The sequence below is a fragment of the Streptomyces sp. A0642 genome, from assembly GCF_004795105.1.
Lineage (GTDB): Bacteria > Actinomycetota > Actinomycetes > Streptomycetales > Streptomycetaceae > Streptomyces.
This window is the reverse complement of sequence record NZ_SSBL01000018.1, coordinates 114,590-157,793: the sequence shown is the minus strand read 5'-3', so window position 1 is coordinate 157,793 and position 43,204 is coordinate 114,590. Positions and strand designations below refer to the sequence as shown.

34 protein-coding genes are annotated in these 43,204 nt (G+C 69.6%); 17 read left to right on the top strand and 17 right to left on the bottom strand.

The annotated features are described in order from the left end of the window. Positions 1–5: 5 nt before the first annotated feature. Complete coding sequence (locus E6R60_RS26185; protein ID WP_136329113.1) at positions 6–1,637, bottom strand: ABC transporter substrate-binding protein; 1,632 nt, start codon at positions 1,635–1,637, stop codon at positions 6–8. 381 nt (positions 1,638–2,018) lie between these two features. Between E6R60_RS26185 and E6R60_RS26180 the strand changes: the two genes are divergently transcribed. The 6 genes from E6R60_RS26180 (at position 2,019) to E6R60_RS26155 (ending at position 9,089) form a co-directional block, all read left to right on the top strand. Then, positions 2,019–3,053, top strand: coding sequence for an ABC transporter permease (locus E6R60_RS26180; RefSeq protein ID WP_206309516.1), 1,035 nt, complete (start codon positions 2,019–2,021; stop codon positions 3,051–3,053). Positions 3,054–3,132: 79 nt separating this feature from the next. Then, entirely contained in the window at positions 3,133–4,899 is a 1,767-nt protein-coding gene (locus E6R60_RS26175) for an ABC transporter substrate-binding protein (protein WP_136329112.1), read from the top strand. Positions 4,900–5,003: 104 nt separating this feature from the next. Next, entirely contained in the window at positions 5,004–5,984 is a 981-nt protein-coding gene (locus E6R60_RS26170) for an ABC transporter permease (protein ID WP_136329111.1), read from the top strand. A 59-nt stretch (positions 5,985–6,043) separates the two neighbouring features. Next, positions 6,044–7,081: an ABC transporter ATP-binding protein gene (locus tag E6R60_RS26165; protein WP_136329110.1), complete on the top strand. Its 1,038-nt coding sequence runs from the start codon at positions 6,044–6,046 to the stop codon at positions 7,079–7,081. Between the two features lie 25 nt (positions 7,082–7,106). Continuing rightward, the gene (locus E6R60_RS26160) at positions 7,107–8,216 is read left to right on the top strand and encodes a dipeptide ABC transporter ATP-binding protein (protein WP_136329109.1); all 1,110 of its coding nucleotides are present in this window, start codon (positions 7,107–7,109) and stop codon (positions 8,214–8,216) included. 336 nt (positions 8,217–8,552) lie between these two features. Then, positions 8,553–9,089, top strand: coding sequence for a hypothetical protein (locus tag E6R60_RS26155; RefSeq protein WP_136329108.1), 537 nt, complete (start codon positions 8,553–8,555; stop codon positions 9,087–9,089). A 121-nt stretch (positions 9,090–9,210) separates the two neighbouring features. Here the strand turns inward: E6R60_RS26155 and E6R60_RS26150 are convergent, their stop codons facing one another. From E6R60_RS26150 to E6R60_RS26115, 8 genes are all read right to left on the bottom strand, one after another. Beyond that, positions 9,211–10,353: a dipeptide ABC transporter ATP-binding protein gene (locus tag E6R60_RS26150; RefSeq protein WP_136329107.1), complete on the bottom strand. Its 1,143-nt coding sequence runs from the start codon at positions 10,351–10,353 to the stop codon at positions 9,211–9,213. Continuing rightward, positions 10,346–11,404, bottom strand: a complete 1,059-nt coding sequence (locus E6R60_RS26145; RefSeq protein WP_136329106.1) for an ABC transporter ATP-binding protein — start codon at positions 11,402–11,404, stop codon at positions 10,346–10,348. The genes E6R60_RS26150 and E6R60_RS26145 overlap by 8 nt, the downstream gene beginning before the upstream one ends. 11 nt (positions 11,405–11,415) lie before the next feature. After that, on the bottom strand, positions 11,416–12,372 hold the full coding sequence (locus E6R60_RS26140) for an ABC transporter permease (protein WP_136329105.1): 957 nt from the start codon (positions 12,370–12,372) through the stop codon (positions 11,416–11,418). Next, positions 12,365–13,297 carry an ABC transporter permease gene (locus tag E6R60_RS26135; protein ID WP_136329124.1) on the bottom strand — a complete coding sequence of 311 codons (933 nt, stop codon included), beginning with the start codon at positions 13,295–13,297 and terminating at the stop codon, positions 12,365–12,367. The genes E6R60_RS26140 and E6R60_RS26135 overlap by 8 nt, the downstream gene beginning before the upstream one ends. 168 nt (positions 13,298–13,465) lie before the next feature. Further along, positions 13,466–15,100: an ABC transporter substrate-binding protein gene (locus tag E6R60_RS26130; RefSeq protein ID WP_136329104.1), complete on the bottom strand. Its 1,635-nt coding sequence runs from the start codon at positions 15,098–15,100 to the stop codon at positions 13,466–13,468. Positions 15,101–15,824: 724 nt separating this feature from the next. Beyond that, positions 15,825–17,696, bottom strand: coding sequence for a translational GTPase TypA (typA, locus tag E6R60_RS26125; RefSeq protein WP_136329103.1), 1,872 nt, complete (start codon positions 17,694–17,696; stop codon positions 15,825–15,827). A gap of 137 nt (positions 17,697–17,833) precedes the next feature. After that, on the bottom strand, positions 17,834–18,535 hold the full coding sequence (locus E6R60_RS37535) for a hypothetical protein (RefSeq protein WP_240802687.1): 702 nt from the start codon (positions 18,533–18,535) through the stop codon (positions 17,834–17,836). A 296-nt stretch (positions 18,536–18,831) separates the two neighbouring features. Next, positions 18,832–21,180 (bottom strand): ABC transporter family substrate-binding protein, encoded by a 2,349-nt coding sequence (locus tag E6R60_RS26115; protein ID WP_136329102.1) that lies wholly within the window; start codon positions 21,178–21,180, stop codon positions 18,832–18,834. Positions 21,181–21,535: 355 nt separating this feature from the next. On the opposite strand from E6R60_RS26115, the gene E6R60_RS26110 reads away from it, so the two are divergent. The 4 genes from E6R60_RS26110 to E6R60_RS26095 all read left to right on the top strand — a co-directional run bounded on the left by E6R60_RS26110 (position 21,536) and on the right by E6R60_RS26095 (position 25,415). Continuing rightward, positions 21,536–21,784: a hypothetical protein gene (locus tag E6R60_RS26110; protein WP_136329101.1), complete on the top strand. Its 249-nt coding sequence runs from the start codon at positions 21,536–21,538 to the stop codon at positions 21,782–21,784. 170 nt (positions 21,785–21,954) lie between these two features. Continuing rightward, a complete protein-coding gene (locus tag E6R60_RS26105; RefSeq protein WP_136329122.1) occupies positions 21,955–22,737 on the top strand; it encodes a hypothetical protein in 783 nt (260 codons plus the stop codon). Further along, positions 22,738–24,645: a fumarate reductase/succinate dehydrogenase flavoprotein subunit gene (locus E6R60_RS26100; RefSeq protein WP_136329100.1), complete on the top strand. Its 1,908-nt coding sequence runs from the start codon at positions 22,738–22,740 to the stop codon at positions 24,643–24,645. Beyond that, entirely contained in the window at positions 24,642–25,415 is a 774-nt protein-coding gene (locus tag E6R60_RS26095) for a succinate dehydrogenase/fumarate reductase iron-sulfur subunit (RefSeq protein ID WP_136329099.1), read from the top strand. The genes E6R60_RS26100 and E6R60_RS26095 overlap by 4 nt, the downstream gene beginning before the upstream one ends. Before the next feature lie 9 nt (positions 25,416–25,424). Here the strand turns inward: E6R60_RS26095 and E6R60_RS26090 are convergent, their stop codons facing one another. Both E6R60_RS26090 and E6R60_RS26085 read right to left on the bottom strand, forming a co-directional pair. Beyond that, entirely contained in the window at positions 25,425–25,976 is a 552-nt protein-coding gene (locus tag E6R60_RS26090) for an isochorismatase family protein (RefSeq protein ID WP_136329098.1), read from the bottom strand. A 169-nt stretch (positions 25,977–26,145) separates the two neighbouring features. Beyond that, entirely contained in the window at positions 26,146–26,601 is a 456-nt protein-coding gene (locus E6R60_RS26085) for a MarR family transcriptional regulator (protein ID WP_136329097.1), read from the bottom strand. 170 nt (positions 26,602–26,771) lie between these two features. Here E6R60_RS26085 and E6R60_RS26080 point away from each other — a divergent pair, with 170 nt between their 5' ends. Further along, a complete protein-coding gene (locus E6R60_RS26080; RefSeq protein ID WP_136329096.1) occupies positions 26,772–27,827 on the top strand; it encodes a LacI family DNA-binding transcriptional regulator in 1,056 nt (351 codons plus the stop codon). A 57-nt stretch (positions 27,828–27,884) separates the two neighbouring features. On the opposite strand, the gene E6R60_RS26075 is transcribed toward E6R60_RS26080, so the two are convergent. Continuing rightward, on the bottom strand, positions 27,885–28,874 hold the full coding sequence (locus E6R60_RS26075) for an acetylxylan esterase (RefSeq protein ID WP_136329095.1): 990 nt from the start codon (positions 28,872–28,874) through the stop codon (positions 27,885–27,887). Positions 28,875–29,292: 418 nt separating this feature from the next. On the opposite strand from E6R60_RS26075, the gene E6R60_RS26070 reads away from it, so the two are divergent. The 6 genes from E6R60_RS26070 to E6R60_RS26045 all read left to right on the top strand — a co-directional run bounded on the left by E6R60_RS26070 (position 29,293) and on the right by E6R60_RS26045 (position 37,014). After that, positions 29,293–30,543, top strand: a complete 1,251-nt coding sequence (locus E6R60_RS26070) for a sugar ABC transporter substrate-binding protein (protein WP_136329094.1) — start codon at positions 29,293–29,295, stop codon at positions 30,541–30,543. A gap of 5 nt (positions 30,544–30,548) precedes the next feature. After that, entirely contained in the window at positions 30,549–31,541 is a 993-nt protein-coding gene (locus E6R60_RS26065; protein ID WP_136329093.1) for a sugar ABC transporter permease, read from the top strand. Continuing rightward, positions 31,538–32,449 (top strand): carbohydrate ABC transporter permease, encoded by a 912-nt coding sequence (locus E6R60_RS26060; protein ID WP_136329092.1) that lies wholly within the window; start codon positions 31,538–31,540, stop codon positions 32,447–32,449. The genes E6R60_RS26065 and E6R60_RS26060 overlap by 4 nt, the downstream gene beginning before the upstream one ends. A 103-nt stretch (positions 32,450–32,552) precedes the next feature. Continuing rightward, the gene (locus tag E6R60_RS26055; RefSeq protein ID WP_136329091.1) at positions 32,553–33,755 is read left to right on the top strand and encodes a family 1 glycosylhydrolase; all 1,203 of its coding nucleotides are present in this window, start codon (positions 32,553–32,555) and stop codon (positions 33,753–33,755) included. Positions 33,756–34,101: 346 nt separating this feature from the next. Further along, positions 34,102–36,210: a TPM domain-containing protein gene (locus E6R60_RS26050; protein ID WP_136329121.1), complete on the top strand. Its 2,109-nt coding sequence runs from the start codon at positions 34,102–34,104 to the stop codon at positions 36,208–36,210. A gap of 90 nt (positions 36,211–36,300) precedes the next feature. Then, on the top strand, positions 36,301–37,014 hold the full coding sequence (locus E6R60_RS26045) for a PspA/IM30 family protein (protein WP_136329090.1): 714 nt from the start codon (positions 36,301–36,303) through the stop codon (positions 37,012–37,014). A 44-nt stretch (positions 37,015–37,058) separates the two neighbouring features. Here the strand turns inward: E6R60_RS26045 and E6R60_RS26040 are convergent, their stop codons facing one another. From E6R60_RS26040 to E6R60_RS26020, 5 genes are all read right to left on the bottom strand, one after another. Beyond that, positions 37,059–39,629, bottom strand: coding sequence for a SpoIIE family protein phosphatase (locus E6R60_RS26040; RefSeq protein WP_206309517.1), 2,571 nt, complete (start codon positions 39,627–39,629; stop codon positions 37,059–37,061). A 192-nt stretch (positions 39,630–39,821) separates the two neighbouring features. Further along, on the bottom strand, positions 39,822–40,250 hold the full coding sequence (locus tag E6R60_RS26035) for an ATP-binding protein (protein WP_136329088.1): 429 nt from the start codon (positions 40,248–40,250) through the stop codon (positions 39,822–39,824). A 176-nt stretch (positions 40,251–40,426) separates the two neighbouring features. Continuing rightward, positions 40,427–40,831 (bottom strand): (deoxy)nucleoside triphosphate pyrophosphohydrolase, encoded by a 405-nt coding sequence (locus E6R60_RS26030; protein WP_136329087.1) that lies wholly within the window; start codon positions 40,829–40,831, stop codon positions 40,427–40,429. 55 nt (positions 40,832–40,886) lie between these two features. Further along, positions 40,887–41,069, bottom strand: a complete 183-nt coding sequence (locus E6R60_RS26025) for an SPOR domain-containing protein (RefSeq protein ID WP_240802686.1) — start codon at positions 41,067–41,069, stop codon at positions 40,887–40,889. Between the two features lie 227 nt (positions 41,070–41,296). Continuing rightward, a complete protein-coding gene (locus E6R60_RS26020) occupies positions 41,297–43,030 on the bottom strand; it encodes a hypothetical protein (RefSeq protein WP_136329085.1) in 1,734 nt (577 codons plus the stop codon). Positions 43,031–43,204 lie beyond the last annotated feature (174 nt).

Genomic DNA, 43,204 nt, shown 5'->3' with positions numbered 1-43,204 from the left:
CCGGGTCACTTGACCTCGATCTGCTCGTACACCGGGACGCTGAACTGGTTCAGCGAGACGTTGGTGACGTTCTCCGAGTAGCCGGCGCTGCCGTTCTGGTACCAGAGCGGGATGACGGGCATCTGCTGCACCATGACCCTCTCCGCGTCCTGGAAGGTGGAGACGGCCTGGGCCTTGTCCGACTCGGCGTTCGCCTTGTTGACGAGGTCGTCGAACTGCTTGTTGTTCCACTTGCCGTCGTTGGACGAGGCGTTGGTGTAGTAGACGGGCTGCAGGAAGTTCTGGATCAGCGGGTAGTCCATCTGCCAGCCCGCGCGCCAGGCGCCGTGCAGCTTCTGCTGGGAGACCTGGCTGCGGAAGTCGGCGAAGGTGCCGACGGGGGCGCCCACGCACGCCTTGTTGTTGCCCATGACCTTGTTGATGCTGTTGCAGACGGCGTCGACCCACTCCTTGTGGGATCCGGTGTCCGCGTTGTACGAGATCTTGAGCTGGCCGCCGGGGATGCCGCCGCCGTCCTGGATCATCTTCTTGGCCTCGGCGGCGTCGTAGGTGCACTCCTTGCCGCAGAGGCCCTTCTTGAAGCCGCCGTCGGCGCCGAGGACCGGGGAGGTCCAGTCGGAGGCGGGGGTGCGGGTCTTCTGGAAGATCTGGTTGGTGATCTGGTCGCGGTTGATCGCCATGGAGAGGCCCTGGCGGACCTTGATCGCGCCGGGGGTGTTCCACTGCTTGTCGTAGAACGGGAACGCGAGCGTCTGGATGATGCCCGCCGGGGTGTTGATGTAGCGGTCGCCGAGGTCCGCCTTGACGTTCTTGAGCTGGGACGCGGGCACGTCGTCGACGAGGTCGAGGTTTCCGGCCGTCAGGTCGGTGTAGGCGGTGTTGTTGTCGGTGTAGACCTTGAGGTCGATCCCGCCGTTCTTCGCCTTGTCGTCACCGGGGTAGCCGTCCCACTTGCGCAGGCTCATGGACGAGCCCTTGGTGTACGTGTCGATCGTGTACGGGCCGTTGCCGACCGGCTTGGACACCCAGGCGGCGTGGTCGGTGAAGAAGGTCTTGGGCAGCGGCGCGAAGGCGGGATAGCCGAGGGTGTCGGGCCACAGGGAGAACTTCTGCGTCAGCCTGACGGTGAAGGTCTTGTCGTTCACGAGCTTGAGCCCGGAGAGCGTGGTGGCGCTCGCCGTGCCGGTCTCGGGGTGAACCTTGTCGTATCCGTCGATATAACCGAAGAAGTAGGCGTTCTTCTGGTTGTTCTTCAACAGGGCGCCGTAGTTCCAGGCGTCCACGAACGACTTGGCGGTGATCTTCTCACCGTTGCTGAAGGTCCAGCCGTCCTTCACCGTGACGGTGAAGTTCTGGTTGTCCTTGGACTCGATCTTCTCGGCGAGCATGTTCATCGCCTCGCCGGTCTTCGGGTCGTACTTCTTGAGACCCCGGAAGATCATGTCGAGCACCTTGCCGCCCTGCACCTCATTGGTGTTGGCGGGCTCCAGCGGGTTCTGCGGGTCACCCCACGAAGAGCTCACGATCCCATCGGCGCCACCGCCCCCACCACCGCTGTCCCCTCCGCCGCAGGCCGTCGCCGCCAGGGCGACGGCCACCGCGCATGCGGCCCACTTGACCTGTGTGGCTCCGCGCATGGAGTGCCTCCTCGTAGTGCTCCGTCTTACGTGAGGTCAAATATCACCTCATAAGAGGATCACTGCACCCGCACTACGGCCGAATGTGTCAGACCGCCACCTGAAGGGCAGAACGTGTGACCGGGAAATCCGGATAACGAAAAGGACACGTGTCTGATCGGACGCGAGCAACCGGGATCACCCGAAAGGTCCCCTCCGCGCCGCGGCCGTCCACCCCAGCTTCGCCCTATACATGCCAAGCTCTGGTCAAGAAGCTAAAGACCCCGTATGGACTTTCACAGCCGATTGACCGCTGTCAACTCGGTTGATTGGGTCCATCCCAACCTCTTCTTCACACTCCTCCCACCCGGAGGACGCGTTCCGTACGGGGACAGGAGCACGATGACCACGCCATCCCCGGCCCCCAGTCTTTCGGTGGACATGACGCCCACCGAATTGACCGGGGAGTCCCGGCTGCCCGACAGCACCAACAAGGGCGCGGCCGCCAGGAGTCCGGGCCGTCTGGCCTGGATCCGCTTCAAGCGCGACAAGACCGGCGTGGTGTCCGCCTGCATCGTCGTGTTCTTCTTCGTGATCGCGCTGGCGGCGCCGCTGATCGCGAAGCTGTACGGCAAGGATCCGTACACGACCTACGGCCAGGACATACCCGGGCTGCTCAACGGCTTCGCGTACCCGGTCAAGCCCAACGGCGGTATCAGCAGCGAGTACTGGTTCGGCATCGAGCCGCAACTGGGCCGCGACGTCTTCACGTTCCTGCTGTACGGGATTCGCACCTCGCTGCTCATCGCGGCGGCGACGACGATCCTCGTCACCATCGTCGGCGTGATCGTCGGCATCACCGCCGGCTATCTGGGCGGCCGGACGGACTACTTCATCGGCCGGGTCATCGACATCCTGCTGTCGTTCCCGTCGACGCTGTTCTTCATCGCGTTCATGCCGGTCGTCTACAGCCTGTTCGTGGCGCCGGAGGACGAGATCCCGACATCGCTGCGGGCCACCTCCCTGATCCTCGTCCTCACCGCCTTCGGCTGGGCCTCGATGGCCCGCCTGCTGCGCGGTCAGGTACTCGCCCTGCGCGAACGGGAGTTCATCGAGGCCGCGAAGGTGACCGGCGCCTCGCCCACCCGGATCATCTTCAAGGAACTGCTGCCCAATCTCTGGACGCCGATCCTGATCCAGGCGACCCTCGCCCTGCCGGCCTATGTGACGGCGGAGGCGGGCCTGGCCTTCCTCGGCGTCGGCATCATCGACCCGACCCCCGACTGGGGCGTGATGATCCAGCGCGGAGCGTCCTTCTACACGGACGACATCACCTTCATGCTCTTCCCCGGCATCTCCATGATCGTGTTCGTGCTCGCCTTCAATCTGCTCGGCGACTCGGTACGCGACGCCCTGGACCCGAAGTCCAAGGGCTGATCCGACGCCCTACCGGTCCGGCCGCCGTGGTCCGGCCCGTCGCACGTACCCCGTCCCTCGATTCCAAGGACACATACACATGTCTTTCTCCCGCAGAAACTTCCTGATAGCCACCGGTGTGGCGGCCGCGAGCACCACGGTCCTGAGCGCATGCAGCAGCGGTGACGCGGGCGGCGGCAAGGGCGGCGAGAAGGACGCGCCCAAGGTCAGCGGCACGAAGAAGGACGCGATCCTGGTCGGCACCAAGACGGACTCCACCGGCCCCGCCCCCGAGGTCCCGGGCGCGGTCAAGGGCGGCACCATCTACACGATGGACCAGATCGACTGCGACCACCTGGACCCGGCGCAGATCTGGTCGTCGTACGAGGGCTACCTCACCCCGCTCTTCATGCGCGGGCTGGTCGGCTACAAGGTCGCCATGGACGGCAAGACCACGCTGGTGGGCGACCTCGCCACCGACGCCGGCACGGCCAAGGACGGCGGCAAGACCTGGTCGTTCACGCTGAAGGAGGGCGTGAAGTGGCAGGACGGCTCCGACATCAGCATGGACGACGTCCGGCACACCTTCGAGCGCCTCTTCGCCAAGTTCGTCACCTTCGGGCCGCGTTACCCGCAGCAGTGGCTGGTCGGCGGCGACAAGTACAAGGGTCCCTACGAGGGCAAGCACCTCGACTCGATCGAGATCGACGGCCGGACCGTCACCTTCCGCCTCACCGAGGCCCGCGGTGACTTCAACTTCACCCTGGGCATGCGCGCCTTCTCCCTGGTGCCGAAGAAGAAGGACACCAAGGAGGACTACGACAAGCAGCCCTTCTCCTGCGGCCCGTACAAGATCGACAACCGTAAGATCGGCAAGTCGATGTCCCTGTCGCGCAACGAGCACTGGGACCCGGCCACCGACCCGATCCGCAACGCCTACCCGGACAAGTTCGAGCTGCAGTTCGGCTTCCAGTCCCTCGCGTCCACGGACCGCTACATCGCCGACCAGGGCAACGACCAGCACACCCTGTCGATGCTGAACGAGATCGCCCCCGAGCGCATCCAGAAGGTCCTCGGCGACCCGGCCCTGAAGAAGCGCGTCCTGACCCACCTCGACGCCGCGACCTACTACTACGCGATCAACACGACGCGCATCAAGGACGTCAAGGTCCGCCAGGCGCTCAACTACGCCTGGCCCTCGCAGCAGACGCAGCTGATCCGCGGTGGCGCCTCGTCCTCGGAGGTCGCGACCACCATCATCAGCCCGCTCACGCCGGGCCACGCGGACTTCGACCTCTACGGCAAGAAGGCCAAGCCCGCGGGTGACCCGGTGAAGGCCAAGGCGCTCCTCAAGGAGGCCGGCGCGGAGGGCCAGAAGATCGTCATCGCCTTCCAGCAGTCGGACAACCAGGTCAAGCAGGCCGTCGCCATCAAGAGCGCGCTGACGAAGGCGGGCTTCGACGTGGTGACGAAGCAGGTCGACAAGACCTCCTTCTACAGCCAGATCGCCCAGATCGACAACAAGTTCGACATGTTCGCGGCCGGCTGGTCCGCCGACTGGCCGGGCGGCTACACGGCCCTCCAGCCCACCTTCGACGGCCGCGTCATCGCCAACGGCGCCTCGAACTGGCCGCAGTTGAACGACATGGGCGTCAACAAGGCCATCGACGCCGCCGCGAAGATCACCGACGTCGACGAGGCCAACAAGGCCTGGGGCGCGATCGACCGCCAGATCATGGAACTGGCCGCCTGCGTGCCGGACTACTGGCCGATCCGCAACTGGCTCCACGGCTCCAAGGTCGGCGGCCTGGTCTACGACTCGGGCAACACCGGCATCGCCATCACCAAGCTCTACGCGATGGCGTAGAACCGCCGGGGGGAGGGCGGCCGGACCGGCCGCCCTCCCCCGCTCCGGTCCCTTCCCCGCTCCCTACACCCGGCGACGGCGCCACACCCGGAAAGTCACGACCCATGCTTCGTTTCCTGCTCCGCCGCGTGACCGGCGCTCTCGTCATTCTGCTGATCATCAGCGCCATCACCTTCTGCCTCTTCTACGCGATCCCCCGTGACCCCGCGAGGCTCGCCTGCGGCAAGGTCTGCTCGCCGGAACTGCTCACCCAGATCAGGCAGAACCTGGGGATCGCCGACCCGCTGCCCGTCCAGTACTGGCACTGGCTGGCCGGCATCTTCACCGGCCGTGACTACGGCAACTACGGCCACTGCCCGGCACCCTGCCTCGGCTACTCGTTCACCAACCGCGAGCCGGTCTTCGGCACGATCATGGACCGGCTCCCGCTGACCCTCTCGATCTCGCTGGGCGCGTCGGTGTTCTTCGTGATCTTCGGCGTCGGTGCGGGCATGCTGGCCGCGGTCAAGCGCGGCAAGGCCCTGGACAAGATCGCCAGCTCGGCCTCGCTGCTCGGAGCCTCGCTGCAGATCTACTTCGTCGGCTACATCGCCATGTTCCTGCTGGTGCAACGGATGGGGCTGCTCAGCCAGCCCTCGTACACGCCGTTCACCGAGAACCCGGCGAAGTGGGCCTCCGGGCTCCTGCTGCCCTGGCTGGTCCTGTCGATCATCTTCACCGCCAACTACACCCGGATGACCCGCTCGCAGCTGGTCGAGCAGCTCACCGAGGACTACGTCCGCACCGCCCGTGCCAAGGGGCTGTCCAGGGCCACGGTCTTCTTCCGCTTCGCCTGGCGCGGCGCGATGGGACCGATCGTCACCATCTTCGGCATCGATCTGGGCACCCTCGTCGGCGGCGCCATCATCACCGAGGCGACCTTCAGCCTCCAGGGCCTGGGCCAGCTCTCCGTGCACTCCGTCGACACGAGCGACCTGCCCATGCTGCTCGGCGTCACGATGGTCGCCGCGGGGGCGATCGTCTTCGCCAACATCGTCGTGGACGCCGTCTACGGCCTCATCGACCCGCGGATCCGACTCGCCTGACCCGCTCCCCCGTTCCCGGCCCAGCCCCTGCCTCCGCACCATCCTCCTGGAGCGTCCCCGTGACGAGCACCGATCAGCCTCCCCTGCTGTCCGTCAAGGATCTGCACGTCCACTTCTCGACCGAGGACGGCGTCGTCAAGGCCGTCGACGGTCTCTCCTTCGACGTGCAGAAGGGCAAGACCCTCGGCATCGTCGGCGAGTCCGGTTCGGGCAAGTCGGTCACCAACCTGTCGGTCCTGGGCCTGCACGACCCCGACCACACCGAGATCGAGGGCGAGATCCTGCTCGACGGGCAGGACCTGCTCGCCGCTTCCGAGCGGGAACTGGAGCGGCTCCGCGGCAGCAAGATGGCCATGATCTTCCAGGACGCCCTGGCCTCGCTGTCGCCGTACCACACGATCGGCAGGCAGATCGGCGAGACGTTCCGCAAGCACACCGGGGCCTCCAAGCGCGAGGCGCGGGCGCGGTCCGTGGAGATGCTCACCAAGGTGGGCATCCCGCAGCCCGACCTGCGGGTGGACGACTACCCGCACCAGTTCTCCGGCGGTATGCGCCAGCGCGCGATGATCGCCATGTCACTGGTCTGCAACCCCGCCCTGCTCATCGCGGACGAGCCCACCACCGCGCTGGACGTCACCGTGCAGGCCCAGATCATGGACCTGCTGAAGGACCTCCAGCAGGAGTTCGGCATGGGGATCGTCTTCATCACGCATGACCTGGGCGTCATCGCCGACATCGCGGACGACGTGCTGGTGATGTACGGCGGCCGGTGCGTGGAGCGCGGCACGAAGAAGGAGGTGCTGCGCGCGCCCCAGCACCCGTACACCTGGGGCCTGCTCGGGTCCATGCCCAGCCTCAAGGGCCCGATCGACGTGCCGCTGTCACCGATCCCGGGCAGCCCCCCGAGCCTCCTCAACCCGCCGACGGGCTGCCGCTTCCATCCCCGGTGCACCTTCACGGAGCAGGTGGGCGGTGCGCGATGCTCGACCGAGCAGCCGCCGCTCGAACTGGTCGCGGGCCGCGGAGCCGCCTGCCACCTCACCGCGGAGCAGCGCATGGACTTCTTCGCCGACTTCGCCGCCATCCGGCCCCACTGACGTACAAGAGACGGGTTTCCCCACCATGAGCAGCACCGATCCCCTCCTGGAAGTCTCCGGGCTCACCAAGCACTTCCCGATCAAGGGCGGGTTCCCGATCCGGCGGACGATCGGCGCGGTCCAGGCCGTGGACGGCCTCGACTTCACGATCGGCGCGGGCGAGAGCCTCGGCCTGGTCGGTGAGTCCGGCTGCGGCAAGTCGACGACGGGCCGTCTGATCACCCGGCTCCTGGAGCCGACCGCCGGCCGGATCTCCTACCGCGGGCAGGACATCAGCCACGCCTCGCGCAAGGAGCTGGCCCCGGTCCGCTCCGAGATCCAGATGATCTTCCAGGACCCGTACGCCTCCCTGAACCCGCGGCAGACCGTCGGCAAGATCGTCGCCGCGCCCATGGAGATCAACGGCATCAACCCGGCCGGCGGCCGCGAGGCCCGGGTCCGTGAACTCCTGGAGACCGTCGGCCTCAACCCGGAGCACTACAACCGCTTCCCGCACGAGTTCTCCGGCGGTCAGCGCCAGCGCATCGGGGTGGCCCGCGCGCTGGCCCTGGAACCGAAGCTCATCGTGGCCGACGAGCCGGTCTCGGCGCTCGACGTCTCGATCCAGGCGCAGGTGGTGAACCTGCTCCAGAAGCTCCAGAGGGAGCTGGGCATCGCGTTCCTCTTCATCGCCCACGACCTGGCCATCGTGCGGCACTTCTCGGAGCGCGTGGCCGTCATGTACCTCGGCCGGATCGTGGAGGTCGCCGACCGCGAGGACCTGTACGGCAATCCCCGTCACCCGTACACGCGGGCGCTGCTCTCGGCCGTGCCCGAGCCCACCGCCGACGACGAGCCGGTCGTCGAGCGCGTACGGCTGGTCGGCGATGTGCCCTCCCCGGTCAATCCGCCCTCGGGCTGCCGCTTCCGCACCCGCTGCTGGAAGGCGACGGAGAAGTGCGCGACCGAGACTCCGCCGCTGGTGCAGGTCCAGGACGGCCGTGACGGCCATCTGACGGCCTGCCACTACCCGGAGGAGCCCACGGTCGTCTCGTCCTTCCCCGCGGCGCGCACGGCGTCCGACGGGCCGCGTCCCGACCAGGGTGACGGGCCCCGTCCCGGCAAGGCCGGCAAGAACCTGGAGGCAGGGGGCTGACACCCCTTCCCCCCGCCCCGGGGACTCCCGCGCCAACGGGCCCACCGGTCCGGGACACGCGGGACTTCCCGGCCCAAGGAACCGAGCACGTCGGCCCATTGACCCGAGCCACCTGCGAGCCCGGTTCCCGGGTACCTGGGCACGGCGCCCGGAACCGATCGGTTCCGGGCGCCTTCGCGCTCCCGGCGCGGAGCGGAATCGGACCGAATCGGGGCGGAACCCCTACCTCCTCATAAAGAACCTCAACAGTCCCTCAAGTCCCTTATGACATACCGTTGTTGGCCCATAACGTGTGACGCGTACCCCCTCAAGAAGTCCATATCCCGGAGGACCTGCGTGAAGCGTGTCATCAGCACTGTGGTCACCGCCGCCCTGCTCGGCGCCGGCGTCGTGGCCGGGGCGGCAGCTCCCGCGTCGGCGGCTGCCCACTGCGACGACAACCCGATCTACTCGATCGGGGACAAGAAGACCGTCTGGCGCGCCACCCAGGTGCACAGCGACTGGGCGCGGCCGGGCGTCACCATCAGCTACGCCAAGAACAAGACGGGCTCCTGGACCGCGACCGGCACGGCGACCGTCGGCGCCGAGGCGGGCGTGATCTTCGCGAAGGCCTCGACCTCGTTCAGCGTCGCCGTGGGCAAGACCTGGTCCAAGTCCGACACCTGGACGTACTCCGCCACGGTCAAGAAGAAGAGCGGCAAGAGCCGCGGCCGCCTGATGATGTGGCACGAGGCCAAGGGTTTCAGCGTGACGAAGTACCGCATGGTGCCCAAGAGCACCGGCGGCTGCAAGAAGAGCAAGGTGTGGAAGAAGAGCAACAACGTGGCGCCGGTGAAGAAGAGCAGCAACCTGTGGGGCATCCAGTACGCGTAGCCGGGGTCCGGGCGCCCGCCCGGCGCCCCGCCGCCGGACACACGCCGGACCCCCCGGGTGCCCGAAAGGCTCCCGAGGGGTCCGGCGTGTCTCACGTACAGCGTCGGGCGGTGCCGGCGTCTCAGGCCGCGCCCACCACGTTCTTCTCCTCGGCGAAGTGGCATGCCGACTCGTGCGCGGCCGGCGTCGTCGAGGTCCTGAAACGCTCGGGGATCGCCAGCAGCGGCGTCTCCTCGGCGCACTTGGCCTCGGCCTTCCAGCAGCGGGTGCGGAAGCTGCAGCCCGACGGCGGGTTGGCCGGGGACGGGACGTCGCCGGTGAGGATGATCCGCTCGCGGCCCTCGCGGGCCTCCGGGTCCGGGACGGGGACCGCCGACAGCAGCGCCTGGGTGTAGGGGTGCGTCGGGTGGTCGTAGATCTGCTCGTCCGTACCGATCTCGGCCATCTTGCCGAGGTACATGACGCCGACCCGGTCCGAGATGTGCCGGACGATGGACAGGTCGTGCGCGATGAAGAGGTAGGAGAGGTTGAACTCGTCCTGCAGCTTCCCCATCAGGTTGATGACCTGGGCCTGCACCGACACGTCGAGCGCGGAGACCGGCTCGTCGCAGATGATGATCTCCGGGTTGAGCGCGAGACCGCGGGCGATGCCGATGCGCTGGCGCTGACCGCCGGAGAACTGGTGCGGGTAGCGGTTGATGTACTCCGGGTTGAGGCCGACGACGTCCAGGAGCTCCTGGACCTTGCGCCGCCGGTCGCCCTTCGGAGCCACCTCGGGGTGGATGTCGTAGGGCTCACCGATGATGTCGCCGACCGTCATGCGGGGGTTCAGCGAGGTGTACGGGTCCTGGAACACCATCTGGATGTTGCGGCGCACGGCCTTCAGCGCGCGGCCGGACAGCTTGGTGATGTCCTGGCCCTTGTAGAAGACCTCGCCGGCGGTGGCCTGCTCCAGCGTCATCAGGAGCTTGGCGACGGTGGACTTGCCACAGCCGGACTCGCCGACGATGCCGAGCGTCTCGCCCGCGTAGAGGTCGAACGAGACCCCGTCCACGGCCTTGACCGCGCCGACCTGCTTCTTGAACAGGATGCCCTGGGTCAGCGGGAAGTGCTTGACCAGATTGCGGACCTGGAGGATCGGCTCGCCCTGCGACACGGGTGCGTCGATGGCGGCTACGGCCTCCGCCTCGGTGGTCGCGTCGACCGTCTCCACCTCGGAGACGTTCGGGGTGGCGTCCACGGGCTCCTTCTTCATGTCAGCCATGGATCGTCTCCTTCCAGAAGTGGCAGGCGCTGCCGCGTCCGGCCAGCTCGGCGCCGTCCTGCTCGGTCACCGGGCGCAGCGCCGGGATCTCCGTACGGCAGATGTCCTGCGCCATGGTGCAGCGCGGGTTGAAGGCACAACCCGACGGCACGCGAAGCAGGTTGGGCGGCAGACCCTTGATCGCGAAGAGCTCCTGGCCCTTCTGGTCCAGGCGCGGGATCGACTCGAGCAGCCCCTTGGTGTAGGGGTGCGCCGGGCGCTTGTAGATCTCGTGCACCGGGGCGGTCTCGACGATCCGGCCCGCGTACATGACCGCGATCTTGTCGGCGACGTCGGCGACGACGCCGAGGTCGTGCGTGATCAGGATCAGACCCATGTTGTACTCGCGCTGGAGCTCCGCGAGCAGGTCCATGACCTGGGCCTGGACGGTCACGTCGAGCGCGGTGGTCGGCTCGTCCGCGATGATCAGGTCCGGCTCCAGGGCCAGCGCCATGGCGATCATGATGCGCTGGCGCATACCGCCGGAGAACTGGTGCGGGTAGTCCGCGACCCGGGCCGCGGCGGCCGGGATCTTCACCTGGTCCATCAGCTCGATGGCCTTGGCGCGGGCTTCCTTCTTGGACAGGCCCTGGTGGACCCGGAACATCTCGCCGAGCTGGTAGCCGACGGTGAGGACCGGGTTCAGCGAGGAGAGCGCGTCCTGGAAGATCATCGCGATCTTCTGGCCGCGGATCTTCCGCCGCTCCTCGTAGGACATCGTGAGCATGTCCTGGCCACGGAACAGGATCTCGCCCTGCGGGATCCTGCCCGGCGGCATGTCGAGGATGCCCATGATGGCCTGCGCCGTCACGGACTTGCCGGAGCCGGACTCACCGAGAACGGCGAGGGTCTCCCCGGCGTTCACGCTGTAGTTGACACCGTTGACCGCCTTGGCCACACCGTCGCGGGTGTGGAACTCCACGTGCAGGTCACGGACATCGAGCAGGGGGCCGACATAGTCGTCACCCGAGCGTGCGGACGGGACTTCAGCGGTCTTGTTGATGGTGGCCACGTTCGCCCTCCTTATCGCGACTTCGGATCGAGGGCGTTGCGGACGGCTTCGCCGAGCATGATGAACGCCAGAACGGTGATGCTGAGCATGATCGACGGGTACAGCAGGATGTGCTGTGCGACGCGGATCTGGGCGGCGCCACCGGAGATGTCCATGCCCCACGAGATGGTCGGGGAGGCCAGGCCGAGGCCCAGGTAGGACAGGGTCGCCTCCGCCGAGATGTAGACACCCAGCGAGATGGTGGCGACGACGATCACGGGAGCCATGGCGTTGGGCAGGATGTGCCGGAAGAGGATCCGGCCCGTGCCCGCGCCGAGCGCCCTGGCGGCCTGCACGTAGTCCGACTGCTTGATCACGATCACCGCACCGCGCATGACTCGCGCGATCTGGGTCCAGCCGAGGAACGCCAGGGCGAAGATGACCACCCAGATCGTCCGGTCGGTGAACGCCTGGAGGACGACCATGGCGCCCAGCAGGAAGGGGATGCCGAGGAAGACGTTGGTGAAGAAGCCTGCGAGCAGGGCGTCGACCCAACCGCCGAAGTAGCCGGCGAGCATGCCGATCAGTCCGCCGAACAGGGTCACCAGGAGGGTGACGCAGACGCCGACGGTGACCGAGGCCCGGGTGCCGTAGATGACACGGGCGTAGACGCTGTGGCCCTGGCCGTCGTAGCCGAGCCAGCCCTCGGAGCCGATCTTGCCGAGCTCCGGCTTGCCCAGGTAGTGGTGCACCAGGTCGGCCGAGGTCGGCGAGGCGCTGGTGAACAGGCCCGGGAAGATCGCCATCACGATGAGGATGACGATCAGCACCGACGAGATGATGAAGTACCAGTTGGAGCGCAGGTCCCGCCAGGCGTCGCCCCACAGGCTGCGCGCCTTGTCCGCCTTCACGGTCGCCGACGGGTCCGCGAGCGCCGCCTTGGCGTCCTCGGGCGCGGGAGCGGGGGTGGTCTTGGTCGCGTCAGGCATAACGGATCCTCGGGTCCAGGACCGCGTACAGCAGGTCGACGATGAGGCTCATGAGGAGATAGACGAGCACCAGGATGGTCACGAGGCCGACGAGCGTCGTGCCTTCGCGCTTGACGATCGACTCGTAGATCGTGCCGCCGACGCCCTTGACGTTGAACAGGCCCTCGGTGACGACCGCGCCGCCCATCAGGGCGCCCAGGTCGGTGCCGAGGAAGGTGATGACGGGGATCAGCGAGTTGCGCATCAGGTGCACGCCGATGATGCGCCGCTTGGGAAGTCCCTTGGCGATGGCGGTGCGCATGTAGTCGGAGCGCAGGTTCTCGGCCATCGTCGTACGCGTGAGTCGTGCCACGTAGGCGAGTGACAGGGAGCCCAGCACGATGGCCGGGGCCAGCAGTTCGCCCCACTTGGCCTCACCGGAGACGTTCGGCTGGATCCAGCCGAGCTGGAAGGCGAACACCGTCTTGACGATGAAGCCGAGGACGAACACCGGGATCGAGATGATCAGCAGGGTGAAGACCAGGACCACGTTGTCCGTGAGCCGGCCGGCCCGCAGACCGGCGGCCATGCCCAGGCCGATGCCGATGATGATCTCGATGACGAACGCCATGCCGGCCAGCCGGAGGGTGACGGGGAACGCGTCGCCGAGGACGTCCGTGACGGGACGTCCGCTGGCTATCTGCTTACCGAAATCACCGTGCAGGACGATGCCTGTCATGTAATTCCAGTACTGCTGCAGGATCGGCTGGTCCAGCCCGTATTCATGGCGAAGTCTCGCCAGCGTGGCCGGATCGGCCCCCTTGTCCCCGAAGAGCCCGCGCACGGGGTCGCCGGGCAGCGTGTAGACCATCAGGAAGATCAGCAGGGTCGTCCCGAGGAAGACCGGGATCATCTGGAGCAGTCGTCGTGCGACATAGCGCCCCATCATGCCTCCATGTAATAGGCAGGCGGCAGCCGACGGGCCCTCCCTCGCCCCGACTCCCCCTGCGGGGTCGTCGGTTACGTGGAAGGGCCCCCCGGCCACTGCCGTGCGGGCAGGGCGGGCCGCTCTTCAGTGCGGTCCCGCGCCTGCGCGCGGACTACGTCGGTGTGGTTACTTCTTGACTTCGACCTGCGTCAGGATCGGGTCGCCGTCCTGCGCGTAGTCCACGTTCTGGACCTTCTCCGAGTAGCCGGCGTTGACCTTGTAGTACCAGAGCGGGATGGAGGGCATGTAGTTCACCAGCTCCTTCTCGATCTTCTGGTAGGCCGCGACGGACTCGTCGAGGGAGGCGGCGGAGTCGGCCTTCTTGATCTCCGCGTCCAGGGCCTTGTTCGAGAAGTCGCCCTGGTTGCCCGCGGCGCCGGTCCGGAACAGGTCCGAGATGAAGTTCGCGTTCACCGGGTAGTCGAGCACCCAGCCGGAGCGGTACAGGGACTTGACCTGCTTGTCGTCACGCGCGTTCGTGTCGGCCTGGAAGTCGGCCTTCGAGTCGGTGGCGCACTTGACGCCGGTCGACTGCGTGATGCTGTTGCAGACCGCCTCGACCCATTCCTTGTGGCCGCCGTCGGCGTTGAACTGGATCGAGATCTTGTTGCCCGGAACGCCGCCACCCTCCTGGATGAGCTTCTTGGCCTTCGCCGGGTCGAACTTGGTGACGTCGCCCGTGGCGTCCTTCTGGAAGCCGAGGACACCCTGCGCGACCCAGCCGGTGGCGGGCTCGCGGGTGCCCTGGAGCACCGTCTTGGTGATCGTGGCCCGGTCGATACCCATCGACAGGCCCTGGAGGACCTTCGGGTTGATCTTCTTCCACTGCGGGGTGTAGTACGCGACGGCGATCGTCTGGATGGCCGAGTAGGCCTTGTCCACGGCGCGGTCACCGAGGTCGGACCGGTAGACCGGAAGGTCCTTCGGGCCGATCTGGCGCAGCACGTCGACGTTGCCGGACTTCAGGTCCTCGTAGGCGGTCTCGAGGGTGGTGTAGTTCTTGAAGACCACACCGCCGTTCTTCGCCTTGTCGGCACCCTTGTAGTCGTCGTTGCGGACGACCTTGATCTGCTTCTTGTGGTCCCAGCTGACGAACTTGTACGCGCCGTTGCCGACCGGCTTCTCGCCGGCGGCCTTCGGGTCCGCGTAGAAGGACTCGGGCAGCGGGGAGAAGACCGTGTAGCCGAGCTTGTACGAGAAGTACGGCAGCGGGGCGTTGAGCTCGATGGTGAACGTGTAGTCGTCCACCTTCTTCAGACCGGACATGGCGTCGGCCTTCGGCTTGGCCTTGGCGTCCTCGGGGTGGACGTCCGCGAAGCCCTTGATGTCGCCGAACCAGGACGCGTTGGTCTGGTTGTTCTTGATGTTGGCGGCCCAGTTCCAGGCCTTGATGTAGGAGTCCGCCGTGACGGGCGTGCCGTCGTGGAACTTCCAGTCCTTCTTGAGCTTGACCGTCCAGAGCTTGCTGTCCTTGGTGTCGACAGACTCCGCGTTGATCATCTCGAGCTTGCCGGCCGGGTCGTAGTCCACCAGCTGCGAGAAGATCGAGTCGGTGACGATGCTGCCGTTCGACTCCATCGTGTTGGCCGGCTGCAGCGGGTTCTGCGGCTCACCGACCTCGATGGAGAAGATGCCATCGGGATTGACAGCGCCCTTGGCGCTGTCCTTGCCACTGTCGCTGTCGCCGCCGCCACAGGCGGTCGCAGCCAGGGCGATGATGGCCGCTCCCGCGACCCACTTGGCGCTCTTGGCACCACGCATGGGTTTCCTCCTCATGAGTCCACTTTTGACTACAAGAAGGGCACTGGGTTGATACACCGACACCCCTGACGGTGATCGTTTCAGTGCCCTGAGTGTGCTCGTGAGTCGGCACTCCCCACAGTGCGTGACCCATTGACCCGAGCTCAATGGAGCCAACTATTAAGTACGACTGGGCTGTAAACCACACCTAAAGGGTCTCATTTTGACAACATCAACCCTGCGCGTAGACCCGAAATACGGACAAAGCGATACCAGACAGACACGCCCGAAACGGACCGTTCACACACGTTCCGGAGAAGGCTGCCCGATAGTCGGACGTCCGGGCGCCGAAATCGACTTTCCTTTTTCGCGGTCTCCTGCAGCACCCCCGCCGCCGGACGGCGGAGCCGGGAGCACCGCGCCGACCCATGCAAGCAGGTGAGCGGGGAACTGAACAGACGGCCCGTCAGCTGCTCGGGCGCCCCCGCGGGCCATCGGTCCGCGCTCATCGCTTTCCGCGACGGCGGCGGCACCATGCGTCATGCCGGGCCGCCGTCCGCGTTCCGGGAAAACAAAGCGCGCCGAATGCGGGCAGTCCGCAGCGGACCCGCTCCGAGTTCCCCTTCGTGATATTTCCCTCATTCACGCGTGCCGGGTCGCCGGTGAATGCCCAAAGGCCGGGGCACGGGGAAGGCCCGGCCCCGCGGCGAACCGCGGAACCGGGCCTTTCCCGTGCGGGGTGCGATCAGCGCTTGGCGCGCGACGCGGAGCGGCCGCGCTCCTTCTGGTCCAGGACGACCTTGCGGATGCGCACGGTCTCCGGGGTGACCTCGATGCACTCGTCGTCGCGGCAGAACTCCAGCGACTGCTCGAGCGAGAGCTTGCGGGCGGGCACCACGTTCTCGGTGGTGTCCGCGGAAGCCGCACGCATGTTGGTGAGCTTCTTCTCCTTGGTGATGTTCACGTCCATGTCGTCGGCGCGCGAGTTCTCGCCGATGATCATGCCCTCGTAGACCTCGGTGCCGGCCTCGGTGAAGATGACACCGCGCTCCTGGAGGTTGACCATCGCGAACGGCGTCACGACGCCCGCGCGGTCCGCCACCAGCGAGCCGTTGTGACGGGTGCGCAGCTCGCCGAACCACGGCTCGTGGCCCTCGAACAGGGAGTGCGCGATACCCGTGCCGCGGGTCTGGGTCAGGAACTCCGTGCGGAAGCCGATGAGGCCGCGGGACGGGACGATCCACTCCATGCGGACCCAGCCCGAACCGTGGTTCGTCATCGTCTCCATGCGGCCCTTGCGGGTCGCCATGAGCTGCGTGATGGCGCCGAGGTGCTCCTCCGGCGAGTCGATCGTCATGCGCTCGATCGGCTCGTGGGTCTTGCCGTCGACCTGCTTGGTGACCACCTGCGGCTTGCCGACGGTGAGCTCGAAGCCCTCCCGGCGCATGGTCTCGATGAGGATCGCGAGCGCGAGCTCACCACGGCCCTGGACCTCCCAGGCGTCGGGGCGCTCGGTGTCCAGGACGCGGAGCGAGACGTTACCGACGAGCTCGCGGTCCAGACGGTCCTTGATCTGACGGGCGGTGACCTTGTGGCCCTTGCCGCCCTTGCCGACGAGCGGCGAGGTGTTCGCACCGATGGTCATCGAGATGGCGGGCTCGTCGACCGTGATCAGCGGCAGCGCGATCGGGTTCTCGGTGTCGGCCAGGGTCTCGCCGATCATGATGTCCGGGATACCGGCGATCGCGCAGATGTCGCCCGGACCGGCCTTCTCGGCGGGCTTGCGGGTGAGCGCCTCGGTCATCAGCAGCTCGGTGATGCGGACGTTGGACTGCGTGCCGTCACGCTTGATCCAGGTGACCGTCTGGCCCTTGCGCAGTTCGCCCTGCTCGACGCGGCACAGCGCGATACGGCCGAGGAAGTTGTCCGCGTCCAGGTTGGTGACGTGCGCCTGGAGCGGGGCGTCCTCGTCGTACTCCGGGGCCGGAACCGCGGAGAGGATGGTGCTGAAGAACGGCTCCAGGCTGTCGCTGTCCGGCGGGACGCTGCCGTCCTCCGGCTTGGTCAGCGAGGCGACGCCGTCACGGGCGCAGGCGTAGACGATCGGGAACTCGATCTGGTCCTCGTCGGCGTCCAGGTCCAGGAAGAGGTCGTACGTCTCGTCGATGACCTCGGCGATCCGGGAGTCCGGCCGGTCCGTCTTGTTGATGCAGAGGATGACCGGCAGCTTGGCCGTCAGCGCCTTGCGGAGCACGAACCGGGTCTGCGGCAGCGGGCCCTCGGAGGCGTCGACCAGCAGCACGACCGCGTCCACCATCGACAGGCCTCGCTCGACCTCACCGCCGAAGTCGGCGTGGCCGGGGGTGTCGATGATGTTGATCGTGATGACGTCGCCGCCATCCTTGGGGTGGTACTTCACGGCCGTGTTCTTGGCCAGGATCGTGATGCCCTTCTCACGCTCCAGGTCGTTCGAGTCCATCATGCGTTCGTCGAGGTGCTCGGCGGCGTGCGCGGCGAAGGCGCCGGCCTGCTTGAGCATGGCGTCGACCAGCGTGGTCTTGCCGTGGTCGACGTGGGCGACGATGGCTACGTTACGGATGTCGTGGCGCGTGGGCATGGGTGGCTTGCGCTTCTCTCGATCGGGGATTCAGGCGTCTTAGTCGGTCTTGAGTCCTCGTACGCCCGCCGGGCGGACGCGCCACGGCTACACCCCATGGTACGGGGCGGGCGCGACTGCGGCTTCCCGGGCAAGTTTTACCGGCCACAGGACAGGCGCACGGCCTCGCGCGCGGCGGCCGAGCCGGCCTTGGACAGCGGCTCCTCACAGTTGAGGGCTCCCGACAGGTCCCGGCCCCACGTCAATACGTGGCCGACTGTCGGCTCACGGTCTTTGCCGCCCTTGCAGGTGTAGCGGAAGTCGGCATCGACCTTCTCGAAAGCGCTATAGCTCACGAGGCGGACGGCGGCCCCGCCGCTGGTCCAGCCGCCGTCCTCGTTGAGAGGTGCGTACGATCCCGGCTCGCCCAGCGCCGACCAGTCCTCCACGTCCTCGGGGTCCTCTCCCTTGTCCGCCAAACCGAGACGCACGCTCAGCGCGTAGAACACCGCCTTCGAGTCCAGCCTCGGGCCGTCGGACTCCAGGGACGCCCGGTCCGTGCGCAGCCGCCGCATCGGCTCGGTCAGCTCGGTGCCCTCGGCCTTGAGGGTCTGCGCGTCGCTGACCCCGTTCAGCACGTAACGGCGCTGCAGGTTGAACCAGGTGTACGTGCCGCCCTTGCACGCCCGTTCCCTCGGGGCGGCGACCTGTTCGGGACCGGTCCGCCCGGTCGCCGGTGAACCGGCCGGCTTCGGTTGCGCGCCCGTGTCCGGGTCGTCCGGCGTCGCGCTGCACGCGCTCGCGAGGAGTCCCGCTACGAGTACGCCGACCGCACAGCTGAAAGCCCGCGTCCGCTTCATGTTTCCGCCCCCGTGATCAGTTCTTCCGGCGGAATTCACCGGTGGTCATGACCAAGGTCCACCGGGCGGAACGCGCGGACGCGGGACTTGAGCAACTTCAGAGGTGGGGCTCCGAAGCTACGGCTCCGAGGTGGGGATCGGAGCGGGGCTCCGCAGTCGGATTTCGGGGTTGGGGCCCCGGAATCCGGGAGGCGGAGTGCTACCCGGGTCAGCAGGTGGGCACAGCCTTGCCCGCCGGGGGTCCGGCGGGCAAGGGAATTGAGCCAGTTCTGAGCTTTCAGCCCTGCTCTGACCTGCTACTTCTTCTTGTTGGCCGGCGCTCCGGCGGACTGCGGCTTCTTGAAACCGATGTCCTGGTAGTGCGGCGCCGCGAAGCCGAACGCTCCGGCGTTCGCGAGCTTCTTGTCCGTCGCGACCAGCTGCGGGCGCTGGTAGAGCGGAATCGATCCCGCGGCGGCCCAGATCCGGGCGTCCGCCTCCCTCATCAGGTCCCGGGCCGTCTTCTCGTCGAGCTCGGAGACCGCCTCGTCGAAGAGCTGGTCGATGTGGTCCGTGCCGACGCGGGTGTAGTTCTGCTCGACGAGCAGCGAGCCGTCGGTGGCGGGCACCGGCTTGGCGAAGATCGGACGGCTGTCCGTGGCCGGGTAGGCGGTGGCGGGCCAGGAGTACAGCGCCAGGTCGTAGTCGCCGGAGGCGACGTGGTCCCGGAAGTAGCTGTCGTCGGAGACCTTGGTGATCTCCGTACGGATCCCGATCGTGTCCAGCATCGCCGCGATCCTGTCGCCGACGCCGCGCAGGGACGCGGAGCCGGGACCCGACGGCAGGACGAACCGCAGCGTCAGCGGTTTGCCGTTCTTGCCCAGGGGGCCGCGGGCGGAGTCGGCTGCCCCCTGGGCGGGGGCCGCGGTGCCGACCGGGGCGTAGGCGCCGGCCGCGCCGCCGGGCTGCCGGTCCTGGGCGGCGATCAGGGCGGGACCGTCCTCGGAGACGCCCGTGCCGCCCAGGTGGCCGGCCTGGCGCAGGAGTGCGGCGCTCTGTACGGCGGCGGCGGGGGCGGGCGCGAGGACGTGGGTGGCCGCGCCCCCGGCCGCGCCGGGCTTGTCGTCGTCGCCGACGATGTAGAGGCCGTCGTTCCCGGAGGGCTCGCGCCGGGCGGCGCCGTCGGTCCTGTCGTCGTTCTTCGGGCGGCCGGCCTCCTCCTCCTTCTTCTTCCCCGCGTCCTTCTGCTTCTCGCCCTCGCTGCCCGCCTTGGTGCCGTCCGTCTTCTTCAGCGCCCCCTCGCGCGTCCAGCCCGCGGCGGCCAGCAGCGCCTGCGCCTCCTTGGTGTCCTGGCCTCCGAGCGCGTCACTGGCGTCCTTGTACGCCGGCTGTCCGGCGAGGGCTACGTGGCTGCCGAGCGGCTCGGCGGGCAGGCCGAGCGGCCGCAGCACGGCATCGGCGAGTTGCTTGCGGTCCAGGGCGCGGGCCACCGCCCGGCGCACCCGGTCGTCGGCGAGCGGCCCGCTCTCGCCGTTCAGCGCGAGCTGGGTGTAGGCGGGCTCCAGGGACTTGCGGACCGCGTAGCCGCGCAGCTCGCCCTGCTCGGCGGCGTACGCCTGAGCGGCCCTGGCCTTCTCGTCCCGGGCCTCCTGCGCCTGCGCGGCCGCCTCCTCGTCGGATCCGTGCGCCAGTGCCCAGGACCGCAGCGCCTGGGCCGGGGTGATCTCGGAGCCGGGGCCGTGGGCGGGCGGCGCGCCGCTGCCGCCGGCGTCCCCGGCGGCCTGGGCGATGCGGTGGGCGGCTGCCGCGTCGACATCGGCGATGTCGACCTTCCCCTCGGTCAGCGCCTCCGTCCGGTCCTGCGGCGCGACCGCCTTGAAGACCAGCGAGTCGAGCTTGGCGGTCCTCCCCCACCAGCGCGGATTACGGGCCAGCGCGACGGAGCCCGTCTCCTTGTCGACCGTACGCAGCCGGAACGGTCCCGCGGTCGCCTTGAGCGTGGACCGCGCCCCGTCGTTGAAGGCGTCCGGGGAGCCCGTCACCTGCTTCGGGTACAGCGGGGAGAAGAGGGAGCGCCAGTCCGCGTACGGCTTGGCGAAGGTGACCTTGACCTCCAGGTCGTCGGCGCCGCGCTCGATGTTCTCGATGCGTTCGTACCCGGCGTTGCGGGCCGTCCAGAACGCGGAGTCCCTGCCGCTCAGCGCGCGCCACTGGGCGACGAAGTCGGGTGCGCCGATCTCCCGGCCGTCACTCCAGACCGCCTGCTGGTTCAGCCGGTAGAGCACGACCTGCTTGGGCTCGCGCTCGACGACCTTCGCCGATTCCAGGTAGTCCGGGTTCAGCCGCGGTCTGCCCTTGGAGTCCAGCGGGAAGAGGGTCGGCAGCAGGGCGCCCGTGATGCGGGCGGTGGCGCTGTCGGCGTCGGCCTGGAAGGCGTTGAGGGTGGCGGGCATCGCGTCGATCGCCCAGGTGACCGTGCCGCCGTCCGCCACCTGCGCCCGGGCCGCCGGAGCGATGTCCTGCGGGACGACGACGCCGCTGCCGGTGGCCTTGTCGCCGCCCGAGCTGCAGCCGGCCAGGACGGGGAGGGTGAGCACGCCCGTGGTGAGAAGTGCGAGCGAGCGGCGCTTTCGGGATGTCCCGCGCGGGACGCCGACGTGGGACATGGCTGATACCTCCGGGGACGACCCGGCCCACCCAGATCCGAATGGGCCGAATGATGCGTTTTTGGTGGCATTTGCAGTTGATCACACTGATTCCGCCCATCCACTGAAAGCGCCCACGCGCGCGGGAGCGCGCAGACACGGCGCGGCTTCCCCGGAACTCACCCGTGCGGCGGAACGCTGGAACCGGCCGGAAGCGGACACCCCCCGGCAGCGCGCACCCGAGGCGCCCGGGGACGCGCGCAGCCCACCGCCCGCAAGACGGGGCCGCCCGCTCTCTTCCCAACGGGCATGTGACGCGCGACACTCGCATCCGCATGAGCATGGCCGCCCGCCCCCGCGGAAGTGAGATCAAGTCATGTCGCTGCACGACGAATTGACGGAAGCTCAGCACTGCCTCGACAACCTCGTCCGCGCCGTCGGACGGCTGGAGCGGAGCCTTGCGCAGCTGCGCGCGGCGGGCCCCGCTCCGGAACCGCCCGACCCGGCGGGCCGGGCCGCCGTCGTCGACGGCGTCATCACCATCACCGAGGCCCCCTACGACGGCGCCCTCTGGACGGACTCGGACGACGAAGGCCTGGGCGTCCGCGGCAGGCACGCCCCGTAGCGGGGACGTCCGACGAAGGTCTGCGGCGTCCGGTCGCGGCGTCCGCACACCCCTAGGAGGGTTTCTTGGCCACCGGTACGGAAACAGGAACGGGCCCGGGCAAGGACCCGGACGGCGCCCCGGCTCCGGAGCCCCGTCCGCCGGACGGGGCAGCCGCCCGGACGCGGGGGGTGCACCACCCCACGCGGGCCGCGATCGCCGCCCGCCATCTGCGGACCGACCGCTGGTGGCTGGCGCCCGCGGTGACGGCGGGGGGACTGCTCGCCTTCATCGTCTACTCGACCTGGCGGGCGTTCTCGAACGCGGACTACTACGCCGCGCCCTACGTCTCGCCGTTCTACTCGCCCTGTCTGGCGGACAACTGCGCCCCCATGCGCAACGGCCCGAACTGGGAGATCCTCGGCAGCTGGTGGGGCCTTTCCCCCGCCCTGCTGATCCTCATCTTCCCGCTCGGCTTCCGGCTGACCTGCTATTACTACCGCAAGGCCTACTACCGGGGCTTCTGGGCCTCGCCGCCGGCCTGCGCGGTGGCCGAGCCCCACCAGGCGTACAGCGGAGAGACCCGCTTCCCGCTGATCATGCAGAACATCCACCGCTACTTCTTCTACGCGGCGGTGCCGGTCGCCGGGATCCTCACGTACGACACCGTGCTCTCGTTCCGCGACGAGCACTACGCCTGGGGCCACATGGGCCTCGGCTCGCTGGTCTTCCTGGTCAACATCGCCCTGATCTGGGCGTACACCCTGTCCTGCCACTCCTGCCGGCACATCATCGGCGGCCGGCTGCGGCACTTCTCCAAGCACCCCGTCCGCTACCGGCTGTGGGGCTGGGTGGGGCGCCTCAACGCCCGCCACATGCTGCTGGCCTGGGCCTCGCTGATCAGCGTGGCGGCGTGCGACTTCTACGTCTACCTGGTCGCCTCCGGCGCCTTCGAGGATCCGAGGTTCTTCTGAATGACTGAGCTCGAACGGCAGCAGTGGGACGTCGTCGTGGTCGGTGCCGGAGGCGCGGGGCTGCGCGCCGCGATCGAGGCCCGGGAGCGCGGGGCCCGTACGGCCGTCATCTGCAAATCACTCTTCGGCAAGGCGCACACGGTCATGGCGGAGGGCGGGATCGCCGCCTCGATGGGCAATGTGAACTCCGGGGACAACTGGCAGGTGCACTTCCGCGACACCATGCGCGGCGGGAAGTTCCTCAACCAGTGGCGGATGGCGGAGCTGCACGCCAAGGAGGCCCCCGACCGGGTCTGGGAGCTGGAGACCTGGGGCGCCCTCTTCGACCGCACGCCCGAGGGGAAGATCTCCCAGCGCAACTTCGGCGGCCACGAATACCCGCGCCTGGCCCATGTCGGGGACCGTACCGGCCTCGAACTGATCCGCACGCTCCAGCAGAAGATCGTCTCGCTCCAGCAGGAGGACGAGCGCGAGTCCGGTGACCACGAAGCCCGGCTGAAGGTCTTCCAGGAGTGCACGGTGACCCGCGTCCTCAAGGACGGGGAGAGGGTGTCGGGCACCTTCTGCTACGAGCGCGAGACCGGCCGCTTCTTCGTGCTGGAGGCGCCCGCGGTCATCCTCGCCACCGGCGGCATCGGCAAGTCCTTCAAGGTGACGTCGAACTCCTGGGAGTACACCGGCGACGGCCACGCGCTGGCGCTGCTCGCGGGCGCGCCGCTGCTGAACATGGAGTTCGTGCAGTTCCACCCGACCGGCATGGTCTGGCCGCCCTCGGTCAAGGGCATCCTCGTCACCGAGTCGGTGCGCGGCGACGGCGGGGTGCTGCGCAACTCCGAGGGCAAGCGGTTCATGTTCGACTACATCCCCGACGTCTTCAAGGAGAAGTACGCGCAGTCGGAGGAGGAGGGCGACCGCTGGTACGAGGACCCGGACCACAACCGCCGGCCGCCCGAGCTGCTGCCGCGCGACGAGGTCGCCCGGGCCATCAACTCCGAGGTGAAGGCGGGCCGGGGATCGCCGCACGGCGGGGTGTTCCTGGACGTGTCGACCCGGATGCCGGCGGAACGGATCCGGCGCCGGCTGCCGTCGATGTACCACCAGTTCAAGGAGCTGGCGGACGTCGACATCACCGCCGAGGCCATGGAGGTCGGCCCGACCTGCCACTACGTGATGGGCGGCATAGCCGTCGACTCCGACACCGCGGCCGCCCAGGACGTCCCGGGCCTGTACGCGGCGGGCGAGGTCGCGGGCGGCATGCACGGCTCCAACCGGCTCGGCGGGAACTCCCTCTCCGACCTGCTGGTCTTCGGCCGGCGGGCCGGACTCCACGCAGCCGGGTACGCCGCGTCCGCCGCCCCGCCCGTCGTGGACGAGGCGCAGATCGACGCAGCGGCCGCGGAAGCGCTGCGTCCGTTCAGCGCGGAGGACCGCGCCGAGGGCGCTCCGGCGGAGAATCCGTACACGCTCCACCAGGAACTCCAGCAGACGATGAACGACCTGGTCGGCATCATCCGGCGGGCCCCCGAGATGGAACAGGCCCTGAAGAAGCTGGCCGGGCTGCGCGAGCGGGCCCGGCGCGCCGGGGTCGAGGGACACCGGCAGTTCAATCCCGGCTGGCACCTCTCCCTGGACCTGCGGAACATGCTGCTGGTCAGCGAGTGCATCGCGCGGGCGGCCCTGGAGCGCACCGAGAGCCGCGGCGGCCACACCCGCGAGGACTGCCCGGCGATGGAGCGGGCCTGGCGCCCGGTCAATCTGCTCTGCCGGCCGGTGGACGAGCCGGACGCCGCGAGCGGCCGGATCGATCTCGTACGCAAGGTGACCGACCCCATCCGTCCGGATCTGCTCTCCCTCTTCGAGAAGGAGGAGCTGGTCAAGTACCTCGCCGATGAGGAGCTCGACGCATGAGCAGCTACGACGCACGGTTCAGGGTGTGGCGCGGGAACACCGGAGGCGGCGGTCTGGAGGACTTCGAGGTCGAGGTCAACGACGGTGAGGTCGTCCTCGACATCATCCACCGCATCCAGGCCACCCAGGCGGGCGATCTGGCGGTGCGGTGGAACTGCAAGGCGGGCAAGTGCGGTTCGTGCAGTGCGGAGATCAACGGGCGGCCGCGGCTGCTGTGCATGACGCGGATGTCGGTCTTCGGCCGCGAGGAGACGATCACGGTCACGCCGCTGCGCGCCTTCCCCGTGGTGCGCGACCTGGTGACGGACGTGTCGTTCAACTACACCAAGGCGCGGGAGATCCCGGCCTTCGTCCCTCCCGAGGGGGTGAAGGCGGGCGAGTACCGGATGCAGCAGGTCGATGTGGAGCGCTCGCAGGAGTTCCGCAAGTGCATCGAGTGCTTCCTGTGCCAGGACACCTGCCATGTGGTGCGCGACCACGAGGAGAACAAGCCCGCCTTCGCCGGACCGCGCTTCCTGATGCGCGTCGCCGAGCTGGACATGCACCCCCTGGACGCCGCCGCCGAGTCCGGTCTCGACCGGAAGGCGACGGCGCAGGAGGAGCACGGGCTCGGGCTCTGCAACATCACGAAGTGCTGTACGGAGGTGTGCCCCGAGCACATCAGGATCACGGACAACGCCCTGATCCCGCTGAAGGAGCGGGCGGTGGACCGCAAGTACGACCCGCTGGTGTGGCTGGGGAACAAGATCCGGCGGCGGGACGCCACGTGAGGCCGTCGGTCAGCCCAGCAGCTTGACGATCGCGTCCGTGGTGTCCGTCTCGCCGAGGCGGGGGAAGATCCGCGCCACGCTGTTGTCGTGGGCCTCGGCGCTCATGTCGGTCACCGCGTCCGTGGCGACGGTCACGTGGTAGCCGTGCTCGTGCGCCGAGCGGGCGGTGGACTCGACGCCGATACTGGTCGCGATGCCGGCCACCACGACCTGCGTGATCCCGCGACGGCGCAGCTGGAGGTCGAGGTCGGTGCCGTAGTAGGCGCCCCACTGCTGCTTGGTGACCACGAGGTCACCGTCGTGCGGACCGAGTTCGGGGACGATCTCGGCCCAGTCGGCGGCCGGCTGCCCGGACCGCGCCGGGCCCTCGGTGCGGCCGGGGGCCCCGCCGGTGACGCGGACCAGGACGACCGGGAGGCCCTTGGCCCGGAAGGCGTCGGCCAGGGTCGCGGCGCGGGCGACGACCTCGCCGGCGGGATGGGCGGTCGGGAGGCCGACGATGCCCTTCTGGAGGTCGACGACGATCAGGGCGGTCGCCGGGTCGAGAGTGGTGGCGGTCATGGGCGGCTGCTCCTTGCCTGGGTACTGCGTGGGGAAATCGGGTACGGCCGTGCAGGACGCGGTCCGTGACAGTGGGGACGACGAGCGGTGCGCCCAGTACGCGGGACAGCCCTTAGGGCCCGTACGCGAGCGCGATGGGCGGGACGCGTGCGCAGCCGGTGGCGAGCGGTCATGGACCGACCAGGCGTTCGATGAGATCGGCGGCCTCGGCGACGGTGCGCCGCTGTGCCCCGTCCAGCTCGGCGGCGATGACCTCGGCGAGCCAGTCGCGCTTGGCGGCCCTGACCCGGGCGAGGGTCGTGCGCCCCGGGTCCGTGATCGACATGACTGATTTGCGGCCGTCGGCCGGGTCCGGGGCCCGCTCGACGAGCCCCTGCTCCTCCAGGGCTCCCAGGGTCAGCCGCATGGACTGCGGGCGCACGAACTCGGCGCGGGCCAGATCGGCCGTGGTGGCCGGTCCCCCGTCCTCCAGCCGGGCCAGCACCGAGCGCTGGGTAGGCGTCAGCAGGCTCTCCGACGAGGAGGACCGCAGCCGGCGCAGCAGCCGGCCGACCACGGAGGCGAGATGGCCGGCCACCTCTTCGGCGGTCGGGTCGGCGGGCGTGGTTCCGGACGGTCGCGTCATGCCTCTCACGGTAAAAGATGCACAGGGCATCTTGCAAGGCTGCCTGTCAATCCTCGTCGGCCTTGCCCGCGCACGGCCCGCGATCTAGGGTGAATGCGCTTTCATAACGTGTACGTCGATGGTTGTGCCGACACGTGTCGGTACGGAAGAAGAAGCGGACGGTCGGTCGAGTGAGCGCCCCAACGGTCTACGACGTCGCGGAGCGGTCGGGCGTCTCCATCGCCACGGTCTCGCGGGTCTACCGCACCCCGGAATCCGTGCGCGCCCAGACCCGCGAACGGGTTCTGGAGGCAGCCCGGGAGCTCGGGTACGTACCCAGCGGCAACGCGCGGGGGCTGGCGAGCCGCACCACGGGCGTGCTCGGCCTGTGCTTCCCGGACTACGCCGACCCGGACGCCGAGGCCGACGCGGAGGCGGACAGCGACGCCGATGACGCGGTGATGCTCTACTCCGACCAGATCATCCGCGGCATGGAGCGCGCGGCCCGGCGGCACGGGTACGCGCTGCTGATCGCCGCGTCGCTGGAGGGCGGCCCGGAGAGCCTGGTCGCGAAGGTCGCGGGGCGGGTCGACGGTTTCGCCGTCCTGGCACAGACCGTGCCGACCGAGGACCTCGAAGTGATATCGCGCCGGCTTCCGGTGGTGATGCTCGCCGGACCGCGCGAGATCGACCACCTCGACCACATCGTCGTCGCCAACGCCGACGGCGAGCGCGAGCTGACCCGTCACCTGATCGAGGACCACGGCCTGCGCCGGCTCGTCTTCGTCGGGGGTGACACCGATTCGCCCGACGCGGAGGCGCGGTTCCGCGGGTTCCAGGAGGCGTGCCGGGACGCCGGCCTCCCGGTGCCGGACGAGCCGGCCCTGCGGACGACGATGATGAAGCAGGCCGAGGGCGCACGGGCGGCCGAGGCCCTGCTGGACCGGCGCGGGGAGCGCCCCGAGGCGATGCTGTTCGCCAACGACCAGATGGCGGTGGGCGCCCTGCGCGCCTTGGCGCGGCGCGGTGTGCGGGTACCCCAGGAGATGGCGGTGACCGGCTTCGACGGGATTCCGCTCGGCCGGATCGTCCAGCCGTCGCTGACGACGGTGCGCCAGCCGATCCGCCGGCTGGGCGAGCAGGCGGTCGAACTCCTCGTGCAGCGCCTGAGCGACACCGGCCGGGAGCCGGTGTCGCTCACCCTCCCGGTCTCGGTGGTCCGCCGGGCCAGCTGCGGCTGCGGCTGACCGGCGGCCAGGCCCGGCAGGACCACCCGGACGAGGTCTTCGCGGCCGCCGGCGCCCCTACGCCGTCCACTGGGCGAAGAACGCGCTCCGTGCCGCCACCAGCCCGTCCACGTCCTGCGCCAGCCCCTCGTACTCGAAGTGACCCGCCGGCAACACCAGCAGCTCCTTCTCCCCCGCCAGCGCGTTGTGCACGGCGAACTGGCCCGGCGGCGGCACGGACGGGTCGAACAGTGCGGCCGCCACCAGCGTCGGCAGCTGGACGAATCCCGCGGCCGTCGCGGCGTCGAAGTACCGCAGCACGTCCACGACTTCGGGATGTGTGCCGCGGTACGCCCGTACCGCCTCCCCGCTCCCCGCGCACGGCAGCGTGAGCCGCAGCGGGTGGTTGCCGAACGTGGGCACCGTCAGTTGCGCCGCCCCGAACCGGTCGTCCCACGGCAGGGCCAGCGCGCCGAGCCCGCCGCCGAAGCTCTCGCCGAGGTAGCCCAGCCGGCCCGGCCCCCCGAGCTCCGGCACCAGTTCCTGAAGCGCGGACGCGGCGCACCACAGGTCCGCCACGCAGTCCCCGATGACATAGCTGTCGCGTGATGCGATTCCGTGCAGCACGTGCTCCGCGGAGACGTCGGGGATGCCCGCCACGAGACCGCGGGACCCCATTCCCCGTACACAGGGCAGGATCGCCGCCGCCGAGGGCAGCGGCAGCGGCACGTCGGGACCCGGTTCCGCACGCCCCCCGTATCCGTGCCCGATGACGAACCCGTGGCGCACCGGCTCCGCCGCCGCGCTCTCCACCGGCAGTGCCAGCCAGCCGCCCAGGCGCACCCCGCCCACCGAGGTGTACGTGACCCCGTGGATCCGTACGCCGTCGCGCTCGTCCTCCACCGGCCCCACCTCCGGGTCGGTCGCGACCTCGCGGGCCGCGTCGTGCCGCGCCCGCCAGAAGTCCGCGAAGTCGTCGGGAGCGGGCGGCGCGGGCACAGCCGTCAGTTCGTCGAGGGTGCGCCCGTAGGCCGGGTCGAAGGGGAAGCCGTGCACGAACGAAGCCATGATCACGACCCTAAGGGCTGTCCCGCAATTCCTGGCGGGCGCGCGACGACAGCTACGGCACCTTGCCGCGTTGTCGAAACGCCCGAATACGTCCAGTATGCGGGCGCCTCTCCGCCTTGCGATGCACCGCATCTGACGCCGCGCGCTGATCCACCAGGAATTGCGGGACAGCCCTTAGCGCCGCTCGTTTCGCGGCGGGGACCCCTTCCGACCTGGGAATCAATGGTGCGGAATCGGTCACACCCTCACGCATTCACCCCACCCCGCGCTTACCGTTCCAAGTCGAGCCTTCAGATGTCCCGCGCGTTGCACGAGTGTGACCAAGCACCCTCTTGCGGATTTCCGAATCCCTGCCGCAGAGTGATGTATGCGCTTACAGGCAGCGCATACATCCGGATTGCTCGAGGAGGAGCCCTCCATGTCCCGCACCGCCAGAACCGCCTCCACCGGCATCGGTATCGCTGTCGTGCTCACTCTCGGACTCACCGCGTGCGGCAGCTCCGGTGGCGAGGACGTCGCCGCGGACGGCAAGCAGACGCTCACCGTCTGGGCCATGGGTGCCGAGGGCGAGAAGCTCGCGGACGTGGCCGAGGTGTACGAGAAGGCCCACCCGAACATCACCGTCAAGGTGACTCCGGTCGGCTGGGACGTCGCCCACCAGAAGCTCGTCTCCGCGGCCGCCGCCGGCACCATGCCGGACGTGGCGCAGATGGGCGGCAGCTACCTGGGCGAGTTCTCCGAGCTCGGTGTTCTGGAGCCGGTCGACACCAAGACCTTCCGGGAGAAGGACTTCTTCCCGGCCGGCTGGCAGCAGGGCGAGGTGGACGGCCAGGCGTACGGCGTGCCGTGGTACGTCGACACCCGCGTCCTCTACTACCGCACCGACCTGGCCGAGAAGGCCGGTGTCACCAAGGCCCCGGCCGACTGGAAGGAGCTGCGGGACCTCGCGACCGCGTACCAGGAGAAGGCCGGTACCAAGTGGGGCCTGTCCATCCAGCCCAGCGGCCTGGACACGGTGCAGAACTTCTACTCCTTCCTGTACTCGGCGGGCGGCGAGATCGTCAACGACAAGGGCGAGGCCGTCATCGACAGCCCCGAGGCCGTCAAGGCGCTCAAGGAGTACGGCTCGTACTTCGACAAGGGGCTCTCCAACAAGTCCGTGCAGCCCGGCTACGACGTCGTGAAGGACTTCGGCAACGGCCGCGTTCCGATGTTCTTCGGCGGCCCCTGGCACGTCACCCTGCTGAACGAGGGCCAGCCGCAGCTCAAGGGCAAGTGGGCGGTGGCCAACGTGCCCGCCGACAAGTCCTCCGTCTCGATGGCGGGCGGCTCCTCGCTCGTGATCTCCAAGGACAGCGGGCACAAGGCCGCCGCCGCCGAGTTCATCAAGTACCTGACGGACACCAAGGGCCAGGCCGACTGGTACAAGCGCACCAAGGACCTGCCGGCGAACACCGCCGCCTGGACCTCCGGTGACCTCGCCGACGACGCCGGCCTGCAGATCTTCAAGAAGCAGATGGACACCGCCAAGTCCTCCCCCTCGCTGCCCAACTGGACCGAGGTGACCGACAAGGTCGACCAGGCCATCGCGAAGGTGACCCAGGGCAAGGCGTCCGCCGAGGACGCGCTGAAGACCGCGCAGTCCGAGATCGAAGGCCTCGTGAAGTAGGAGCCATGAGCACCACGACCGGAAAGGCCGCGCAGCCGGCCAAGGTGCAGGCCGGGCCGGGGACCACCGCGTCCCCGGCCGGCGGGCCGAAGGGTTCCCGGAGTCGCAGGAAGCCCGCGATGGGCGTGCAGAACGTGGCCGGCTGGCTGTTCTCCACTCCCTTCCTCGTGCTCTTCCTCGTCTTCATGGCCGTCCCGATCATCGCCACGCTGGTGATGAGCTTCACGGACTTCGGGCTGCGCAACGTGACGCATCCGCTGGACGCGAACTTCATCGGCCTCGAGAACTACACCAAGCTGTTCAGCGACGAGAAGTTCCTCACGTCGCTTTTCAACACGGCGTACTTCGTGGTCGTCGGCGTCCCGCTGACGATCCTCGTCGGACTGGTCGTCGCCGTCCTGCTGAACAACGGCATCGACCGGGCCCGGACCTTCTTCCGCGTCGGCTTCTACGCCCCGGTCGTGACCACCATCGTCGCGGTCGCCGTCGTCTGGCGCTTCGTCCTCGATCCGAGCGACGGTCTCATCGCCGGCCTCTTCACAGAAGTGGGCCTCACCGCACCGGACTTCCTCGGCTCCGAGAAGCTGGCCATGCCGTCCATGATCGCGATGGCGGTGTGGCGCAACCTGGGCACGGTCATGGTGCTCTTCATCGCCGGCCTCCAGGCCATCCCCACCGAGGTGCGGGAGGCGGCGCGGCTGGACGGCGCCGGCATCTGGCAGGAGTTCAAGGGCATCACCGTGCCGCTGCTGCGGCCCACGCTGCTCTACGCCACCGTGATCACCACCATCGGCTACCTCAACGTCTTCGAGGAACCGTTCGTGATGACGCAGGGCGGGCCCTCGGACTCGACGCTCACCGTCTCGCTGGACATGTACCGCGAGGGCTTCAACTTCTTCCACATGGGCTATGCGAGCGCCATGGCGTATGTCCTCTTCGTAGTGATCATGGGCATCACGGTGCTGCAGCTCCGACTGCTGAAGGACAACACGAAATGAGCGCCACCAGTGCACCGGGCGCCGCCTCGACGGCGCCGCCGCAGAAGCCCGGGGACGCCGGCCGGCCGGGCCGGGAGAAGCGGCCGCGGTCGCTGAAGCGGGTCCTCGTCTACGTCCTGCTCTCGTTCGGCCTGCTGATCATGTCGGCGCCGTTCCTGTGGATGGCCCTGTCCGCGTTCAAGACGTCGAACGAACTCACCGCGAGTCCCCCCGTCTGGATCCCGGCCGAGTGGACCCTGGACAACTTCCGGGACCTGCTCGACAAGCTCGATCTGCCGCTGTACTTCATGAACTCGGTGATCGTCGCGGTGCTGGTCACCGTCTCGAACCTGGTGTTCTGCTCGATGCTCGGGTACGCCCTGGCCAAGCTGAACTTCGCCGGCCGCAACAAGATCTTCGGCCTGGTGCTCGGCGCCCTCATGGTGCCCGGCAACCTGATGCTGCTGCCGCTGTTCGTCCTGATGAGCAGGATGGGCCTGATCGACTCGTACGCCGGACTGGTCCTGCCGTTCGCGGCGGGCGCCTTCGGGGTCTTCCTCATGCGGCAGTTCATGCAGTCGATCCCCGACGAGCTGCTGGAAGCGGCCCGGATGGACGGCGCCGGCGAGTGGTACATCTTCTGGCGGATCGTGATGCCGCTGGTGAAGCCCGCCCTGGCCACGCTGTCGATCTTCACCTTCCTGGGGTCCTGGAACAACTTCGTCTGGCCCCTCATCGCGACCAACGACCCCGACAAGTACACCCTCCCGGTCGCCCTGGCGACGTTCGCGACCGACCCCAACAAGGCGGGCGGCTCCAACGGCATGCTGATGGCCGGGTCCTTCCTGATCGTGCTGCCGGTCCTGGTCGTGTTCATCGCGCTCCAGCGGCACTTCACCCAGGGCATCGCCACCGCGGGCATGAAGTAACCCGCCCCGGGCGGCCGCGCCGCCCCACCGACACGTACGAGGCCGCGCGACCCCTCACCCCCGCACCGGCCGCACCCCTCACCCACCAGAAAGACAGTTCGCGATGACGCACACCCAGGTCCCGTTCCCCGAAGGCTTCCTGTGGGGCGCCTCCACGGCCGCCCACCAGATCGAGGGCAACAACACCAACAGCGACTGGTGGGTCAAGGAGCACACCGCGGGCACCCACATCCAGGAGCCCAGCCTGGACGCCTGCGACAGCTACCACCGCTGGCGCGAGGACATGGACGTGCTCGCCGGACTGGGCTTCACCGACTACCGCTTCTCCATCGAGTGGGCCCGTATCGAGCCCGTCGAGGGCCGGTTCTCCCGCGCCGAACTCGCCCACTACCGCCGGATGGTCGAGGGGGCCCTCGAGCGCGGGCTGCGCCCCATGGTCACCCTCCACCACTTCACCGTCCCCCAGTGGTTCGAGGCCCGCGGCGGCTTCACCGCCGAGGGCGGGACCGAGCTGTTCGCCCGCTACGTCGCGGCCTGCGCACCGGTCATCGGTGAAGGCGTCAGCCACGTCTGCACCATCAACGAGCCGAACATGATCGCCGTCATGGCGGGCCAGGCCAAGCGCGGTGACATCGGTTTCCCGCCCGCCGGGCTGCCCACCCCGGACGACGAGACCACCGTGGCCGTGATCGCCGCCCACCACGCGGCCGTCAAGGAGGTCAAGGCGATCAACGCCGGCATCCAGGTCGGCTGGACCATCGCCAACCAGGTCTACCAGGCCCTCCCCGGCGCCGAAGAGGTCACCGCGGCCTACCGCCACCCCCGCGAGGACGTCTTCATCGAGGCCGCCCGCGACGACGACTGGATCGGCGTGCAGTCCTACACCCGGACCATGATCGGCGCCGACGGCCCGGTCCCCGCCCCGGACGACGTCGAGCGCACCCTCACGCAGTGGGAGTACTACCCGTCGGCCGTCGGCTACGCGCTGCGGCACACCGCCGACGTCGTGGGCCGCGACATGCCGCTGATCGTCACGGAGAACGGCATCGCCACCGACGTCGACAGCCGCCGGATCGACTACTACACCGGCGCGCTGAACGAGGTCGCCTCCGCGCTGGAGGACGGCCTCAACGTCCAGGGCTACCTGGCGTGGAGCGCGCTCGACAACTACGAGTGGGGCTCCTACGAGCCCGCCTTCGGCCTCATCGGCTGGGACCCGGAGACGTTCGAGCGGCAGCCGAAGCCGTCGGCCGTCTGGCTCGGCGAGATGGGCCGCACCCGCACCCTTCCGCGCCACACCGGCTGACGCCGGCCCCTGGACCGGGAGCTCCTGACGGCTCCCACCCGTACGGGAGCCGGCGGAACCTGACCTCCGCCGGTTCCCGTGTCGGGGCATGGACGCGACGGGCCGCAGCCGAGCCCTGCCGGACCGGCGCGGGACGGAGCCCTCCCGTCCCGTCTCGTCACCCGACTGGACCGCGGGCCGCCGCGCCGCACCCGCCCCACGCCGGGGACCTCCGTGCCGAGCCCGGCCCGGGGGCGCATGCGCGTGTGCGACGGGGAGGCGGACCCGCCGCGAAGTCCCCGAGCGGTCCCCCGCCGGGTCGCGGGCCCTCTGGGGCGGACATAGCCTCACGAACGTGATGCCGCCCGTGTGCCAAACCCGGATCCTCATACCGGGCCGGGCCCTGCTCGCCGTGCTGTTGACGGTGTGCTGGCTGGCCCTGTCCCCCGCGCCGGCCGCCCGCGCGGACGGGCCGATCACGCTGTCGCGCGAGGGGCAGATCACGGACAGGGTGGGAGCACTCGGCGACCGAGAGGGCCAGGTGACAGCCGCACTCGACCGGCTCTACGACCAGCGGCGCGCCCAGCTCTTCGTGGCGTACGTACGTGACTTCTCCGGGCGGTCCGCGCAGGACTGGGCCGACGAGACGGCCGACCGCAACGGCCTCGGCCGCGAGGACGTGCTCCTGGCCGTCGCCACCCACGACCGGCAGTACGCGTACTCCGTCGACCAGGACTCCCGCCTCACCGACGCGCAGCTCCAGGACGTGGCGAGCACCGCCGTCGAGCCGGCGCTCAAGGAGAACGACTGGGCGGGGGCCGCGATCGGGGCCGCCGACGGCTATTCCGCCGTCCTGGCCGGTTCGCCCGTCCCCACCCCGGCGATCACCCCGGGCGCCGCCGACCCCGGCGCGGGGAGATCCGGCGGGACGAGCACCGGGGACCTGGTGCTTCCGATCGTCCTCGTCGGCGGCGCCGCCGCGGTCGCCGCGTACGCGTTCACCCGGCGCAGGCGGCGCGCCGCCACCCGTACGACGCCCGGCGCGACGGGCTGGGGACCGGCCGGCGGCGGGCGGGACGAACCGCCGCCGTCCCCCACCCCGCTCCCCGAGCTCGACGCGCACGCCAAGGAGACGCTCGTCGGCACGGATGACGCCGTCCGCACGAGCGAGGAGGAACTCGGTTTCGCGACCGCCCAGTTCGGCGAGGAAGCCGCCGCTCCGTTCGCGGAGGCGGTCGCCTACGCCCAGGGCGAGCTGACGGCGGCGTTCCGGCTGCGGCAGCAGCTCGACGACGCCCTCCCCGAGGACGATGCCACCCGCCGGCGGATGCTGGACGAGATCATGAGCCGGTGCGCGGACGCCAACGCCCGGCTGGACGAGGTCTCCGAGGACTTCGACCGGCTGCGGGAACTGGAACGCGACGCCCCGCAGGCGCTGGCCGCGGCCGAACGCGCGTTCCGTCTCCTCGCCGGCCGGGCCTCCGCCGCGGAGACCGCGCTCGCCTCCTTGCGCAGCCGTTACGCGGAGTCCGCGGCGGCCCCCGCGGCGGCCGGCATCGAGCAGGCCAAGGACCGGCTCGTCTTCGCGACGTCCTCGCTCAACCAGGCCCGCCAGGCGGTGGACGGCGGCGACCACGCCACGGCGGCGGTGTACGTACGGGCCGCCGAGGGCGCGGTCGGACAGGCGGCCACCCTCGTCGACGCCGTCGACCGGCGCGCGCGGGAGCTGGACGAGGCGGCGGCCGGGCTGCCGGCCGCGCTCACCGAGACGGAGACGGACCTGGCGGACGCGGGAGGGCTGCTGGAGGGCACGGCCCAGGGCGTGTCCACCGCGGACCTCCGCGGCCGGATCGCCCGCGCGCGGGCGGTGGTGCGCGAGGTGCGGGAGGAGCTGGGCGCCGGAGCGTACGACCCGATCGACGCCCTGCGCCGGGTCGAGGAGGCGGACGCGGTGCTGGACGAGGCGCTGGCCGGCGCGCGCGAGCAGGAGCAGGGAGACCGGCGGGCCCGCTCGCTGCTCGACCAGGCGATGCTCACCGCGCGGTCGGCCATCGGCGCCGCCGCCGACTACGTCACCACCCACCGCGGCGCGGTCGGCAGCCAGGCGCGGACCCGTCTGGCGGAGGCCCAGCGGCGGCTGGAGCGGGCCCGCGAACTGGCCGGGTCGCACGACCCGCAGTCCGCGCTCGCCGAGGCGCAGCGGGCGGACGCGCTGGCCGTCGAGGCGCGGAGCCTCGCGGAGCAGGACGTGCGCGCGTACGCGGGCCCCGGCGGCATGGGCGGCGGGATGCCGGGAGGCGGTGCGGGCGGCGCGGTCCTCGGCGGAATCCTCCTCGGCGGCCTCCTGGGTGGTGGCCGGGGCGGCGGCGGCTTCGGGGGCGGGGGGTTCGGCGGCGGCAGCTTCGGCGGGGGCGGACCGGGCAGCTTCGGCGGGGGCGGCACCCGGGGCCGTCGAGGTGGCGGCGGCCGCTTCTGAACGAGACCCCCGCCCCTGCCCGACCCCGTGCTCATCCCCGTACCCGTACACGTCACTTCGGACCCGGACCGGACACACAGGAGAGGTGCCATGAGCAAGCAGACCGTTCTCGGACGCGTCACCCAGCTGGCGAAGGCCAACATCAACGCCCTGCTCGACCAGGCCGAGGACCCGCAGAAGATGCTGGACCAGCTGATTCGCGACTACACGGCCAACATCTCGGAGGCCGAACAGGCCGTGGCCGCCACCATCGGGAATCTGCGCCTCATGGAGCAGGACCACCGCGAGGACGTCGCGGCTGCCCGGGAGTGGGGCGAGAAGGCACTCGCCGCCAGCCGCAAGGCCGATGAGCTGCGCGCGGGCGGGGCGGGTCCGGACGCCGACAAGTTCGACAACCTGGCCAAGGTCGCGCTCGGCCGCCAGCTCCGGTCGGAGAAGGAGGCGGAGACCGCGGAGCCCACCATCGCCGCCCAGACCGAGGTGGTGGACAAGCTGAAGGCCGGCCTGGACCAGATGAAGGCGAAGCTGTCGGAGCTGAAGGCCAAGCGTGACGAGCTGGTCGCGCGCGCCACGTCCGCCCAGGCGCAGAACCGGATGATGGACTCGGTCAAGAGCATCGACGTCCTCGACCCCACCAGTGAACTCAGCCGCTTCGAGGACAAGGTGCGGCGCGAGGAGGCGAAGGCGCTGGGCAAGCAGGAACTCGCCGCGTCGTCGCTGGACGCCCAGTTCGAACAGTTGGACACGCTGGGGGACAGCGCCGAGGTCGAGGCCCGCCTCGCGGCGCTGAAGACCGCGTCGTAGGTCCCTCCCCCGCCGGGATCCGGGGCGGGAGCGCGTCAGGGCGTTCAGAACATGCTGAGCAGCTCCTCCACCGTCCGCTCGACGGGCGGTCCGCCGTCGGGCAGGGGGAGCTCGAACCAGACCGTCTTGCCGCGCGGGGTCCGCCGTGATCCCCAGGCCGCGCTCAGCAGCCCGACCAGTTGCAGTCCGCGGCCGCCCTCGTCCGTGTCGCGGGCGCGCCGGCGCCGCGGCTGGACCAGACCCGCGTCCCACACCTCGCACACGAGGGTGCGGTCGCGCAGCAGCCTGAGCCGGATCTCGCCCTCGCCGTACCGCAGGGCGTTCGTGACCAGTTCGCTGACCAGCAGTTCGGTGGTGTCCACCAGGTCGTCGAGGTCCCAGGCGAGCAGCTGGCTCCGGGCCAGTTCGCGGGCCCGGCCGACCGAGCGGGGCTCGCGGGGCAGCCGCCAGTCGCCGACGGCGTCGGCCGGCAGCCCCTGGATGCGGGCCATGAGCAGGGCGATGTCGTCCTCGCCGTGCCGGGTGTCCAGCGAGCTCAGTACGTGATCGCAGACGTCCTCGAGGGGCCGGTCGGGCTCCACGAGTGCTCCGCGCAGGGCCTCCAGGCCCTCGTCCAGCGGATGGTCACGGGACTCGACGAGGCCGTCGGTGTAGAGGGCGAGGAGCGCGCCCTCCTTGAGCTCCACCTCGACCTCCTCGAAGGGCTCGCCGCCGACGCCGAGCGGCATTCCGGGCGGGACGTCGAGCAGCAGCGCGGCCTCGCCCGGCTCGACGACGACGGGGGGGAGGTGGCCCGCGTTGGCGAAGGTGCAGCGCCGCGTGACGGGGTCGTAGACGGCGTAGACACAGGTCGCCAGATAGACCTCGGAGAGGTCCGCCTCCCGTGACTTGTGGGCGGCCCGCGACGGCCACTGGGCGCCGCCGCCCGCATCGGACGAGGTGCCCGCGCCGGGGGTGCCGAGTCCCCGGGCGACCTCGTCGAGCGCGGAGAGCACCTCGGCGGGTTCGAGGTCGAGGAGGGCGAGGGTGCGTACGGCGGTGCGCAGTTCGCCCATGGCCACGGCGGCGCGCAGCCCTCGGCCCATCACGTCGCCGACGACGAGGGCGGTGCGGTGGCCGGGGAGCTCGATCACGTCGAACCAGTCGCCGCCCACCTCGGTGGCCGTGTTGCCGGGGAGGTAGCGGCACGCGATGTCGAGGCCGGCGGCCTCGGGGTCGCCGGGCGGCAGGAGGCTGCGCTGGAGTATCAGCGCGCGTTCGTGCTCGCGGCGGTAGAGGCGGGCGTTGTCGATGCAGACGGCGGCGCGTGCGGCGAGTTCGGTGGCCAGCGCGCGGTCGCGTTCGCCGAAGGGCTCGCTGCCCTTCGTGCGGGAGAACTGCACGAGGCCGACCACGGTGTCGTGGGCGAGCAGCGGGACGGCGAGCGTGGACCGGACGAAGCCGAGGTCGTCGCCGGGCACGTCCGCCACGCGGCCGGTGCGCAGGGCCTTGGCGCAGGGTGAGCCGAAGGAGTAGCGGTGTACGGCGCCGAGTGCGGGCGTCCGGGGGCCGGGGGCCCCGGAGGCCGGGCCGGGGCCGGGATCGGGCGGGGGATCGGGCAGGGCGTCGGACACGGCGCTGGCGAAGGCGACCCGGCGCAGTTCGGCGGAACCGCCGACGGCCTCCCGGTGCGGGGAGCCGCCGCTGCCCGGCGGGATCTCCTCACCGGTGAGGAGGGCCTGGTAGAGGTCGACGGAGGCGAGGTCGCAGAAGCCGGGCACGGCCACGTCGAGGAGTTCGCGGGCGGTCGTCTCCAGGTCGAGGGAGTTGCCGATGCGGGCGCTCGCCTCGTTGAGCAGGGCGAGGTTGCGCCGGGCGCTGGCCGCCTCTCGGGCGGCGATGTGGCGCCGGGTCACGTCGGTGGCCAGTCCGGCGATGCCGATGGGCCGGCCCGAGCCGCTGTGCACCCGGTAGAGGTTCATCGACCAGTGGCGGCGCTCGGTGTCCCCGGGGGCGGTGCCGACGAGCTGGAGGTCGGTGACGGATTCGCCGGTGGCCAGGACGCGTTCCAGCGTGGCCGTCAGCCGGTCCGCCTCCGCGCCCGCGAGGTAGTCCTCGACCGTGCGGCCCCGGTGGTCCTCGGCCCGTCCGCCGAAGACCGTGGCGAACCGCTGATTGGCGCGCACGACGGTGAGGTCGGTGCCGAACAGGACGAAACCGAAGGGGGATTGGCCGAAAATAGCCTGCGAGGCCGCGAGGTCGGTCTCGATGAGGCGCAGGGCGCGGACGTCCACCACGATGCAGACCGCGGCCCGTTCGCCCGTCGCGGTCTCACTCGGCATCACATAGATCTCGGCGAGCCCGTGCACGGCGTCCTCGCCCGGCATCCGGAAGGGGACGAGGCCCGTCCACTCCTTGCCGTCGAGCACGTCGCCGATCCGGCGGTGGCCGTCGCCGCGCAGCTCGGCGGGCATGAAGGCCTCGACCGGATCCTTGCCCATGGCCTCGTGAGCGGCAACGCCGAAGAGACCGGCGGCCCGGCGGCTCCACTGCTCGATCAGGCCGTCGGGGCCGATCGAGAAGGAGGCGACCTTGATGTAGTCGTAGATCGAGCCAGGCGGGCTGCTCTGCCACACGACGTCGCCCGCTGTCCCAGGTATTTCGCTCACGCGACCGTCCCCTCCAGCTCACACACCGGACCGGTCCTGCCCGCAGTATTCAGCACTACGGCCCCGACCGACACGGCGTTCACGATCACAGCACGGTCTCAGTCCGTTTCGGCCAGATGCGGACCGGCCCTTCGTGATCGCTTTCGTCCCACCTCACTCCTAACCAGGCAGGGCCAGCTCGAACCACACCGTTTTGCCGCTCTTTCCGCGCCGGGTCCCCCAGCGGCGGGCCGAGCAGGCCACGAGCTGCAGCCCTCGGCCGCCTTCGTCGTCGGGTCCAGCCGCACGTTCGGTGGGCGGATCCGGAAGCGGATCGGAGACTTCCACGAGGAGACCGGGGTGTGCCGAAGGGGTTTCCCCGTTGGGGTGGGGGCACACCAGGCGCACCCCGATGGGACCGGGTGTGTACTGCATCGAATTGGTCACCAGCTCGCTGACCAGCAGAACGGCCACATCACCGACGGCCGCGTCGAGCCCCCAGCCACGCAGCGCCTCGTGGACGGCGTGCCGAGCCGTGCGCACGGCGCCGGGTACAGCCGGAAAGCTCCACTCGGCGCAGTCGCCTTCGGTATCGGTCACGCCGATCACTTCCCAAGACCAGCAACGCGAACACCCTGTACGCGGGGGACTAAACATCACATACCCGAAATTGGGGATGAAATACCGCCGACGCCGTCACGTGGGGCGTACGGGTGTAGGGGCGCGCACGGAAACGGCGGCACGCGCAGGAAAGGGGCGCTCGGACCCCGGGCCGGGCGCTCCGCTCAGCGGTGTGCGCCGCCGGGCAGCCGGCGTACGGCTTCGGCCACTGCGGGCAGGTCCTGCTCCAGCCAGTCCACCGTGCCGGTCTCCCCCGGTCCCAGCCAGCGCAGCTCGTCGTGGTCCTGGAGGGGCGCGGGCACGCCGGACACCAGCCGGGCCGTCCACACGTGGAGCACATAGCCGGGCTTGAGCGGCCACGCGCCGGGGATGCGCTCCAGCGGCTCCGTCTCGATGCCCAGCTCCTCGCGGAGCTCGCGGACGAGCGCCTGCTCGCCGCTCTCCCCCGGCTCCACCTTGCCGCCGGGCAGCTCCCAGCGTCCGGCCAGCTCGGGCGGGGCGCTGCGGCGCGCGGCCAGCAGCCTCCCCCGGTCGTAGACGGCCCCGGCCACCACCACACGATCAGTCATGGTGCGGAGCGTAACGTCCCGTCACGGGCCCCGGAGGCGTGCCCCGGGGGGCGCACTACGGGCGTGCGGTCTGCCCTATGCGCTCGACCCAGTAGAGCTGCTTGTGGCCGTGGCTATCCAGCTTGTCGGCGGTCTTCTGCGCCTCGTCCTGCGTGGCGTACCGGCCCACGCGGTAGCGGTTGCCGTTGTCGTCCTGCCGTATCACCAGCCAAGGGAGCACGGCACCGCTGTCGTTCATCGTGCCCCTCCCGAGCATTGCGCCCCTCCCCTGTACGGCGTGCACGTCTCTAAGGATCCCCAGGAAACCGCAGTACGCATATGCCCGAGCGTACGCCTGACCTTTACTCAACGCATGCGTAATCACACAAAGAGATACCGATCCGGCCAGGAGTGGACCAACACCCCTGGGGGCGCATGCGGATGGATGCGCCCCCAGGGGCGGGTGGTTCGGTCGGGGACCGGCCCTCAGGGCCGTGCCGCTCCCTCGCGCAGTACCGGCTCCGGCATGAGGACCGGGCCGCCCGCGGGGGCCTTGCGGCAGACGTCTCCGCACTCGGCGTCCAGCGAACAGCAGAGCGAGCAGATCGGCCCCGCCTGGACGGGGCAGTCGGCGATGTCCGGGAGTTCGTAGGCCGTGGCGCAGACCGAGCAGGTGTGGGTGGCGGTGATGTCCGCGACCTCGACGTCGGGGCCGTTCACCGGGTTGGGGCGCGCCAGGTAGTACTTCCCCTTCGTCGCCCAGGCGATCAGCGGACAGAGCGTCAGCGAGAGTCCGGCCGCGATGAACGTCGAGAACGCCTCCGCGTAGGCGCCGAACAGCCCGAAGAAGGCGAGGATCGAGGCGGTCGAGGCGATCACCATCGCCCCGAATCCCGCCGGGTTCACCGCGTACAGATAGGCGCGCTTGAATTCGATGTACGGGGGGCTCAGGCCGATCCTCTTGTTGATGACCAGGTCCGCGGCCACGGCGGCGATCCAGGCGATGCCCACGTTGGAGTAGAAGCCCAGCAGCTTGTTGAGGGCCGCGAACATGTTCATCTCCATCAGCGTCAGGGCGATGACGAGATTGAGGAAGATGTACCAGACCCGGCCGGGGTGACGGTGGGTGATCCGGGAGAAGAAGTTCGACCAGGACAGCGAGCCGCTGTAGGCGTTGGTCACATTGATCTTGATCTGCGACACGATCACGAACACGGCGGCCGCGGGCAGCGCGAACGAGCCGAGCCACGGCTTCAGCGCCTCGATCTGCGGGGCGATGGGCTCCAGCGCGTGCGTCTTGCCGACCGCTTCCAAGGCGACGAACGCGAGCAGCGCACCGCCGAGTTGTTTGGCGGCGCCGATGATGACCCAACCGGGCCCGGCAGCGAGGACCGCGAGGTTCCAGCGCCGCTTGTTCGCTTCCGTCCTGGCCGGCATGAAGCGCAGGTAGTCGGCCTGCTCACCGATCTGAGCGATGAGGGAGAGCGCGACCCCCGTGCCGAGTCCGAAGCCGATCCACGAGAAGCCGGACCCCGCCCCTTCCGTGCCGCCGAAGGAGCCGAACGCGCCCCAGGCGTCCGGAGCCTCGAAGGCGAGGACCACGAACGGCAGCACCATGCCGATGATCCAGACGGGCTGGGTCCACGCCTGCACCTTGGCGAGTGCGCCCATGCCGCGGAAGACGATCGGTATGACGATCAGAGTGGTGATCAGATAACCCGCCTCGACCGGGAGTCCGACGGCCTGATGCATGGCCTGGGCCATGATCGAGCCCTCCAGGGCGAAGAAGATGAAGGTGAAGGACGCGTAGATCAGCGAGGTCAGCGTCGAGCCGAAGTAGCCGAATCCGGCGCCCCGGGTGACGAGGTCCATGTCCAGGCCGTACTTGGCGCAGGCGCGGGCGATGGGAATGCCGGTCAGGAAGATGATCGTCGCGGCTGCCATGATCGAGGCGAATCCGCTGGTGAAGCCGTAGGTGAAGACGATCGAGGCGCCGATCGCGAAGTCGGCGAGGTAGGCGATCCCGCCGAGCGCGGTGCCCGCGACCATGCCGGGCGACCAGCGCCGGAAGGAGTGCGGCGCATAGCGGAGGGAGTAGTCCTCCCTGCTCTCGTCCGCGGCGAGTTTCGCGTAGTTGCGGCTGGGGGGCGGGGCGCCGGATCCGCCCCCGAGGTCTCCCTCGGAGGCGGTCTCCGTCTGCGGTACGGCTGTGTCCGTCATCGGTGACTTCCCGTTCGTCGTCCGGAGTGCGGGTCCGAACGGGAAAGTAAGAGCGGGACATGACAAGCCGTCACAGTGGACGATTGCCCGGCCGTTACGGGGGCGGGGCCGCCGTTAATTCGTGGTGACGGGTGCCGGACGGGCGCCGCCGGATATCGGTCACCCGACAGGAAC

Excerpts from the sequence above, each read along its gene's own strand:
- E6R60_RS26185 (WP_136329113.1), bottom strand. The coding sequence starts at position 1,637 with ATGCGCGGAGCCACACAGGTCAAGTGGGCCGCATGCGCGGTGGCCGTC.
- E6R60_RS26180 (WP_206309516.1), top strand. The coding sequence starts at position 2,019 with ATGACCACGCCATCCCCGGCCCCCAGTCTTTCGGTGGACATGACGCCC.
- E6R60_RS26175 (WP_136329112.1), top strand. The coding sequence starts at position 3,133 with ATGTCTTTCTCCCGCAGAAACTTCCTGATAGCCACCGGTGTGGCGGCC.
- E6R60_RS26170 (WP_136329111.1), top strand. The coding sequence starts at position 5,004 with ATGCTTCGTTTCCTGCTCCGCCGCGTGACCGGCGCTCTCGTCATTCTG.
- E6R60_RS26160 (WP_136329109.1), top strand. The coding sequence starts at position 7,107 with ATGAGCAGCACCGATCCCCTCCTGGAAGTCTCCGGGCTCACCAAGCAC.
- E6R60_RS26150 (WP_136329107.1), bottom strand. The coding sequence starts at position 10,353 with ATGGCTGACATGAAGAAGGAGCCCGTGGACGCCACCCCGAACGTCTCC.
- E6R60_RS26140 (WP_136329105.1), bottom strand. The coding sequence starts at position 12,372 with ATGCCTGACGCGACCAAGACCACCCCCGCTCCCGCGCCCGAGGACGCC.
- E6R60_RS26135 (WP_136329124.1), bottom strand. The coding sequence starts at position 13,297 with ATGGGGCGCTATGTCGCACGACGACTGCTCCAGATGATCCCGGTCTTC.
- E6R60_RS26130 (WP_136329104.1), bottom strand. The coding sequence starts at position 15,100 with ATGCGTGGTGCCAAGAGCGCCAAGTGGGTCGCGGGAGCGGCCATCATC.
- typA (WP_136329103.1), bottom strand. The coding sequence starts at position 17,696 with ATGCCCACGCGCCACGACATCCGTAACGTAGCCATCGTCGCCCACGTC.
- E6R60_RS37535 (WP_240802687.1), bottom strand. The coding sequence starts at position 18,535 with ATGAAGCGGACGCGGGCTTTCAGCTGTGCGGTCGGCGTACTCGTAGCG.
- E6R60_RS26115 (WP_136329102.1), bottom strand. The coding sequence starts at position 21,180 with ATGTCCCACGTCGGCGTCCCGCGCGGGACATCCCGAAAGCGCCGCTCG.
- E6R60_RS26110 (WP_136329101.1), top strand. The coding sequence starts at position 21,536 with ATGTCGCTGCACGACGAATTGACGGAAGCTCAGCACTGCCTCGACAAC.
- E6R60_RS26100 (WP_136329100.1), top strand. The coding sequence starts at position 22,738 with ATGACTGAGCTCGAACGGCAGCAGTGGGACGTCGTCGTGGTCGGTGCC.
- E6R60_RS26095 (WP_136329099.1), top strand. The coding sequence starts at position 24,642 with ATGAGCAGCTACGACGCACGGTTCAGGGTGTGGCGCGGGAACACCGGA.
- E6R60_RS26090 (WP_136329098.1), bottom strand. The coding sequence starts at position 25,976 with ATGACCGCCACCACTCTCGACCCGGCGACCGCCCTGATCGTCGTCGAC.
- E6R60_RS26085 (WP_136329097.1), bottom strand. The coding sequence starts at position 26,601 with ATGACGCGACCGTCCGGAACCACGCCCGCCGACCCGACCGCCGAAGAG.
- E6R60_RS26075 (WP_136329095.1), bottom strand. The coding sequence starts at position 28,874 with ATGGCTTCGTTCGTGCACGGCTTCCCCTTCGACCCGGCCTACGGGCGC.
- E6R60_RS26070 (WP_136329094.1), top strand. The coding sequence starts at position 29,293 with ATGTCCCGCACCGCCAGAACCGCCTCCACCGGCATCGGTATCGCTGTC.
- E6R60_RS26065 (WP_136329093.1), top strand. The coding sequence starts at position 30,549 with ATGAGCACCACGACCGGAAAGGCCGCGCAGCCGGCCAAGGTGCAGGCC.
- E6R60_RS26060 (WP_136329092.1), top strand. The coding sequence starts at position 31,538 with ATGAGCGCCACCAGTGCACCGGGCGCCGCCTCGACGGCGCCGCCGCAG.
- E6R60_RS26055 (WP_136329091.1), top strand. The coding sequence starts at position 32,553 with ATGACGCACACCCAGGTCCCGTTCCCCGAAGGCTTCCTGTGGGGCGCC.
- E6R60_RS26045 (WP_136329090.1), top strand. The coding sequence starts at position 36,301 with ATGAGCAAGCAGACCGTTCTCGGACGCGTCACCCAGCTGGCGAAGGCC.
- E6R60_RS26030 (WP_136329087.1), bottom strand. The coding sequence starts at position 40,831 with ATGACTGATCGTGTGGTGGTGGCCGGGGCCGTCTACGACCGGGGGAGG.
- E6R60_RS26025 (WP_240802686.1), bottom strand. The coding sequence starts at position 41,069 with ATGAACGACAGCGGTGCCGTGCTCCCTTGGCTGGTGATACGGCAGGAC.
- E6R60_RS26020 (WP_136329085.1), bottom strand. The coding sequence starts at position 43,030 with ATGACGGACACAGCCGTACCGCAGACGGAGACCGCCTCCGAGGGAGAC.